Genomic DNA, 47,760 nt, shown 5'->3' with positions numbered 1-47,760 from the left:
ATTCGGTTAGCTCGTCAAACAACATGAAATGTTCACGACGAGCAAAGCGAGGAGTGGGTAAAAGTTTTTGATCAAACTTTTTTCAAAAAGTTTGTGGGGTTTGGGGCGAAGCCCCAAGGTCTTAAAAAGGAGGTCCCGCCATGTGGAAATTTCTGAAAAAGCATATCCTCTGGTTTGTGGACCGGGTCAACCGGGACCGGCTGGACTCCGCCTCGGCCCACGGGGCCTTCTTCCTCATCACCTCCTTTCTGCCCTTTGTGGCGTTTCTGCTCACTTTGATGCAGCGCATCCACTTTTCCTCCGGAGTTACCATGATAGAGGCCGCTCTGGAGCTGCTTCCCGCCGCTTTTTCTACCGCGCTCAGAGAGATCATCCCCAGCCCCATTGAGGCCTCCGGTGTGCTGCCTGTGGCCGTCATTATGTCTATCTGGTCTTCCTCCATGGGCATGGTGGCCATCATCAAGGGCCTGGACCATATCTACGAGGTGGAAACCCCCCGCAACTACATTATGCTGCGGGCCATGGCCGTAGTCTATGTGATCATGCTGGCCGTGGTGCTCATCGCCGCGGCACTGCTGCTGGTGTTCGGCTCCACCATCTACTATTTTCTGCTGGACCGCTGGCCCCTGGCCGCCGCGCTTCTGATAAAGTTTAAATCTCTGGTAGGCTTTGTGTTGTTGTTTTTCTTCTTTACGCTGCTGTACACCTTTGTACCTAGGCGAAAGGTGCGCTTCCGGCACAATCTGGCCGGGGCGGCCTTTGGAGCCGGGGGCTGGGTGCTGTTTTCCTTTTTCTTCTCCATTTTTGTGGAAAATTTCTCGAATTTTTCCATCTATGGCAGTCTGGCCACCTTGGTGATCCTGATGTTCTGGCTGTTCTTCTGCATGTACATCCTCTTTCTGGGCGGCGAGGTGAGCATGTGGTTGGAACGCGGCGGTGTTGGCGCGGATTGGAAAGCTCTGCTGAATCGGCGGGGCCGGAAAGGAAGAAAGCCGCCCTCCGGCAAAACGGCTTCTACGGTTGAGAAAAGCCGGAAGCCATAAAAGCGCGAGGCAGGAATAACGGCTTCCCGGTCTGCGGCTTTGAAAGGTCCGGAAATTTTAATCATAGGAAGGACTGCATATGGAGCTTTGGGATGTTTATGACAGGGAAGGAAATCCGGTGGGCCGCGTCCACAACCGGGCGGATCCTATGGCCCCAGGAGACTACCATCTGGCGGTGACCATCGTGATTGTAAATTCAGCTGGCGAGGTGCTGTGCACTCTGCGGAGCATGGAGAAAAGCGTCTATCCGGGCGTGTGGGAAAACCCCGGCGGAGGCGTGCTGTCCGGGGAGACAAGCCTGCAAGGGGCTCTGCGGGAACTGCGGGAGGAGACGGGCGTTGCCGCCGCGCCGGAGGATCTTTGCTTCCTCTGCCGGCGAACCGTGACGGAGCCCGGGGGCGGCGGCTTTCTCATGGACGTCTATGGGCTGAAGCGGAATCTCGCCATAGAGGAGCTAGCCCTGCAACCCGGCGAGGTAGATGCCGCAAAATGGTTTCCCTTAGACGAATGGGAGCGAAAGGCCAGGACCAGAGAGATCCTGGCTGGAGCCTATAGCGATGATTTTTTTGCGGCCGTGCGGGCTTTGGCGAAAGCCCCCTGACCCGGAACCGCTGGATGTCTATGGCGCATAGGGTAACCGTACTGGGAGGCTCCACCGGCGGGGCACGGATCTGCGGCCAAGCGAAACGGCAGATGCCCGCTGGGTTCCCCAGACGAGTGGAAAAAGTGTCCGGGCCAAGGAAATATGGGCCGGAGACGGTACGGAGAGTTCTTTGGCAAGGTGCGCGCTGACCGCGCCAAACTAGAGGGAGGTTTTTCATATGCCGGTAAGGGTTGGAATGATTAGTCTGGGCTGCGCCAAAAACCAGGTGGACGGCGAACTGCTGATGGCGAAGCTGAAAGCGGCTGGGTTTGAGTTGGTGGACGATGTTGCAATGGCGGATGTCGCCATTGTAAACACCTGCGGATTTATTGCCAGCGCGAAGAAAGAGTCCATCGATGAAATTTTAGAGTTGGGCCTGCTAAAAAAAGAGGGCCGCATTAAAAAGCTGGTGGCCACGGGATGCCTTTCAGAGCGGTATCAGGAAGAAATCCGCAAGGAGCTGCCAGAGCTGGACGGTGTACTGGGCATTGGAGCCAATGAGGATCCTGCCAAATATATCCGGGAGATCCTGGAGCGCGGATCGGTAGAAGCGTTCCCGGAGAAGGACAGGCTGCCCCTCTCCGGCGGACGGGAGCTGACCACCCCCAGCTGGTTTGCCTATCTGAAAATTGCCGAGGGCTGTGACAACCGCTGTTCCTACTGCGCTATCCCTTTTATCCGGGGAGGCTACCGCAGCCGCACTATGGAGAGCATTGAGGGGGAAGCCCTGGCTCTGGCGGAGAATGGGGCCAAGGAGCTGGTGCTTATTGCCCAGGATACCACCCGGTATGGGATAGACCTCTATGGAGAATATTCTTTGGGAAAGCTGCTCCGGCGGTTGTGCAGGATTGACGGAATTCAGTGGATCCGGGTGCTCTATTGTTATCCGGACGCCATTACCGATGAGCTTTTGGATGTGATGGCCCAGGAGGAAAAGGTGGTGCCCTATATCGACCTGCCCCTGCAGCACTGTTCGGAAAAGGTGCTGCAAGACATGAACCGTCGGGGAAGCCGGGCCTCTTTAACCGCTCTGCTGGAGAAAATCCGGGCGAGGGTGCCTGGGGTGATCCTGCGCACTACCCTGATCGCTGGTTTCCCTGGGGAGAGGACAGAGGACTTTGAGGAACTGGCAGAATTCGTGAAGGAGGTCCGCTTTGACCGGCTGGGCTGCTTTACCTATTCTCAGGAGGAGGGCACTCCGGCGGCGGATCTGCCTGGACAGATAGACGAGGAAGAAAAAGAGCGCCGGGCGGAAATCATCGGAGAGATGCAGATGGACATTGCCGAGGAAAAGGCTCAACATTACATAGGTCAAAGACTCCAGGTGCTGGTGGAGGGCTTTGACCGCTATGCAGAGTGCTGGTTCGGTCGGTCCTATATGGACGCGCCGGATGTAGACGGCCGGATTTTCTTCACCCTGGGGGAGACAGGAAAACGCCCTGTGCTGGGGCAGTTTGCGCAGGTAGAGATCAAGGACTGCCTGGACGGCGACCTGACAGGGGTGCTGGTGGACCGCTGATGGACGGTTCTTTGGGAACGGGGCTTCCCTGCCGCCGGCACATACTTCTCAAAAGTATGCTTTTATGAAGTACATATTGGCCTCTCAAAGAGTATAGAACTTACAAAGCCGCGTTACTCATACGCAAAAGGAAGGCAAAGAAATGAAAATGAATCTGCCCAATAAGCTGACTCTGTTGCGGGTGGCCATGGTGCCAATCTTTATGGTATTCGCTGCCTGGGTGAAATTCGGCACGCCAGACTTCAGCCGCCTATGGAGCTTTATCGCGGGGGCGGTGTTTGCCTTGGCCAGCCTCACTGATTTGCTGGACGGCAAAATTGCCCGGAAATACCACTTGGAGACGGATTTCGGCAAGTTTGCGGACCCCCTGGCAGACAAGATGCTCACCACCGCCGCATTTCTGTATATGATGGCAGACGGCGTATGCAGTCCTGTGGTACTAGCTCTCACCTTGTTCCGGGAATTCGCGGTGGCGGGGATTCGCATGGTGGCCGCAGCAAATCAGAAGGTGATTGCCGCCAATATGTGGGGCAAGGTCAAAACTGTGCTGCAGATGGCCAGCATTCTGCTCTACTACTTTTTGGCGGCCGCCGCCAGCGGCTCCGACGCTCTTTTCGTGTCTCTGGTCACGCAGGCCCTGTGCTGGGCCGTGGCTGCGGTGACGGTGGTCTCCGGCGTCATCTATATCAAGGACAACTGGGCGGTGGTCAAGGGATGACCACAAAAATTAAAAGGAGGGCCTTTTCGGCCCTCCCTCGTAAATGCAACTTAATTTACTTGTACTTCCCGTTTCACATACATTTTAGCAATACCTGCGGTAGTATGTGTACTTGCTCTTACAAATACCTGGGATACCCCGCTCCTAGGTCCAACCCTCAAGCCATATAGCATCCCAATAGGGAGATTTTTATAGTAGTCTATGCTCGAGCCGTTCGACCTTGAATACCCGATGTTTACGCTTGTAAGTCCCGCTTGTTTAGACTCAATCGCCCCGGACTCAACGAAATTCGTCACCTTGGTATTTGGAAAAGTAACTCCGCAAAACGGTGCCGTATTTCCACTGCCACTTGCGAACTTAGTGATATATAAATCGCTATTATATATCACCACAGGGTCAGAAACTAAATATGTCGTTTATTTGCGCAACAAACTCCTCCGACATTGCTACCATGCTGGCAGCCATTTGCTCTTCCAGGGCTTTTCTATCTTTTTCTGATATCGGTTGGCAGGGAACGTCCCAGTCCTCGGGGAAAAGCTCTGAGAAGGAGGGCACAAACCCGAACTCCTGCTTTTCCGGATCCAGAACATAACTGGTAACCTCGTCTATCGACCAGCTATAGCTATAGATGATCTCATTGCGGGCGGCTAGGATGGCTTCTTTTTCCTCCTCGGCGGCCGCCTCCAGATCCCGATGGGCGAGCTCCCAGGTATCCGGGTCGATTTCCGCCGCATGGGCCTCTGCCTGAAGCCTGCTGGAAATATCCTTCCACCCGGCATTCAGGTAATCCCGGCGCATTTCCTCCTGGCCTTCCCTGGCCTCCGCGATTGCCTCCGCATTTTCGGCAGTCGCCGCCGAAGCGGACACCGCGAGAAGGGAGACCAGCAGGGCCGCTGCCAGAACTGTCAAAATTCTTTTCACGATAAAGCACCTCTTTATTTCATGTCGGCGCCGGACCAGAAACACAAAGCCCCCTCCTTTCCGCCGGAGAGCTCCGCCGCGATTTTATTATAACGTAAACCTGGAGTTGGATTTTGCTTTATTGGAAATAATAGCAAACTTAACTCCTCGTTAACAATTAAATACCGGGATTTTGACAGGAAACAGCTCTGTGAGGAAGCCTCCTTCCCCGATAAGGTCTATTTCCCCGGCGGGGGGCATATCATGAAGAGAAATACCCGGAGCCCCCGGAAGGGAAACCGCGGGCCGGAAAAGCCCGGCGGCGGGCTCCAAGGAGGAAGGCGGCGTGGCGTTTTCAGACAGAGAGATCCTTGCGAGGATCATTGAGTGTGAGGCTGGGGGCGAGGGCGACACGGGAATGCAGGCGGTGGCCTGCGTGGTGATGAACCGGGTCCAGGTGACCTATGGGGAATATGGCCGGCTGTACACCATACGGGAGGTAGTCTATCAGCCCAGGCAGTTCACCTGCGTGATGGAGATGGTGGGCGGGCGCTACAACATGCAGAACATCTATAATATGCGGCCTACCGACGTCCACTACAATATTGCCGACTGGGCCATCGCGGGCAACCGGCTTACCAACCTGGGCTTCGCCCTGTGGTATTTCAACCCATTCAGCCCCAATTGCCGGCAGTATTTTCCCTCGCAGGTAGGACAGTTTGTGATCCGCCTGGGAGACCACTGCTTCTATAATCCCACAGAGAGCTATGCGGAAACTTGACGATTTTAAAGGAGGCGGCATATGAACGGAAACATGAGAGAATGCGGCAGAAATTCTCCGGCCATGCGCAGGCTGCAAAGCCGGGCGGACTATATGGCCGAGGCTGACGGCGCGGCGGTCCTGGACAATTTTGAGCATCCTCCCCAAGAGGATTTCGACTCTGAGGAAATGCGGGGCTCCATGCAGTCCATTTTGTCCCAGAATATCGGTAGCTTTGTGGTCATTGAATTCCTGATTGGCACAGGGGAGATCGTGCGTAAGCAAGGAATCCTGTACTTTGTAGGCAGGAGTTTTGTCACGCTCTACGATGAACCAGTAAATAATTTCATTGTCTGCGACATATTTTCTATTAAATTCGTCTACTTTTTTATGCCCAACGAGCGTCCCCGGCACAACTACAACCTCTTGCCCAATCCCTATAACGGCGGCCCTCGCAGATAAAAGTACAAAGACCCCCCACCTGTGTGGAGGGCCTTTGTACTTTTATCTTCCATCCAGATATTCCTGGGCCATAGCGGCCGCCACGGCTCCGTCTGAGGCGGCGGTGACGATCTGCCGCAAAGGTTTTTTCCGCAGGTCCCCGGCGGCAAAAACACCCGGAAGATTCGTGCGGGTATCCTCTCCTGCCAGCACATAGCCGTCCTCGCTGCAGGCAACTTGTCCCACAGCCAGCTGAGCGTCCGGCACCTGGCCCACCGCGATAAACACCCCGTCGCAGGCCAGTTCTTGGACTTCGCCGGTCTTTTTGTTTCGTACCCTCAGCCCGGAGAGCCTGTCCCCGGAGAGCAGCGCCGTGACCTCGCTGTTCCAGAGGAATTCCACGTTGCCCGCCTGCTCCAAAGCCTTCTGCTGGGGGAGGGGCGCACGCAGCTTGTCTCTCCGGTGAATCAGATAGATTTTGTCACAGAGCCGGGACAGGTACAGTCCATCAGACACAGCGGTGTTCCCGCCTCCGACAATCGCCACGGTTTTGCCCCGGTAAAACATTCCATCGCAGGTGGCGCAGTAGGAGACACCCCTGCCCCGCAGGTCCCCCTCCCTTTCCAGACCCAGTTCCCGGGGATGGGAGCCCATAGCCAGCACCACCGTCCGAGCCTGATATATGTGCTTTGGAGTATGGGCCAGCTTGACCTCTCCGGTGAGCTCCAGGGCGGAAACCTCTTCCAAAGCCGTCTTTGCCCCGAAGCGCTCTGCGCACTCCTTCATCTGCATGGCAAGATCAAAACCGTTGACTCCTTTAGGAAAGCCAGGGTAATTGTCCACCATATCGGTGGTGCCCATCTGACCGCCGGGGGCCAGCTTTTCCAGCAGCAGGACAGAGAGCCCCGCTCGGGCGCCATACAGGGCGGCGGTGTACCCAGCGGGCCCGCCCCCCACAATTAGCATGTCGAGGATATTCTTTTCAGGTTCCACTATTGAATCAAATCCTCCAGCGCGGATTTTTGCTGCAAGCCCACCAGAGTGGCGGCGATTTCGCCGTTTTTGAACAGGATGGCCGTGGGGATGCTCATCACCCCGTAGCGGCCGGCCAGATCGGGCTGCTCGTCCACGTTCACCTTGCCGACCTTGACTTTGTCCTGATTTTCCTCAGCGAACTCGTCCACAATGGGCGAGAACATCCGGCAGGGGCCGCACCAGGCGGCCCAGAAATCCACCAGCACGGGGATCTCTGATTTCAACGCTTCGGCCTCGAAATTTTCCTGGGTCAATGTGAGTACAGACATAGATTTTCCTCCTTTGATTATTTATAATATATTTTTTGAGTGTTTGTATGGGCGCGTGAGTGCGTGCGCGGGCTGATTGCGGAGCACCATGCCAGGCGGGCGAATTGGCTTTGTGCCTGCGCCCAGAGCTGGCCTTTCCCGCATCCGCCCCGCTCGCATTTTGCGCAAGCCGCAAAATGGCCGTGGGGAAACGGGCTTTGCCCGTTTCCCCGGCGGTTCGTCCTTCGGACGAACCCGAGCGGGGCACACGGCGCCAAGCATGGCGAGAGGATATAGCTGAGTTTCGCGGTGTGTCATGAGTTTTGCGAAGCAAAACTCTGCTGGGCTGGGTGCGAACACTCGTCACTGGCTGGTTCCGGTTTCCAGGGGACTTTTTTCTCTTGCAAAAAGTCCCCTCTTGCCGCTGCGCGGCAATTCACCACCAAAAATGCGCTTCTCAGGAGTTTAAGGACAAAGACCTTGAGGGCTGCGCGCCCTCAAACTCCCCGCCAGCTTAAGACCAGCTGGACCGGTCAATGTTGTTCCGCAAAATGTTCACGACGAACGTAGTGAGGAGTGGGTAAAAGTTTGTGGGGTGTGGGGGCGACAATCGCCAGTGGCGATTTCCCGTCGCCGACCGAACCGGCAGGTGAGACAACCCCACGGCCTTAACCGCTAGTCTACCCCGGCGAACCGCAAAAACTCCCGGAAGCTGCCTTTTTCCATCTTCGAGAGGTCCGCGTCCCCGGCGTTTTCCAGGCAATCGGTGACAAGATAAGCGGAGATGCCCGCCTGCCCCGCCGCCAGCACGTCCTCCCGGGGGTCGTTGCCCACCATCAGGCACTCCTCCGGGCGCTTCCCGACGGCCTCCAGAACCTGGGCGAAATAAGCCGGGTTGGGCTTACAGTAGGAGCTGTTCTCGTAGGTGGTCACGTGGAGGAAGTCCTCCGGCTCCAGGCCGATCCAGCTCAGCCGGGTGGCCACGCCCACCGCCGGAAACAGCGGGTTCGTAGCCAGAACCACCTGCCGGCCCTGGATCTTCAGGCCCTCCACGGCCTTTTTCGCCAGGGGATTCTCCCCCGTGGCGACTTTCGCCCCGTGGAACTCGTTGGCGTAGAAGCTGTCGAATATGGGCCGCATGTCCAGCACCCGCTCCCCCAGCTCCCCGGCAAACACCTCCCAGAAGCGCTGGTCGTTCTTCATGGAGCCGTCGTTCATCACCATGGCCTTGGTGCCCTTCCACACCGCCGCCACCAGGGATTCCGGGGCGTAGCCGTAGGGCGCGGCCTTCTGGGCCAGGAGCTTGAAATAGGCTTTTGTAAAGCGCTCCGTCTCCATGGGCAGCAGGGTGCCGTCCAGGTCGAAGAGCACGGTGGTAATTCTCTCGTCCAGCAAAGGGACACCTCCTATGGCTCTGTGGATTTTGTAGCGATCAGGTCCACGCCGGTGTCCGCCACGTTTTTGATGATTACGTCCCCGATCTGAACGGGTGCCTTGGCCACTGCCCGGCGGACAGCCTCCATCACGGCGAAAATCTTTTCCTTGGGGATATCGGTCCGGGTGCGCACGGAGATCACGGGGGGTACGCCCCCCTCCACCCGCACGGTGGAGGTGACGGTGCGCTCCGGCGCGGAGACCTCCTTGCGGCCGTAGGCCTCCCCCCGCTTGCAGGTGTTTCCGGTTACCCCCAGGACCTTCCCCTCCCCGTCGGTCTCCACCTTCAGGGGGCAGCCCAAGGGGCAGCTGATACAGGTGAGCTCTACAATAGGCATCAGGCGTCCTCCTCTCTGGCTTCCACGGTGATTTTCGTTTCATCGCCGGTGAGCCATTCCTTTTTCAGGGCGATCTGCTCCATCTCGCCGGGGGCCATGACGGGCCGTTTCCGGCGCAGGAGGGTTCTGGGCTCCTGCCCCGGCTCCTCCGCTAAGACGGTGACCACCGCCTTACGCATGTTCCGCCCCACCCGGAAGCGGACCACGGCCTCCCCGTCCATGCGGACAGGGTCCACCCCGGCGGGCACAGTGTACCGCACGGCCCCGGCTGGGGCCAGGGGGATCTCCCGCCCTCCGCCGGAGAGGGTCCCGGCGGCGAACCGAGCGGCGCAGCGTCCGGCGTTGGCGGCCTCCTCGGACACATAGTCCACCAGATCGTGGACGTGGAGCACGTTCCCGCAGGCGAACACCCCGGGGATATTGGTCTCCAGGCTCTCGTTGACCCTTGGCCCGCCAGTGGCCGGAGCCAACTCCACCCCCACGGCCTTGGACAGCTCGTTCTCCGGCAGCAGGCCCACGGACAGCAGCAGGGTGTCGCAGTCGAAGTCCTCCTCTGTGCCGGGGATGGGTTTCAGGTTTTGGTCCACCTGGGCGATGGTCACCCCGGAGACCCGCTCCTTCCCCCGGATGTCCACCACGGTGTGGCTGAGCTTCAGGGGGATGCCGTAGTCCTGGAGGCACTGGACGATGTTCCGCTTGAGCCCGCCGGAATAGGGCTGGATCTCCGCCACGCACAGGACCTTGGCCCCCTCCAGGGTCATCCGCCGGGCCATAATGAGCCCGATGTCCCCGCTGCCCAGAATCACCACCCGCCTCCCGGGCAGGTAGCCCTCCAGGTTCACCAGCCGCTGGGCCGTGCCCGCGGAGAAGATTCCGGCGGGGCGGGTTCCGGGGATGTTCAGGGCTCCCCGGGGCCGCTCCCGGCAGCCCATAGCCAGCACCACGGCCCTGGCACGGGTCTGGAGCAGGCCGTCCCGGCGGCTGACGGAGGTGACGGCCACATGATCCTCCTCCCGGCGCAGGTCCACCACGGTGGTGCTGAGAAGATAGGGAATCCCCAGGTCCTTCACCTGCCGGATGTACCGGGCGGCATACTCGGGCCCGGTGAGTTCTTCTTGGAAGGTGTGCAGGCCGAAGCCGTTGTGGATGCACTGGTTGAGGATGCCCCCCAGCTCCTTTTCCCGCTCCAGGATGACGATGTCCCGCGCGCCGGCCTCTCTGGCCGCGATGGCCGCCGCCAGCCCCGCAGGCCCGCCGCCGATGATGGCAATCTCGTGAATGCCGCTCTGGCTCATGCTTCCCTCTCCCCTCTGGTTTTTTTCAACACGATCTGGGAATCCCCGCCATTTTTCCGGATTTCCGTAAGATCCAAGCGAAGCTCCCGGGCCAGAATCTCCATCACCCGGGGAGAGCAGAAGCCGCTTTGGCACCGGCCCATGCCCGCCCGGGTTCGGCGCTTCACGCCGTCCAGAGTCCTGGCCCCCAGAATGCCGTGAATGGCGTCCAGGATCTCCCCCTCGGAGACCTCCTCGCACCGGCAGATGATATTTCCATAGAGTGGATTCTCCGCGATCTTCGCCGCCCGCTCCTCAAGGGGCAGCTCCGCGATTCTGGGCGCGCCCCTGCGGATGGGGTCGAAATCGGGGTTCTCCTCTAGGCCCAGCTTGTCCGTCACCAGTCCGGCCAGATATTCGCCGATGGCCGGGGCGCTGGACAGGCCCGGAGACTCGATCCCCGCCCCGTCGAAAAAGCCCGGCGCGCTCTCCGCCAGAACGAAGTCGTCCCCGGCCTCGTGGGCCCGCAGGCCCATAAAGGAGGTGATCACCTGCCGGTAGGGGATATCTTTCACCCCCCAGGCGGACTTCTCCATCACCTCGGTGAGGCCGGCGGCGGTGGTAGCGGTGGAGTCGGGATCCTCCACATCGGCGGCGGTAGGGCCCAGGAGCAGGTTGCCGTGGACAGTAGGGCTCACCAGCACGCCCTTGCCCAGTCTGCCGGGCAACTGGAAGATAGTGCGGCCCACATGGCCCCCGGCGGTCTTGTCCAGCAGGCAGTACTCCCCTTTCCGGGGGATGACTGCCAGTTTCTGTTCACATACCATATTGTGGAGGAGGCCCGCGTGGACCCCGGCAGCGTTCACCACCGTCCGCGTATGGACCTCCTCCCCTCCGGCCTGGAGGACCCAGCCCCCCTCTTCGGGGGAGAGGCCCGTCACCTCCGTATCAAAGCGGAACTCCACCCCGTTTTTGGCAGCGCTTTCCGCCAGACCCAGGGTGAGGGCAAAGGGGCAGATGATCCCGGAGGTTTTCGCCAGCAGGGCCCCGCACACCTCCTTCGACAGGTTGGGCTCCAGGGCCCGGGCCTGCTCCCCGGAGAGGAGCTCCAGCCCCTCCACGCCGTTTTCCCGGCCCCGCTCCTGGAGCTCTCGGAGCCTAGGCAGCTCCTCTTCCCGTAGGCAGACCACCAAGGCCCCCACACGCCGGAAGGGAATGTCCAGTTCTTCCGAGAGCTTGTCCATCATCAGATTGCCCCGCACGTTCATTCTGGCTTTCAAAGAACCGGGCTGGGCGTCGAACCCGGCGTGAATGATGGCGGAATTGGCCTTGCTGGTGCCCTCGCACACATCGGAGGCCTTTTCCAGCACCAGAAAGCGTCCCTTTCTCCGGGAGAGCTCCCGGGCCACGGCGCTTCCGGTGACTCCCGCGCCAATGACGACCGTGTCGTATCGTTTCATGAGTTGATACCGTTCCCTTTCCAAATATTATCTGGACGTATTGAGGGTTTCCAACGGCTCCGAGGTCTTAAAGCCGATAGAGTAACGTACGAAAAGCGCAACACACTTTTCGTACATTTTAGCACAAAGATATTTTTCGCGCAAGCCCAAACTGTCACTTGACATCTCTCTGCAAAAGGTAGAAAATAGTAGCAATAGAAAACTCCCAAAGGAGATGGCAAAATGGAATATATTATTGGCATAGATCTGGGAACCAGCGGCACGAAAACCGTACTCTTTGACCGGGCGGGGCAGGTCGTGGCCAGCGCCTCGGAGGAATATCCCCTGTATCAGCCCCAAAACGGCTGGGCGGAACAGGATCCGGAGGACTGGTGGCACGCCGCAGCCCACACCATCCGCAGGGCTGTGGAAAAAAGCGGCGTGGATCCGGCGGACATCAAGGGCGTGGGCCTCTCCGGGCAGATGCACGGACTGGTGATGCTGGACAAAAACGGCAAAGTGCTCCGGCGCTCCATCATCTGGTGCGACCAGCGCAGCGGCAAACAGTGCGAGGAGATTACTGAGCGGGTGGGACGGGATCGCCTCATCGCCATTACAGCCAACCCGGCCCTCACCGGCTTCACTGCCGCCAAGCTCCTCTGGGTGCGGGAGCATGAACCGGAAACCTACAAGGCCTGTGCCCATATCCTGCTGCCCAAGGACTATGTGCGATACATGCTCACCGGGGAGTTCGCCACGGAGGTTTCCGATGCCTCGGGGATGCAGCTGTTGGACGTGCCCAACCGGTGCTGGAGCCAGGAGGTGCTGGAAAAGTTGGATGTCGACCCTGCCCTGCTGGCCAAGGTGTACGAGTCCCCGGAGATTACCGGGGAGATCGGTCCGGAGGCGGCCAAACTCACCGGGCTGCGTCCGGGCACTCCCGTGGTGGGCGGCGCAGGGGACAATGCCGCCGCTGCGGTGGGCACCGGCGTGGTTCGGGACGGCAAGGCCTTCACCACGCTGGGCACCTCCGGGGTAGTGTTTGCCCACACTGATCAAATCTCCATTGACCCCAAGGGCCGGGTGCATACTTTCTGCTGCGCCGTGCCGGGGGCCTGGCATGTGATGGGCGTCACCCAGGGAGCGGGACTCTCCCTCAAGTGGTTCCGGGACAATTTCTGCTATTCGGAGATCGTCTCCGCCCAGGGGCTGTGCGTCGACCCCTATGTGCTCCTGGACAAACAGGCGGAGCACTCCCCCATAGGCAGCAACAAGCTGCTCTATCTGCCCTACCTCATGGGTGAGCGCACCCCCCACCTGGACCCGGACTGCCGGGGCGTGTTCTTCGGCCTTTCGGCCATGCACATAAGGAGCGATCTGCTCCGGGCCGTGATGGAAGGCGTAGTGTTCTCTCAGCGAGACAGCATAGAAGTGCTGCGGGAGATGGGCATTTCCACCGGAGAGATGCTGGCTTGCGGTGGGGGCGGGACTTCCCCTCTATGGCGGCAGATGCTGGCCGACGTGTACAACTGCCCGGTGCGCACGGTGCAATCCAAGGAGGGACCGGCCCTGGGCGCGGCCATTCTGGCCGGTGTGGGCTCGGGGCTGTACCCCTCAGTACAGGAGGCCTGCGACGCCATGGTAAAGGTGAACCCGCCCCAGGAGCCCATTGAGGCTAACGTGAAGGAATATGAGAAGTTCTACCGGGTGTACACCGGGCTCTATCCGGCGCTGAAGGAGAACTTCAAACAACTGGCGGAGCTGTAAAGAATGGGGGAAGAGAAAACAGTCTGCGTCCTGTCCTTCAGCGGGCGGAAGGGCGGAAACTGCGCCGCCATCGGGGAGGAGATCCGGAAATATTGGAGCGAAAGGGCAGAGGTCCGGGTCTTTGATTTCTCCGGCCTCTCCATCGCCCCCTGCGGGTGCTGCGAATATCAGTGCTTTCACGCGCGGGAGGCCTGCCCTCATTCCAACGACCCGGAGCGGGAACTGTGCGAAGCCGTGGCGGAAAGCGGCCTTACTTATTTTATTGTGCCCAACTACTGCGACTACCCCTGCGCCAACTTCTTCATGTTCAACGAGCGGAGCCAGTGCTGCTTCCAGGGGCGCCCGGACCTGCTGGAGAAATACCTGGCCGCGCCGAAAAAATTCATCGTGGTCAGCAATACCAACCGGGACAATTTTACCGCCGCCTTCCGCTATCATATGCCGGAAAGCGAGGAGCCAGAGATCCTGTTTCTCAGTGCCAAAGCGTTCCAGAAGAGAAGCATAGACGGCGGTTTGATGGAGTCGGCCCAGGCCCGGGAAGCCCTGCTGAGCTTTCTGGAGACGGACTAGGGCATGTTCACACAAGTTGAGTATGCGAATTTTTGAGCAGATTTTTGGCAGATTCAAGGCAGAAATTCGCAGACGTACTTGCCGCACTTCCAGAATTTTTAATGTAGAAGATACCGAAAATCTGCCAAAAAGACGTGTGCGAATACTTATGCGAACACGCCCTAGGAGGAAGCTATGAATAGAATCATTCTCAGCGCGGACAGCACCTGCGACCTGGGGGAGGAGCTGAAGGCCCGCTATGACGTGCATTACTACCCCTTCCACATCATTCTGGAGGAGAAGGACTACCAGGACAACGTGGACATTACGGTCAAGGAGATCTTCGCCGCCTACTACGACCGCAAGGCCCTGCCCCGCACCGCAGCCATCAACATGAGCGAATACGTGGATTATTTCCAAGACTGGGTCAGCCAGGGTTATGACGTAATCCATCTGAACCTGGGCGGGGCGATTTCCAGCGCCCACAAAAACTGCGTGCTGGCCGCCCGGGAGCTTCAGGAGTCCGGCGCGCCGGGACGAGTTTACCCCATCGACAGCTTCAGTCTTTCCACAGGCATCGCCTTGCAAGTAATCGACGCCGGGGAGATGATCAGCGCCGGGCTCTCCGCCGGGGAAATTGCCCAGCGCTTGGAGGCCAACCGGCCGCATGTCCATGCCAGCTTCATCCTGGACACCCTGGACTTTATGCGGGCCGGGGGCCGCTGCTCCACGATCGCGGCAGTGGGGGCAAACCTCCTGAGCCTGAAACCCTGCATTGAGGTGGACAACTCCGATGGTAGTATGCACGTGGGGAAGAAGTACCGGGGCAGCCTGCAAAAAGTGCTGCCCGCCTATGTGAAAGACAAACTGGCCCAGTATCCCCACATCAAGCGGGACCATATCTTCATCACCTACTCCAGCATCTCCCCAGAGCTGGAATCACTGGTGCGGGAAACCATTCGGTCTACCCTGGATTTTGGGGAGATCCACGCCACCCGCGCCAGTTGTACAATTGCCAGTCATTGCGGTCCTAACACTCTGGGAATCCTGTTTGAAACCGAGGACTGATTATGGAGAAATGGATGAATCGGTTTGCGGGGCAGCACCTTGTAAAGCGCACGGGGATTATGCTGGCCTCTGTGATTGTGATGGGAATGGGCGTGGGATTTTTCATGCTGGCGGAGATGGGCTCGGACCCCTTCTCCACCCTGAACCTGGGGGTCTCCTCGAAAATCGAGGTGAGCTTCGGGACCTGGCAGGCGGTTTTCAATGTCCTGCTGCTGATCGTTGTGGTGCTGACGGACCGCTCCAAGCTGGGGCTGGGCACGGTGGGCAATATGTTTCTGGTGGGCTTCTCCGCCGACGTGATGAAGGGATTTCTGGTGAACGTGCTTCCCCCCGCGGAAGAGCTGGGCTTTGTGGTGCGGGTGCTCCTCACCCTGCTGGGGGTGTCCATGCAGCTGGTGGGCTGCTCCTTCTACGTGACCTGCGACCTGGGCATGGCGCCTTACGACTGCGTCAGCTATATTGTACCCGAGCGCACTAAAATTCCCTTTCGCTGGTGGAGAATCTCCATTGACGTGGCCTGCGTGGCGGTGGGCTTTGCCTGTGGGGCCTCCATCGGCATCGGCACGCTGCTGATGGCCTTCTGCACCGGGCCCATCCTTCCCTTGCTAAACCGCTATGTGGCCGGTCCAGTGGTAGGCGGGAATGTGGAAAAGAATTCTATGTAAATTATAGTTACCGTGGTCCAAAAGCGGTATGCTCCTCTTGAACCAGGCGGGGAGGTTACCACCTCCTGGGCTGTCCTGCTTGAAATCAGTGTTTGCGGTTTTATAGTAAACGCACTTAAAAATCGGTATATGCCGATTTTTAAGCCAGGAGAAGCATTCAGCTTGTTTCCCTCTAAATAAATTGTGTTGTGAAGTTATGAAAGCGCCTGCTGGGAGACCCCGGCGGGCGCTTTTTCCTGGCCCGGCGTATCCCGGCCTTCGCTGCCATAGGCAACGAGCGCAGCCAGAACCGCCGCCATAAAGAGGATTGGGAGGAATTTTTTTAAGGCTTTCACTGATTCACCTGCTTCAAGTTTGACTATAATTATATAGTTTAAATAGACTATATAATTATAGCATAGGAAATTGGCAGATGTCAAGGTAGAATATTTGCAGGGAAGTTTTTTTGAAGTGATGAGAGGCCTTCGGGCGCACAAGACCTTGGGACTTTGCCCCAAACCCCACAAGGGGCCTAACGCCCCTTGACCGCGTAACGCAATATAGTGGGCTTTACCGCACATAACTAACCAGGGTAAAAGTTTTTGAGACTTACCGAAGGTAACGTCTTAAACTTCTTTTCAAAAAGTTTGGCGGGGTGAAGGGGGCGACAATCGCCAGTGGCGATTTCCCGTCGCCGACCGAGCCGGGGAAGCTCCCCGGTGGGGAGCGTTCTGATCCGACCGAGTCGGCAGACGAGACCAGGCGAGACAGGCCCCTGGCCAGCTGAGAGCACTTGCACCCAGCCTGACAGAGTTTTCGCCGCACTTTTGCACAGCAAAAGACAGCCGTCTCACGGCTGGGGCGGAAACTCATGACACACCGCGAAAACCAGCCTGCGTATTTCGCCCCGCTTGGTGCGGTGTGCCGGGGAGGCCTCCCACTACTCAAAAAACACGCGTTTGGGCCACTCCCTGTTTCCAGAGGCACGGTACGAAAATTATGAGGAAAGGAACGGTATAGGATCGTTGACGCGCTTTCAGAGGGGAAAAAGCCTGAGGGCGCTCCGTGGTTGACAACGATACCAACCCTATGCCCCATGGCAACTGCAATGACCCAGGAAATCCGGATTACAAAAAAGCCGGCCCGCAGAGGGGACGACGGCTACAAGGTGGTATCGGTGCGGATGAAGGAGGAGATGCTGGAGCGGCTGGACGTCCTCTCGGGAAAGACCAACCGCTCCCGGAACGAGCTGATCAACCTCCTGCTGGAGTCCGCCCTGGATATCGTCAAGGTGGACGACTAGGCGGAAAAAGGGCCCTCCCCAAAACGGGGAAGGCCCTTGTCTTTGCGGTGCATCCAGATGCGTCAGATCCCCAGCAGCCCGGGAACCGCGTCCTTCATCTTCTGGATGATCTCCCCGGCTTCGGCCTTGGTGGCGCCCTTGCCGGAGAGGTAGATCTTGATCTTGGGCTCAGTGCCGGAGGGGCGCACGATCAGCTTGCAGCCGTTCTCCATGCGGTACTCCAGCACGTTGGACTTGGGCAGGTCAATCTTGCCCTCCTTGTCCCCATAGGACTGAGACTCCTGGTAGTCGCTGCGGCCCACAACCTTGGCCCCGGCGATCTGGGTGGGGGGATTCTTCCGCAGGGTGTCCATGATGCCGTTCATGGTCTTCATGCCGTCCTCGCCCTCGAAGCCGAAGTTGCACAGGTCGTTCTTGTAGTAGCCGTACTTCTCGTAGAGGGCGTTCATGGCGTCCACCAGAGTCATGCCCTTCTCCTTATAATAAGCGGCCATCTGGCAGATGAGCATACTGCCGTCCACCGCGTCTTTGTCTCGGACATACCCGCCGGAAAGATAGCCGTAGCTCTCCTCAAAGCCCAAGAGATAGCTGTCCGCGCTGCCCTCCTTCTCCTCCAGCTCCGCGATAATGTCGCCGATATACTTGAAGCCCGTGAGGCAGCGGCGCAGCTCCACGCCGTAATCCTTGGCGATGGGGTCCACCATGTCCGTGCTGACGATGGTGGTGACGGCCACGGGATGGGCGGGCAGGCGGTCCTGCTCCTTCTTTACCCGGGCAATGAAATCCAGGAGCAGGATGCCCACCTCGTTGCCGGTCATGAGCACATAGTCCCCGTGCTGGTTCACCGCGATGCCCACCCGGTCGGAGTCCGGGTCCGTAGCCAGCAGCAGGTCGGGCTGGACCTTCTCGCACAGGGCCAGCCCCTTCTCCAGCGCCTCCCGGAACTCGGGGTTGGGATAGGGGCAGGTGGGGAAGTTGCCGTCGGGCTCACTCTGCTCGGGAACCACAGTCACGTCCTTCACGCCGATCTTGTCCAGAATGCGCAGCACACACATCTTGCCCGCGCCGTTGAGGGGGGTATACACCAGCTTCAGGGAACTGGCGTCCACATTCAGGCTCTCGCCGTAGACGGCCTCAATAAAGGCGTCCACGGTCTCCTCGCCGATGTACTCGATGAGGCCCTTGTCAATGCCCTCCTGGAAGTCCATCTTCTTCACGTCAGAGAAGATGTCCAGGGAGTTGATCTCATTCATGATGCCGTCGGCCATATCGGCGGTGACCTGGCAGCCATCGGAGCCGTAGGCCTTATAGCCATTGTACTTGGCAGGGTTGTGGCTGGCGGTGACGCAGATGCCCGCGTCGCATTTCAGGTGCCGCACCGCGAAGGAGAGCGCCGGAGTGGGCATCAGCTGGGGATAGAGATACGCCTTGATTCCATTGGCCGCCAGCACCGCCGCCGACTGCTGGGCAAAGGCCACGCCCTTGTTCCGGCTGTCGTGGGCGATCGCCACACTCTGAGGCTTGCCGTTCGCGTGGGCCAGCAGGTAATTGGCCATACCCTGGGTGGCCTTGCGCACGGTGTAGACGTTCATGCGGTTGGTGCCCGCGCCGATCACGCCCCGCAGGCCGCCGGTGCCAAACTCCAGGTCCCGATAGAACCGGTCGTTGATCTCCTCCAGCTGGCCTTTGACGGATTCCAGCTCCTGGGTAAGATCCTTATCGTCCAAATCCTGCTGGAGCCATCTTTCAAATTCTGTCATACTGCATCGTCCCTTTCTCCCCGGCGGTTTCGAGCCCATAGCATATGGCCGGATTATTTCTTATTAAGATTACCATTTTTTGGAGAAAAAGTCAACTCGAATCCTGGCAAATTTTCAGACAAACCTTCCATAGAAGCCAAAGAAATCTTGCCATGGTACGCGCGCAGATCTCATCTGGAATCTCAGCCTTTGCGCCCGCGCAGAAAGCGCCGGACGAACAGGAAAACCGTCAGCCCCAGCAGGACGCCCAGGATGTTGGCAATCAAATCATCAACGTCAAAGCTGCGGCCCACAAAAGGTTGGACCAACTCTGTTGCCAGAGACATCGTCCCGCCTGCGGCCAGAACCTTGCCAAAGCCAGCTTTTTTCCACACCCAGGGCAAGAGGATCCCCATCGGGAAATACATCAGCACATTGCCCACAGCCATAACCCGGGTCCAGCTGCCCCCGGTCAGTTCACCCCGCAGATACAGAAGAAGGGAAGGTGTAAAATTAAAGTCCAGGGTAATCGCCCAACCCATTTCCCCGCTGGGAAATCCATTGGCCAGGCGGAACCAAAACTCACTCCAGAAGTTGGGCGGGACCAAAACCAGGGAAAGAAGGCCGGTAAAATAGCATACGAGCAGGAGCAAGAGAATCTCTTGGGGCCAGGCGCCTCGCCGAAGGCCCTTGCCCCGGAGAAGCCAGCCCCGCACGTTCCAATAGATTAGGGCCACAAAGCCGGTGAAGGGAACCACCTGTAACAGGTATATCAGAATTTCTCCCATAGAAGCCTCCTTACCGGTACAAGTTTTTATATCAGGAATCCCCCGTTCACTCCGATGGTCTGTCCGGTGACAAACTCGTTCTCCGCCAAGAAAATCGCCGCGTGGGCTACATCCTCCGGCGCGCCAATGCGCAGGAGGGGGGTCTCCTCCCGGAGCGTGTCCAGGACTTCCGGAGAGAGACGAGCGTTCATAGAAGTGTTAATCACGCCGGGAGCAATGCAGTTCACTCGGATGCCGGAGGGGCCCTCCTCCTGAGCCAGGGCCTGGGTCAGACCGATGATCCCCGCCTTGGAGGCGGAGTAGGCTGCCTCGCAGGAGGCCCCCTGCTGGCCCCACATGGAGCTGATGTTGATGATGCACCCGGACTTTGCCCGGATCATGGGGAGCAGGGCCCGGCGGCAGCAGAGGAACACGCTGGTCAGGTTCACGTCCAGCACCCGCCTCCACTCCTCCAGCGTCATGTCCGTGAGCAGCCCCTGCCAGGAGATTCCCGCGTTGTTCACCAGAATCCCCACGGGGCCCAGCCGGCCCTCCACTTCGCCGAACAGCCGGGAGACCTCCTCCTCCTGGGACAGGTCCCCCTGAAAGAGCTCCGCCCGGCCTCCCGCCCGGCGGATTTCCTCCCGGACGGCCAGGGCCTCCTCCCGGCGGGTATTGTAGTGCAGGGCCACGGGATACCCCTTCCCGGCAAAGGCCAGGGCGATGGCCCGGCCGATGCCCCCGGAGGCCCCAGTGACAAGGACTGTGTCTCTATCAGGCATTGGTTTCACCCACCCTATCTCAGAATATTCAATAGCCCTGTGAGGCTTGGGACCTCAAAGTCCGGGACTTCGCCGCTGGGAGGAACTTTTTGTCTCCTCCGGTTTACCCAGCAGGTTTTCATGCCCACCCGCCGGGGCCCGGCCACGTCGTCCAGAAGGGAATCCCCTACAAAAAGCACCTGGGCTGCGGAGAGCCCGATCCCCTGGAGAATCTTTTCATAAAAAGCCGGATAGGGCTTATAGACCCCAAGGCTTTCCGACGTATAGACATGGGGGATCTCTAGGCCGCTCCGACTCAGGTCCCGGAAAAGAGGCTCGCTGTCCGTTGTGGAGCCGATGGCCAGAAGGAAGGATCCGGCCAGAACGTCCAACACCTCCCTGACCTCTGGAAAGGGCTGGCGTGTCCCCTGGCGTCGGAGCATGATTTCCACATCCCGGCCCGCGTCCCCGGCGAAACCCATCTCCTCATACAGGCGCGCCAAGTCCCGGTGGAAAATCTCCGCCTCCGGCACAAATTTTTTCAGCCCATTCATATGGACCCGGTGCAATGCTTTCCACCGGGCATAGAACGCCTCCGGGGAGAGATCCGACCTGCCGTTCAGAGCCAGGATCTCCCTGGCCGCGTCCACGGAACCGGTCCCGGTGGAAAAGAGGGTGCCGTAGGCATCGAAAACCACCGCTTTGACCAGGGGAAGGCTCACAGCTCCATCTCCCCCTTTTCATACAGGATGGCGGCAAGGGCTACTAGGGGGGCCGTCTCTGTGCGCAGGATGCGGGGCCCCAGGCTCACGGATTTCGCCCCCAGGCTCTCCGCCAGGGCCGCCTCTTCCGGGGCGAAGCCCCCCTCCGGCCCCACAAATAGGAACAGGCGGCTTCCCGTCCCCTTCAAGGCGGATTTCAGGCCCAGAACGGCCTTTTCATAGAGAAAGAGGACCTCCCCCTCCCGGACGGCGGCCTCCAGGGCGGACCGCAAATCCGTGGGAGGCAGTACCTGGGGGACGGTCCCCCGGCCGCTCTGCATGGCGGCCTCCAGGGCGATCTTCCGCAGCCGGGCCAGCTTTTTCGCCTGGGATTTCTCCTCCCATTTCGCCACGCAGAACCGGCTCTCAATGGGCCAGACGCGCCGGGCCCCCAGCTCCACGGATTTCTGGGCCACGGTCTCCAGCTTGTCTCCCTTGGGCAGGCACTGGCAGACGGTGACCTCCGTTTCCGGCTCGCCCCGGCTGGGAACCGCCTCCCCCACCCGCAGGAGCAGGCTGTCTCCGGTGTTCTCCTTTACCGTGGAGGGGTAGTCCGTGCCCTTGCCGTCGCAGAGGGTGACAGCCTCTCCAGGCCGCAGGCGTAGCACCTTGGCTCCGTGGCGGCCGGCCTCGCCGTCCAGGAGGAATTCCCCCGCCAGGGGCTGCTCCACAAAAAATCTGGGCATGGGCAGCTCCTAGTCCAAAATGCAGTACCGGGCCATATAACCCTCCATGGCTGCCGCCAGGGCGGACTCACCCTTCTCCTTGAGGTAGCCGTGGATGTCCGCCACCGTCACGATGGGGTGCACCCTGAGCCCGAACTCCTCCTCCACCTCCATGATGGCGGTCTTGCCGGGGGTCTGGCCCACCTCGCATCGGTTGACGCTGATGAACACGTCCGTGACCTTCACGTCGCCGCAGGCCCTCAGAATGGACATGGACTCCCGCACGGCGGTGCCCGCGGTGATCACGTCCTCGATGATGACCACCCGGTCCCCGTCCTGGGGCTGATAGCCCACGGTGACGCCGCCCTCTCCGTGGTCCTTCGCCTCCTTGCGGTTGAAGAAGTAGGGCTTGTCGATCCCGAAATCCCGCCACAGGGCAGAGGCGCAGGCCGCCGCCAGAGGGATGCCCTTGTAGGCCGGGCCGAACATGGCGTCGAAGCCATCGCCCACGGCGTCCTTCACCAGGGCGGCGTAATAGCTCCCCAGCCGGGAGAGCTGGGCCCCGGTGCGGTAGAGGCCCGTGTTGACGAAGTACTGGGTGTTCCGGCCGGACTTGGTGACGAAGTCCCCGAACCGGAGCACCCCGGCGGACAGCATGAAATCGATGAATTCCTTTTTGTTTTCCGTAAGCATAGCGTTGTCTCCTTTATGTAGTGATTTTATGGGGGAGTGCCCCGGGGTCAAGAGAAAGGGCCGCCAGGCTTTCTGGTCAGCTGCAGGTCTACCGTGTAATATACGGTCATCACCCCGCCGTGGCGGCGGATGGCGTCACAGATTCCATCAAAAAGCCGGACCCGGTTTTCTTTTTCCAGGGCCATATGGTCCCGGTAAGTCTGCAAAAGCAGCCGGTATTCCTCCGGGGTGAAATCCTTTTCCATATGATAAAGGTGGAACTCTGTGTCCCCGAACCCATATTTTCTCGGGACGGCCAGAAGCCGGGGACCATCCGCCAGAGTCAAAGGGCGATACTCTCCTTTTCCCCCATGCATATATTGCCGGTAGATCTGGCAGATCTCCGCCGTCAACTCCTTCCTCTTTTGGTCCGGCCCGGCGTGATAGGCGAATCGGGCAAAAGTTCCTCCGGGCCTCAGCAGCTCATAGACCCGCCGGTAGCCGTATTCCTCTGGAATCCAGTGGAAAGCGGTGGCCGCATAGATCAAATCGAAGCTGTCTCCAGAGCCGGTAAATTCCTGAAAGGTCCGGTCCAGAAGAGTAAGGTTTTGATACTCTTTCAGCCGTTCCCTGGCGATTTCCGCCAAACGATTCCCCGGCTCTAGGCCGGTAAGCTGGCAGCCGGTAGCCAATATAGGACCGGCCGCTTTACCTGTGCCCAAACCAATTTCCAATACGCGGCTTTCCGGCGAAAGCGGCTGACAGCAGAGCAGATCCCGGTACAGGGCTTCTGGGTATGCTGGACGGACAGCCTCATACTGAGCCGCAGCGTTGTCAAAAGTGCGCTCAAAGTCCATTATATTGCGGCTCCTTTCCCGGTCAGTCGTCCTTCCCCTCCACAGAGGCCAGCCCTGTGGTGAAGGTGATGCTTGCGCCCTTGCTCTCCGCCAGAATGGTGCCGTCCTTGTCGGTGCGGTAGAGGGCCACGTCCGCCGACTTCAGCTTTTTTATGGTCTCCCGGTGGGGGTGGCCGTAACGGTTGCCGGTTTCGCAGCTGATGACGGCATACAGGGGGTCCACCGCCTTCAGGAATTCGTCAGAGGTAGAGGAGCTGGAGCCGTGGTGGCCGCATTTCAGTACGTCCGAGCGGAGCAGGTAGCCGTCCTCTAGGATAATCTCCTCGCTCTCCTCCTCCGCGTCCCCGGTAAAGAGGAAGGAGGCCTCCCCATAGACCAGCCGCATCACTGCGGAGTAGTTGTTGGCCCCCTCCCAGTCCGCGTCCATCCGGGGGGACATTACCTGAAACTGAGAGCCAGCGGGGGACTCTATCGCCGCGTCCTCATGAAGCTGGTTGATCACAATCCCCTTTTCCTCCGCAGCATCCAAGAGCTTTTCATAGGCGGCGGTGGTGGGGGTTTTGTCCTCGGGGAGCAGGGGCATATAGATGGCGCCGATATCAAAGCGCTGAACAATCCGGGCCATGCAGCCCATGTGGTCGGTATGGGGATGGGAACATACCAGGGCGTCCAGCCGCTCAACACCCAGTCCCTTCAGGTAATCGGTGAGGCCGTCGGCATATTGATATTCCCCGGTATCAATGAGCATGTTAAAATATCCTCCTTCGCCGGGGATGCGGACCAGCTCGCTGTCCCCTTGGCCCACATCCAGATAGTAGACCTGCAGGGGTAGTTCCTGGGCGGTATCCGGCAGGGGGATGGACTCCACTCCCTCCGGGGCGGTGCCATTCGAAAGGTTAAACCGGCTGGACAAAAGGAACAGCACAACCAGGACGATCAATCCGGCCACAGGGCCTAATCCCGGCGACCGGCGGAAACTGCTTTTTTTCTGGCTCAAGGTGATTCCCTCTCTTTCTCCCACGCGGAAGCCCGCGCTCCCGCGTGCTCTGGTCTGTGTGCATTATAACATGGAGGGCGCGGCCTTTTCAAGACAGGATTTGGGAAAAGAGGGCCAAAGGAAGGGTTCTGATCGCGTTTTTTGAAGGATTGGAAGGCCTTCGTCGGCACAGAAACGCCGACTACGGCAAGACCTTGGGCCTACGCGGGTCTCACCTGCCGGTTCGGTCGGTTCGCGGCGTGTCTGCCACTGGCAGACGCTCACCCCACACCCGCGCCAGCTGTAAACTTGGCGTTGCCAAGTTTCGACCAGCTGGACCGGTCAATGTTGTTAACTGTAGCATTCCAAGCTAACCAGGGTAAAAGTTTTTGATCCAAACTTTTTTCAAAAAGTTTGGTGGGTTCTTAGGGCGAAGCCCTAAGCCGCCGGAGGCCTTTCAATACTAAAAAAACACAGGCTTTGGTCACCATTCAGCCCCAAATCCCCTCTTGACGTTTCCCCGTTTGTGGGCTAAAATCGTAATAGACTGTATCAGGAGGGAGAGCCATGGCCTATCACATCGCCGTGTGCGACGATTCCCCCGAGGACCGGGACTATGTGGCCGGCCTTGCGGGCCGGTGGGCCCGGGCTCGGGGTTATGAATGGAAGCTGGCCCAGTTCCCCTCTGCGGAGAGCTTTCTCTTCCAGCTGGGGGAGGAGCGGTGGGATATTCTGCTGCTGGACGTGGAGATGGGCCGCATGGACGGTGTCTCCATGGCACGGGAGCTGCGCAAGGCCAACGACACCACCCAGATCGTCTTTGTCACCGGGTACGCCGAGTATATTGCGGAGGGCTACGACGTGGCGGCGCTCCACTACCTGCTGAAGCCGGTAGGAGAAGAAAAGCTCTTCGCCGTGCTGGACCGGGCCGCAGCCGCTGTGAAAAAAAGCGAACGAACCCTGGCCCTGGAGCTGCCTGGGGAAACGCTGCGGGTCCCCCTGCGCCAGATTCGCTATGCGGAAGTGCGGGGCAATTACGTGACGGTCCATGCCCGAGGGGAGTATACGGTAAAAAAGCCCTTGAGCGTCCTGGAAGAAGAGCTGGGAGAAGGCTTTTACCGGCTGGGCCGCTCCTCTGTTGTTAACCTGAGATGGATCAGTCGAGTAACAAAGGTAGACGTTTACCTAAACGACGGCACAGTGCTACCCTTGCCCAGGGGCAGCTACCAGGGAATCAACAGGGCGATCATCGAGATGGATTAGGGGGATAGCCGTGGGCCTAATTGGGGCGCTGCTGGATAAAAGGATTTATGCCTACCAGAAAGAGCTGATTCAAATCCACTACGACGAGGTGGAAAACATGTACCGGGAAATGCGGGGCTGGCGGCATGATTTCCGCAGCCACCTCCAGGCCATGAAGGCCTGCGCCGCCAAAGGGGACCTGGCCGCTCTGGAGGAATATCTGGAACAGCTGGACAGAAGCATCTCCCTGGTGGAGCCAGTGGTAAAAACTGGCAATTCCATGGCGGACGCCATCCTGAACAGCAAGATTTCCCTTGCCAGAGCCAGGGGCATTACCGTCCGGGCAGACGCGGACATTCCCATAGCGATCACCACGCCGCCAGTGGATTTATGCACGATCATCGGCAATCTTTTTGACAATGCCATTGAGGCCAGTATGGAGCTGCCTCCAGAGGACCGGCTGATCCGGGTCTACATGGAGATGAAGGGTTCTCAGCTATATCTCTCCTTTATGAACTTTACCGCTAAGGGAAGACAGAAGAAAAAGGGCGGAAGATACCCAAGCACGAAGGGAAAAGGCCATGGCTTCGGGCTGATGCGCATTGACAGCATTATTGAGCGGCACGGAGGCTATCTCAGCCGCAACAGCGAGGACGGGGCCTTCTCCACAGAAATTCTTCTGCCTCAGAGATAGGCGAATAGACGAAGAAAACCGGCGAAGGGATAAGGCCTCGCCGGTTTTTCTGTCCGGGTAAAAAGAAGGAGAGAAATTTCCTTAGCTCTCTTCTAAATTGACGGTGGTTTGGAAAAGGTGTCCTGGCCTTAAAAATAGAATAATTCCTCGAATTTCTTATCCAAAGCAATGCATAGCACCAGGGCCAGCTTTGCCGTGGGATTGAACTGCCCGGTTTCAATGGAGCTGATCGTATTTCTGGATACGCCCACCAACTCCGCCAACTGGGCCTGGGAGAGCCCCTGTTCGGCCCGGGCCTCTTTCAACCGGTTTTTTAGAATAAGTCTCCCGTCCATGAGACCTCCTAAATCAGCTCATACAGATATGCCGCCGAAAGCGCCAGCGTTAACAGGGTATATGCCGCGGCTAAAAGGCCCTCATGCCACTTTTTCAGCCGGACATATTTTGTCCAGAAAGTGGCCGCGTTGCCGCAGGTAATCATGGCATAAAGTCCCCAGTGGATGCCCTTCCCCACCACGATGTTGGCGATGAAAAAGAGAGTGACCAGGACAAGGACCGCGATATTGCCATTGACGGCGGCCCGTTTGAGCGCCTCTTGTTCTACCATATCCTGGTTGCGGTTTTCGGCCCGGCTCTTCTCAAGAATTTCTTCCCGATTCATTGGATAGCACCTCCTAAGTTTTCTTGTCAACATATTATAGTTAACACAGTTCAAAAGAGGTAGAATATCTCTTTCGAATCTGACGGCGTAGCCGTCTAGCTTGAAAATCGTTATTTACCGATTTTCAAAAGCGTTTACTATAGTATAACTGCGCCAAGTGTTCTTGTCAAGATGGAACGCAAAGTTTTCTTGTCAATCCCTATCTTTCACGCCAAAAGAGATTCAGGACAGTGGCGCGCCCCATCAGAATGATGCACTCAGGATCCTTTTCGGCACCTTCTGAAACTCTAGAGTCTGTCTTAAAACTCTGAAATACCGGTTTTAAAACAGACTCTAGGCGGCGGGCCTCCCCTTTTTCAGAAATTTGTGCTATAATATCCGTAGGATATTTTAGTAGAGCCGAGTCCGTGTAACGGAGTTACAAATTGCCTCGGCGATTTGACAAGGCGCAAAGCGGCTTGTAGCGGTACTATAATGTACGCAGAGCATACATGAAGAAGGAAATGCCGGTTTTTCAAGCGCGTTTACGATATTCTGGGGCTTGACAAAGAAACAAACGTTTGATATGATAGAGAGCGAATGAAAGGGGAGCGCCATGGCGGCAAGACGGAAAAAGCCTTCCTCCAGAGAGGCTATGGAGGAACGGGCAAGGATCAAACTTTTAGAGGAAGCCCTGGGGCTGGTCATGTCCCAGGAAGAGGCGAAAAAGGCGGTAGAAAGCCTTCAGGGAGCCATGGGTAATTTCGTCAATATGGCCACCGCTCCGGAGGACCAGCTGGCGAAGCTGCCGGGTATGTCTGCGAAAGCCGCCCGATTTCTGCACCTGACGGTGGAGCTGGCAAAAGCCTGTATGGAGGGAGAGGCCGGGCGGATGAAGCGCATCATGGACTCCAACTCCTCCCTGGACGTGCTCAGGCCTAAATTTCTGGGGCTGAAAACAGAGGCGGTGGGAGTTCTCCTGATGGACGGCAACCGCCGGCTCTTATACAGCGGCATTCTGAGCACCGGTTCTGTCAGCGCGGTTCCCCTGTATATCCGGCAGCTCATCAAAATGTGCATTGACTTTAACGCCCAGGAGGCAGTGCTGGCCCATAATCATCCCAGCGGCAGCGTGATGCCCTCTCGAGAGGACATCATTGTTACGGAGCAGATTGAAATGGCGCTAATGGATATCGACGCCTCTTTGGACGACCATATCATTATTGCTGGAGACGACGAGTTTTCCTTTTTAAAGAGCGGCATTATGGAGCGCATGACAACGGAGATTCTGGACAAGCGGCGGCAGCACCTGGACCATGTCCGGTGGGTCGCCGGAGAGTATGAAGGAAAGCTGCCGCAATAGCCGGTGCTTTAAGCCCTTGGGGCGTTGGATCTCACCTGTCAGCTCGGTCGGCGAGACTCACAGTCTCCTAGGTCTGACCTTAAACACCGGAGAAGTGTAATTTTGCCAGGGTGTGAATAATAGTTAACACTCGCTTCGCTCGGTTAACTATCCGAGTTTTGCCTTGCAAAAGGGGACGCGGAGAGTTAATCTTGTGAAACAAGATTAAACTCTTTTACAACTGAAAAAAATCCCCCCTGGAAACCGGAGCAGGCCAGCTGTGTGCGCATGGAACCAGCTGAAACGCCCACCCGGACCTAGTGCCCGTTCGCCCAGCCGCCCGTGCACGCCGTTCCCCCATCAACTCTCAAAAGTAAGTCTGGAGGATCCATATGGATTTTAAGCTATCTTCCAAATTCCAGCCCACCGGCGACCAGCCGGAGGCCATCGAGCAGCTGGCCCAGGGCGTGAGCCGGGGCATGAAGGAGCAGACCCTGCTGGGCGTCACGGGCTCCGGCAAGACCTTCACCATGGCAAACGTCATTGCCAGGCTGAACCGCCCCACCCTGATCCTGGCCCACAACAAGACCCTGGCGGCCCAGCTCTGCTCTGAGTTCCGGGAGTTCTTCCCGGAAAACGCGGTGGAGTATTTCGTCTCCTACTACGACTACTACCAGCCGGAGGCCTATATCGTCCAGACGGACACCTATATAGAAAAGGATTCTGCCATCAACGACGAGATCGACAAGCTGCGCCACAGCGCCACCTGCGCCCTCTCCGAGCGCCGGGACGTGATCATCGTGGCCTCGGTATCCTGCATCTACAGTCTGGGCGACCCCATCGACTACCGGACCATGGTGATCTCCCTGCGCCCCGGCATGGAGAAAAACCGGGACGACCTGCTGCGCAAGCTGGTGGAGCTGCAGTATGAGCGCAACGACATCAACTTCGTGCGCAACAAGTTCCGGGTGCGGGGGGACGTGGTGGAGATCTTCCCCGCCGAGTCCAGCGAGAAGGCCGTGCGGGTGGAGTTCTTCGGGGACGAGATTGAGCGCATCCGGGAGTTCATCCCCCTCACCGGAGAGGTGACCGGGGAGCTGAAGCACATCGGCATCTACCCCGCCTCCCACTATATCGTGCCCGGGGACAAGATGAAAACCGCCATCGCCAGCCTGTATGACGAGATGGAGAAGCAGGCCGCCATGTTCAAGGAGCAGGGCAAGCTCATCGAGGCCCAGCGCATCACGGAGCGGACCCGCCACGACATGGAGATGCTGGCGGAGATCGGGGTGTGCAAGGGCATTGAGAACTACTCCCGGGTGCTCTCCGGCCGGGAGCCGGGCAGCGCGCCCTTCACCCTGCTGGACTACTTCCCGGACGACTACCTGCTCTTCGTGGACGAGAGCCACGTGACCCTGCCCCAGGTGCGGGGCATGTTCGGCGGGGACCACGCCCGCAAGCAGATGCTGGTGGACTACGGCTTCCGCCTGCCCTCGGCCTATGACAACCGGCCCTTGGATTTCGACGAGTTCTACTCCCACATCAATCAGGCCATTTTCGTCAGCGCCACGCCGGGGGACCTGGAGCTCCAGAAGTCCGGGCAGGTGGTGGAGCAGGTGATCCGGCCCACGGGGCTTTTGGATCCCAAGGTGACGGTGAAGCCCACGGACGGGCAGATCGACGACCTGATCTCTGAAATCAACCTGCGGGTGGAGAAGGAGGAGCGGGTGCTAGTGACCACCCTCACCAAGAAAATGGCCGAGGACCTCACCGCCTATCTGGAGAACTACGGCATTCGGGTGCGGTACATGCACCACGATATCGACACGGTGGAGCGCATGGAGATCATCCGGGACCTGCGGCTGGGGGAGTTCGACGTGCTGGTGGGCATCAACCTGCTCCGGGAGGGCCTGGACCTGCCGGAGGTGACTCTGGTGGCCATTCTGGACGCGGACAAGGAGGGCTTTCTGCGTAGCGGGCGCAGCCTGATCCAGACCATTGGCCGGGCAGCCCGGAACGCGGATGGGCAAGTTATTATGTACGCGGACCAGGTCACCGAGTCCATGGAATATGCCATCACGGAGACAGAGCGCCGCCGGGCCATTCAGGAAAAATACAACCTGGACCACGGGATTACCCCCAAGACCATCAAGAAGGATGTGGCGGAGATCCTGGAAATTTCCTCCCACAAGGAGGATGGCAAGAAGAAAAAGAAGCGCTATACTCCCGCCGAGCGGGCAGAGCTGATTGAGAAGTATAAAAAGGAGATGAAAGCCGCGGCGAAGCTGCTGGAGTTCGAGCACGCAGCGTATCTCAGAGACAAGATCAAGGAGCTGGAGGGCCAGGGAGGCGGCCACGCGCCGGTGCCCAGAAAGCGCCCCGGCCGGAATAGTTAACGCAGTTCAAAAGAGGTATGCCGCCTCTTTTGAACCAGGCAGCGTAGCTGCCTAACTTGAAAATCGGTATATACGATTTTCAAGTGTGTTTACTATAACCTCGGCTTTTGCGGAATTTCGCTATGCGAAATTCACACGAAGTTCCCCTATGGGGAACTTCGATTTCCGGGCTTGGGGCCGCAGGCGCCCAAGCCCGTGCAAAAGCCGGGCGGCGGGGCCGGAACCCTGTTCCTCAAAATGGCGGCGGAAAGGAGATCCGGTATGGAGAAAAGGCAGGCATGGAGGGCCGGCATCAGGCAGCTGGCGGTCGACTTTAACACCACCCCCGAGGCCCTCCTGGCCGGGGGGATTCTCTTCACACCACCGGCGCTGAATCCGGGACGGCGGGCTTACTCAGACAAGCTCCCTTTTTTTGAGCTGGTCACCACCGGCACGGCCACGGTCATCATGGCAGAGGAAGAGCTCTGGTCCGCCTTACAGGAGTGGGCCAAAGACGCGGAAGAGCCCCACTGGCTGCTGGAATTTCCCCGGATGTGGAGGCTGGCGGAGATCCTATCTCCCTACGGCTATGCCCTGACCCAGACCTTTCATCACTACCTGCCTGGCCGAGATTTCCGCCCTGCCAAGGCCCCGGAAGGGCTCACCCTGCAATGGCTGGAGCGGGAGGACATCGCTAATTTCTACCCCAACGCGTCCTGGCCCAACGCTCTGCAAGAAGAGGAGAACCCCGCCCGCCCCGATGTGCTGGCCCTGCTGGCATTGGACGGGGACAAGCCCGCCGCTTTAGCCGGAGCCAGCGCGGATGCGCCGGGGATGTGGCAGGTGGGCATTGACGTGCTTCCCCCCTACCGGGGCCGAGGGCTGGGTGCTCTCCTGGTGGAGGGCCTCTGCCATGAGGTGGAGCGCCGGGGGGCTCTGCCCTTCTATGGAACCAGCCTCAGCAATCTCCACTCCCAGAACATCGCCTGGAAATGCGGCTTCCGCCCTGCCTGGGTGACGGTATCCGCCAAAAGGAGGAAGAAAAATGCCGAAAAAGCTGAGTGAGATGACCCTGGAGGAGCTGTGGCAGCTGTTCCCCATTGTACTGACGGAGCATCAGGCCTGCTGGACAGATTGGTATGCTGAAGAGGAGGCCGTGCTTCGGCGCCTGCTGGGTCCGGCCCCGGTTTTAAACCACATTGACAGCACAGCCATAGAGGGCATTTGGGCCAAGCCCATCATCGATATTTTGATCGAGCTATCGGATACAACGGCGCTGGCTGCGGCGGGCAGCCGGTTGAAAGCGGCGGGCTATCTCTGCATGTCAGACAGCGGCGGCCGGATGGATTTCAACAAGGGTTACACGCCGGAAGGCTTCGGGGAGAGAGTGTTCCATCTGCATCTGCGGCTGTTGGGCGATAACGACGAGCTATATTTCCGGGACTGGCTCAACGCTCGCCCGGACGCGGCAAAGGAATACGAGGCCTTAAAGCTGGGCCTCTGGAAGCGATATGAGCACGACCGAGACGAATACACCCGGCAAAAGGCCGCGTTCGTCCAGGAGCACACCGCCCGGGCCAAGGGGGCTTATGGGGACCGCTATGTCTGGCCGGAGGGCCTGACTTGGGAGGGCTTTCCAGATTGAGCGAACGTGCCTCATGCCCTGAAGGGCGGCCGGCCCTGCCGGAAAAGCCGGCGCCCTCTGAAAGGGAGATATAGAGCCATAATGTACAGAAAGGAAGCCTATTCCTATGGATATGCTGGATTTGATTCAGAGCCGCCGGAGCTACCGGGGCGAATACCTGCCCGAGCCTGTACCCAGGGAGGACCTGCGGAAGATTATGGAGGCGGGGCTCGGCGCGCCCTCTGGATGCAATAAGCAGACCACAAGTCTCATTGCCGTGGACGACCCGGCGCTGCTGGGCCGGGTGAAGGCCGTCATTGACCCGCCTGTGGCCCAGACGGCCCCCGCCGCCATCTGCGTGCTGACCCAGAAAATCTTCGCCTACCGGGACCGATGCTTCCAGGTACAGGACTACTCCGCTGCCATTGAGAACATGCTGCTGGCAGTCAAGGCCTTGGGCTACGCGAGCTGCTGGTATGAGGGACACATTACCGATGAGGACCGGATCGGCCGGAAGATCGCGGATCTTCTGGGTGTGCCGGCGTGCTACGAGCTGGTGTGCTTTCTACCGGTAGGCAAGGCCGCGTCTGCGGCCGGACCCCCTCCCAAAAAGAAGCCCTTCGTAGAGCGGGCCTGGTGGAACGGCTTCGGCAAGGGGGAGTCGGAATGACATTCTATATTGGATCTTGCCTTGGAAACCGGGAGACAGTCTCCTGGTTTGCCCGGAGGCTGCGGGAGCAGGGCTGGGAGCAGACTTATGACTGGACGAGGATTCCCCCGGAGGCGGTGACTCCGGAGCACCTGAAGGAGATCGCCCGGCTGGAGGAAAGGGCCATCCGGGAGGCGGACGTGGTGGTGATCCTGCTGCCGGGAGGCCGGGGGACCCATGTGGAGCTGGGGATGGCCCTGGCCCTGGGAAAGCGGGTGTACCTGTGCGCCGCCGGGGCGGAGGCGTTCGCCCCGGAGAGCGCGGTGGGCTTCTACCACCTGCCCGGCGTGGTCCGGCTGACCGGGACCGATGAGGAAAATCTCTCCCACATTCTTCCGGAGGAAAGGGGATAAGCCATGGAGCTGCTGATTATAGTGGGAATCCGCCTTGCGTTCAGCGTCTTTTGGGGGTTCGTCACCTATCGGCTCATTGTGAAGAAGGGGTACTATGAGAACTGGTTCTGGTGGGGCTTCTTCTTTGGGATCATCGCCTTCATCGTGGCGCTGACAAGGCGGAACGTGGGCGTCCTCTATACAGACCCCTAGTATGCCCAGGCCCAGACGGGCCGGTATCATGAGGCGATGCTTCAAAGCGGCGGGTGGAGCTGCGTCCGCTGCGGAAGAGTGAACCCCAGCTATACGGGGACCTGCGGCTGCGGGGCCTCCAAACCGGGCCCGCAGGCGGGACCCTGAAAACATTTGTCAATGAAACAGAAGGGGAAGCTATGGAGATTATTCTGACGGAAACCACGGACCCCGGCATACTGGCGCTTTTTTCAGAGCACGATGAATATATGCTGGATTTTTTGGGCGAGGACAGAATCTACTACACCCGGTACAGGGAAAGCGAGAAGCTAGAGAAGGTGTGGGCCGCCCGGGAAAACGGCCGCCCCGTGGGGTGTATCGCCTACCGGGAAAAGGACGCCGGGGTGGGCGAGGTCAAGCGGCTGTTTATAAAGAAAGAATACCGAGGACAGGGAATCTCGAAAGAATTGCTCCGCGCCTTGGAGACCTATGCCAGGGAGCAAGGCTGCCACACCCTGTATCTGGACACGCGGATTACCCTGGAGCCCGCCGTCTCCCTCTACCGGGCGTCCGGCTTTCAGATCATCTTTCAACAGGGGCTGTATGTTCAGATGGAGAAACCACTCTGATCTCCCAGCTACAAAAGAAAAATTTAGAATCAAAGGATGAAGTGAACCCTATGAGCCTTGATAAAATCGAAGTGCATGGCGCCCGGGAGCACAATCTGAAGAACATTGATATAACCATCCCCCGGGACAAGCTGGTGGTGCTCACGGGCCTTTCCGGGTCGGGGAAGTCCTCCCTGGCCTTTGACACCATCTACGCCGAGGGCCAGCGCCGATATGTGGAGAGCCTTTCCTCCTACGCCCGGATGTTCCTGGGTCAGATGGAGAAGCCCGACGTGGACAAGATCGACGGCCTGTCCCCGGCCATCTCCATCGACCAGAAAACCACCTCCAAGAACCCCCGGTCCACGGTGGGCACGGTCACGGAGATCTACGACTACCTGCGCCTGCTCTACGCCCGCATCGGCGTGCCCCACTGCCCTATCTGCGGCCGGGAGATCAAGCAGCAGACCATCGACCAGATTGTGGACCAGGTGCTAGCCCTGCCGGAGAAAACTCGGATCCAGGTGCTGGCCCCAGTGGTCCGGGGCCGCAAGGGCGAGCATGTGAAAGAATTCGACGCGGCCCGGCGGGGAGGCTTCGTCCGGGCCCGGGTGGATGGCCTGCTCTACGACCTGAACGAGCCCATCCAGCTGAACAAGAACCAGAAGCACAACATTGAGATTGTGGTAGACCGTCTGGCGGTGAAAGAGGACATCCGCTCCCGCCTGGCAGACTCCATTGAGGTGGCCTCCGGGCTCACCGGCGGCATCGTGATTGTGAACGTGGTGGACGGAGAGGACATCACCTTCTCCCAGAACTACGCCTGCCCGGAGCACGGGGTCAGCGTGGACGAGCTGACCCCCCGGATGTTCTCTTTCAACAACCCCTTTGGAGCCTGTAAAAAGTGTACCGGCCTGGGGGTGTTCATGCGCATCGACCCGGCGCTGATTATCCCGGACAAGAAACTGTCCATCCGCAAGGGAGGGCTGAAAGCCAGTGGCTGGGCCATGGAGGGCAGCACCATCGCCACCATGTATATGCAAGGGCTCAGCGAACACTACAAGTTCTCGCTGGACACCCCCATCAGTGAACTGTCCCAAGAGATTGTGGACGTGCTCCTCTACGGCACCAAAGGGGAGAAGATCAAGCTCACCCGCATGGGAGAATACGGCAAAGGCAGTTCCTATTACGCAGCCTTCGAGGGCGTCATCAACAATCTGGAGCGGCGGTATAAGGACACCTCCTCCAACTGGATCAAGGCGGAGATTGAGACGTATATGAGCGCCGTGCCCTGCGACGCCTGCCACGGCAAACGCCTCTCCCCTGAGAGCCTGGCCGTCACGGTGGGCGGGGTAAATATTGCGGACTTCTGCGACAAATCTGTTACCGAGGCCTTGGAATTTGTGGAGGCCTTGGAACTCACAGAGCGGGAAAAGCTCATTGCGGCCCCCATCGTGAAGGAGATCAAGTCCCGGCTGGGATTTCTTCAAAGCGTTGGGCTGGAATACCTCACCCTGTCCCGGTCCTCGGGGACCCTCTCCGGGGGCGAGAGCCAGCGCATCCGTCTGGCCACCCAGATCGGCTCCTCCCTGATGGGTGTGCTCTATATTTTGGACGAACCCTCCATCGGCCTGCACCAGCGGGACAACAGCAAGCTCCTGGGCACTCTCAAGCACCTGCGGGACCTGGGCAACACTGTGATCGTGGTGGAGCACGACGAGGAGACCATGCGGGAGGCGGACTATCTTGTGGATATCGGCCCGGGAGCGGGGGTCCACGGGGGCAATGTCATTTATTCCGGCCCGGTGAAGGGGATCGAAAAATGCGAAGCCTCCATGACCGGCCAGTATCTCAGTGGGAAACGCAAGGTGGAGGTGCCAGAGAAGCGCCGGAAAGGCAACGGCAATTTCCTGGAAATCCGGGGAGCCGCCCAGAACAACCTGAAAAAGGTGAACGTGAAGATTCCTCTGGGAGAACTGGTCTGCGTTACCGGCGTGTCCGGCTCAGGAAAGTCCTCCCTGATTAACGAGATCCTCTATAAGAAGCTGGCCGCGGAGCTGAATCGGGCCCACACCTTCCCAGGGGCCCATAAGGAAATCCTGGGCCTGGAGCACTTGGACAAGGTGATTCAGATCGACCAGTCCCCCATCGGCCGCACCCCCCGGTCCAACCCGGCCACCTACACCGGCCTGTTCAACGACATCCGGGAGCTGTTCGCCAGCACCCAGGAGGCCAAGCTCCGGGGCTTCAATGCCGGGCGGTTCAGCTTCAACGTGAAGGGGGGCCGCTGCGAGGCCTGCCAGGGCGACGGCATCATCCGCATTGAGATGCACTTTCTGCCGGATGTGTACGTGCCCTGCGAGGTGTGCAAAGGCCACCGGTACAACCGGGAGACGCTGGAGGTCAAATACAAGGGGAAGAATATCTATGATATCCTGGAAATGACCGCCGAGGAGGGCCTGGATTTCTTCCGGGACCTGCCCAAGCTGGCCCGGAAGCTGCAAACCCTCAACGACGTGGGCCTGGGCTATGTAAAGATCGGCCAGCCGGCCACCACCCTGTCCGGCGGCGAGGCCCAGCGGGTGAAGCTGGCCACAGAGCTCTCCCGCCGGCCCACAGGCAAGACCATCTACATTCTGGACGAGCCCACTACCGGCCTGCACATTGCGGACGTACACAAGCTCATCGAGGTCTTGCAGCAGCTGGTGGACAAGGGGAACTCCGTCATCGTCATCGAGCACAACCTGGACCTGATCAAGACTGCGGACCACATCATCGACCTGGGCCCCGAGGGCGGCAACCGGGGCGGAGAGATCGTGGCCCAGGGCACGCCGGAGGAGGTGGCCCGGGTAGAGGGCTCCTATACCGGGCAGTATCTGCGGCCGCTGCTTTTCCCTGACAAGAGCCGGGAAGGGTGAGCAACAAGAGCGGCGGCTTTTTCAATCGCCACATAGACAGTCTCTTCGCAGCAAAACAACTTTCTACGAAAAAGCAAATTTGTATTGACAAATTTATAATAATATGCCACACTTTGAACAAATAAGTGAACTCTCATTGTTTTGCTCTTTCAATGAATAAGCAATTAGATTCATCAGAATGGGGACTGATGCCGATGGGCAGTTTATCAGGAATCTAAGTTGTCTCAAAAGCAAGAGAAACGAAAAGACAACCAATTTGGATTTTGAGAAAGGAAAGGTTATCATAAAAAGGCAATAACCTTTATTATCTATTTCGGTGGTACTCCGCTGAAGGGGCATTCCTTGACTTTCAATGCAGTAGTAAATGGAAAAGAATATTATGATATGATAGCATTGGATGAGTGAGAACCGAGGTGCTTTTATGAATCAGAGGAGATTTTGGAAAGGCTCCTGTACCGCTCTCTGCCTGCTGCTGGCCGCTTTGCTCTTCCTCCCCGCCTGCGCGGGGGAGGAAGCCAGCGTTCCCAGCCTGAAAGAGGTGGAGAAATATGAGAGCCTTTTTTGGAAAGACCGGGACATCGCGCTGGAGGGCCTGGGTTTCTCGGAAAATGACATTAAAGCAAAGATGGGGGATGAGCTTGTCCTAAAAGAAAAGCGCGAGATGGCCGGTCAGGAATTTCGAATGCTCCTGCACATGGGCGGAGTGGAGGGAGACTTCTGCCGCGTTCTGTTTAACTTTTCCACCAAGGCGGAGGACGCAGTCTGGGAAATTCTGGAAACCTTGCTGAAAGAGTGCAAAAAGGTCTATGGCACCACCAGTAGCGAGGAGGGCTCTGATAACCGCATCTCTGAGAGACTCCTCACGGGGGATACCTCCCTGAAAAGCTCTGTTTCCGAGCGGTGGCAGATCGGGAAAATGACCGAGTGCATCCTGACCGCATTCCGGATGGACAGTGGAGCTCTTGTCGTCCAGCTTCAGTACTATCCCCGGGAGCCCTTTGACAAAGAAGAGTGACTCCCCTCCCGAAAGAATATGGAAAAGAAAAGCCATGCTGCCCATTTTGGAGCGGGCCGCCCGGGACTGCTCCCCTTGAGCTCCGCGCAGTGGAAAGCGCAAAAATCCCCCATGCGGGCTTCGCATAGGGGATTTTTTACGAGAGCATGTGTTGGCCTCCGGCGGGGAAGGGTTCCACCCCTCCCCGCCACCTTTGAGAAAGGTAAGACTTCGTTTCACGAAGTCTACGAAACTTTTACGGTTGTTCGGTTAGCTCGACAAAAATACGTGAATTCTCTGCGACGAACGTAGTGAGAAAACAGGGTAAAAATTTGTGGGGTTTGGGGGTGAGCGTTCTGCCGGATACTTGGCAAAGCCAAGTATTGCAGACAACGCTGCGAACCGACCGAGCCGGGGAAGCTCCCCGGTGGCGAAGAGTTCATGCAAGCATAAACTCCCGAGTCGGCAGATGAGACCAGGCGAGACAGCCCCAAGGTCTTAAAGCAGGCGGCCCCGGCTCAGCGTCTGTCGTGGTCCCGGCGGGGCGGGCGGCGGTCCCGGCCGCCTTCCCGGCGGGGGCCCCGGTCGTTGGAGATGTCGTTCTCCGGCACCGCGCCGTCCAGGTCGATGAGGGCGTCCCGGCGGGAGAGGTTCAGCCGGCCCTTGTCGTCGATCTCCAGCACCTTCACCTTCACCACGTCGCCCACGTTCACCACGTCCTCCACCTTCTCGGTGCGCTTGATGTCTAAGCGGGAGATGTGCACTAGCCCCTCTTTGCCCGGGGCAATCTCCACAAAGGCGCCGAAATCCACGAGCCTAGTCACCCGGCCGTTATAGTAGCTGCCCGGCTCCGGATCGTTGACGATGGTGTCCACAATATCCATGGCCCGACGGCACTTCTCCACATCCAGGCCAGAGATAAACACATGGCCGTCCTCTTCCACATCCATTGTGATCTCGCACTCGGCGCAGATCTTCTGGATGACCTTGCCTCCGGTGCCGATCACTTCCCGGATCTTGTCCACGGGAATCTGCATGGAAAGCATTTTGGGCGCATAGGCGGAGAGCTCAGGCCGTACCTCCGGAATCGCCTTCAGAATAATCTCATCGATAATATAGTTCCGGGCCTTATGGGTCTTTTCCAGGGCCTCTTTCACCATGGCAGGGGTCAAACCGGAGATCTTCAGGTCCATCTGGATAGCGGTAATGCCCTTCTTGGTGCCGCCAACCTTAAAGTCCATGTCGCCGAAGAAGTCCTCTACGCCCTGAATGTCCACCATAGTCATCCAGCGGTCGCCCTCTGTGATCAGGCCGCAGGAGATGCCCGCCACAGGAGCCTTGATAGGCACGCCGGCGTCCATCAGCGCCAGTGTGGAGCCACAGATAGAGGCCTGGGAAGTGGAGCCATTGGAGGAGAGGACTTCGCTCACCAGCCGGATGGTATAGGGGAATTCATCAATTCCCGGCACCACAGGCACCAGAGCCCGCTCCGCCAGAGCGCCGTGGCCGATCTCCCGGCGGCCAGGGCCCCGGCTGGGCCGGGTTTCTCCTACCGAATAGGAGGGGAAATTGTAGTGGTGGATATACCGCTTGCTCTCTTCCTCGTCAATGCCGTCCAGCAGCTGGTTGTCCCGGATGGAGCCAAGGGTGGCTACAGTAAGCACCTGGGTCTGGCCCCGGGTGAACATTCCAGAGCCATGGGTCCGGGGCAGCAGGGCCACTTCCGCAGCCAGAGGACGCATTTCGTCCATACCCCGCCCGTCCACACGCTTCTGCTCGTCCAGAAGCCAGCGGCGCACCACATATTTCTGGGTCTTGTACATGCACTCGTCAATCTTAGCCTCTTGCTCCGGATACTCCGGGTCAAAGCGCTCGTGCACTTTGTCATAGACCGGGCGCAGCCGGGCGTCTCGGACCGTCTTGTCATCGGTGTCCATGGCGGCGCGGACGTCGTCCTCGGCAAAGGCCTTAATGGCCTCGAACATCTCCGGCTCCGGCTCGTTGCTGGGATACTCAAATTTCTCCTTGCCGATCTCCGCCTGGATGCCCTGGATAAACTTCAGAATATGCTGGTTGGCCTCATGGCCGGCCATAATGCCGTTATACATATCTTCATCGGAGACTTCGTTGGCCCCGGCCTCAATCATGGCAATGCGCTCTGTGGTGGAGGCCACGGTAACGGCCATTTCGCTCAGCTTACGCTGTTCGGCATTGGGGTTGATCACGAATTCCCCGTCAATCAGTCCTACAGACACACCGGAAATGGGTCCCTTCCAAGGGATGTCAGAGATGGAGAGGGCAATAGAAGTGCCCACCATGGCGGCAATTTCCGGAGAGCAGTCCTGGTCCACGGACATCACCGTGCAGACTATGGACACATCATTGCGCATATCTTTGGGGAACAGGGGGCGGATGGGGCGGTCGATCATGCGGCAGACCAGAGTGGCCTTTTCACTGGGACGCCCTTCCCGCTTTAAAAACGAGCCGGGTATTTTGCCCACAGAGTACAGCTTTTCTTCAAAGTCCACGGAAAGAGGGAAGAAGTCGATACCGTCCCGGGGCTTGGCTGAAGCGGTGGCAGCCACATGCACCACGGTATCTCCGTAGCGCACCAGGCATTCACCATTGGCCAGTTGGGCCATTTTTCCCGTCTCAACAGTCAGCGGCCGTCCCGCAAAATCTGTTTCATAACGCTTAAAATTCTCAAACATTAGGATTCCCTTTCTCCCCCGGCTTTGGGGGTAATTTTTCCGCGCTTTCCGGTGCCCTGTTTGACAAATAAGCAAGCCGAGAATTTTCTTGCCATATCCACGGCTGGTTTATTTGTAAAACAGGGGGTCCGTCCGGCGCATCGGAGAAGATAAACAAAAGGCGGCGGCTCACCCCGAGGGCAAAACCACCGCCCCGCCTATGCTCCTCTTGTTTCGGTCTTACTTGCGGATGCCCAGTTCAGCGATGATGGCGCGGTAACGCTCAATGTCTATCTTGATGAGATAGTTCAGCAGGCTGCGGCGCTGGCCGACCATTTTCAGCAGGCCCCGGCGGGAATGGTGGTCCTTCTTGTTTACCCGCAGATGGTCCGTCAGGTCGTTGATCCGCTTGGTCAAAACGGCAATCTGCACCTCGGGAGAACCGGTGTCTCCCTCGTGGCGGGCATACTTCTTGATAATCTCGGTCTTTTCGATTTTTGTCATTTTCTTCACCTTTTCTAATATTAGGATTCGCCCATCCCGCAGGCTATGGCCGGTGGAGCCAATATCCGAGGGAAAGGTACTCGCATTATTTTACCACACTCTATCCGGTTTGTAAAGCCTGATTTTTGGGCAAAGAGCTGGTCAGCCCGAACTGCGGATTGGGTGCCGGATTACGGTTTTCATCTTTTCTGGCGGGGTTTTGCGTGGGTCGCTCAGATAGATCTCATGGTGCCGCCGGGTGTCGCTCCAGTCGTTCTCATAGCCGTTTTCCAAAAGGTATCGGTCCATCCGAGCCACGGTTTCCGGCTCGCTGTCATAGGGGCCCACATGGAGGGCCTGCACGCACAGTCCCTCGTCCACGGTGATCATCCGCGCCGGGGAGCAGTCCAGCTTTTTCTTTCTGGAAGCCTCCGCTGCCGCCCAGGCGAAATCCTCCGGGCCCACGAAATCCGGCAGACGGATCACAGAAACCCAGTGAAAGGAGGCCTTGTTCCCATAGTCGATGCCCACTGCCCCAGGCTGCCACCAGAATCCCTCCAGGGGCGGCACCACATACTGGAAGAAGCCGGAAATCTCTCTGCCCCCCTTATAGCTCATCTTCAGGGTGTAGGCCACGGCGTACAAAACGCCGATGGCCTGCTGGTAGGCTCCACCCTCCTGGTTGGGGTCCCCCTCTCCCTCCACCGCGATGTAGTTCATGGGCGGCACGGTGATGATCTCCGGCTTCGCCTTGGGAGCGTATAGCTCCTTGTACCCCTTTTTGAAATCAAACGGCATTCTCTACCTCCTCTCTCGTTATGCCAGGTCCAGCCGCAGCCGCCCGTCTTTGGGGCTGACGGCGATCTGGCGCTCTCCCACCCAGCGATACTCCGGCAGACGGGCCATGAGATTCCGCAGCATACACAGAACCACCGGATGGACCGTTTTATCATGTTCGCTGTGCATCACATAGCTTCTCCGCAGCTTTTCCAAGAGCTCCTTCTTGTGCCGCTCGATCTCCGACGCGGCGATCTCCATGGGCATTTCCGACAGGCACAGCCAGAAATACCATTTGGGAAACCAAGGCCGCTTTTTCTCCTCCGCATGGCGATTATAGTTGTCCACCCGGCTCTGAATCCAGTCCAGATCCCCCGGCGCGGCGGCACAGAGGAAACGCAGGGCCACCAAGGAGGCGTCGAAGCACTCTCCTACCCCGTCATCCTCATAGCCGAAGCAGGTGTTTTTCAGCCGGCGGAGAGTCTCATCCCGCATAAGGACCACCTGGGAGCTCTCCGGGGCCAGCAGGCAAAGCAGACGGAGGATCTCCAGCTCCACCATGTTCCCGGCCAGGATCTTGGTCTTTGGGGTCTGCCCCAGCAGGCTTTTTATCTTTATCCCCTCCTCCGGGGCGTAAAACACCGGAGCAAGCTCCCGTTTTTGAGAACTGCCCCCGCTGGAGGAAAAGGGTCGGGCGGATTCCAGCAACACAAGAACAATATTCTCCCGCTCCTGACGGGAAATCACTTCCCCCTTTATTAGTCGGGCATCTGTCTCCACCGCCAGTTGGTAGGGTGTTTTCCCGTTCATGCTCATACCTCCACAATCAAAATATCCTCTTTTCCAAAATCCAGCCGGCTTTCCGTTTTTCCGCCGGTAAAGCAGAACGCCCCGCCGCAGGACTCCGGGCTGTGAGAGATAGAGTTAACCATCAGCGCCGTATGGGCCGCCAGAGCCGCCTGCTTGGCATACTCCGCCTCATATCCGGCCCATTCCTCCTGGGTAAAGTTCACATAGACAGGCCAGATGAGAAGGCCGTCTGTGAAAAAGCGCTCTGGAAAGTCCCACAGGTCGCCGCACAGAGCCAGCTGGATCCTCCGCCCCTGGTAGAGGAAGCCTTTGGTTTCCGCCCCCTCCCGGTAATGCTCATCGGTGATGGAGTACTCCTTCCAGCCTTTGGAGATCCGCCTGTAGTTGTAGGCCAATCTCCCGTCTATAAACACCGCGCAGGAGGAATAGAGCGAGTCGCCTGACCGTTCGAAGTAGCCCAGCAGCAGATCCGTCTTGTATTCCCCCGCCAGCCGCGCCAGTTCCCCCATAACCGGAGAATCTGCGGAAACCGCCACAGTCCGGTCGGCCTCATACCGCCAGCTAAGGGCGTCAAATCCCTGGAGGAAGCTCTCTCCAAAGCAAAGCAGGTCCACCCTTCCCCCAGCGGCTCTCAGGCCCTTCTCCACTTGAGACAGATTGTGCTGAATGTCTCCGTTGACAAACGAATAGGCGGCTAACCCAATTTTCATATTCCTCAGCTCCTACAACTCCTGAATATCATTTATTCCTCATAAGTTTCTTGGGTTAAAACACGAAGCATTGGCGGGCTTGGATGCGCGGCGGCGCAAGTCCCTTTATCAGATTGCGCCGCGCACCCCTTTGGGGTTCATTCGTCCTCAGGGAAGGGCGGCCAGCCCATTTTCTTTCCGCCCAGCAGATGGAAGTGCAGATGGGGAACACTCTGCATTCCGTCCGCGCCGCAGTTGTTTACTATGCGGAAGCCGTTTCCCAGGCCCAGCTCCTCCGCCACCTTTGCCGCGATCTCAAAGATATGGGCCACTACGGCGCTGTTTTCCGGGGTGATCTCCGCCGCGGAGGCAATATGCTCCTTGGGGATGAGTAGCACATGGGTGGGGGCCTGAGGGTCCAGGTCCCGGAAGGCCAGGACGGTCTCGTCCTCATAGACTTTTGTGGAGGGGATCTCCCCTGCCGCGATTTTGCAGAATACGCAGTTTGCCATTTTGTCACGCTCCTTAATTTTTGAGAAAATGTTTTCTGAACGGTAGGGCCTCAGCAGGTCCAGGTTCTTTTTGGCATAGTTGATGCCCCATTCAGGCTTGGAACGCCGCCCCTTGCCATAGTCCCGGCTTACCAAAACGGCGTTAGGGGCTTTCCAGGCATAGGCCGGGATCACATAGAGCTCCGGCGGGAAGCGGTCGGCAAATCGCAGGTAGCAGACCAGACGCTGGGCGTCCAACCGGGGCATTTTGCTCTTTGGAATATAGACATAGCTGCCCCGGGTGGACTTGACCTGCACTTCGTAAAGGACTCCCTCCGGACTTTTCACCAGGAAGTCCACGCCGTGGTCATCCACCTCCGACGGATAGATCTCATACCGGTATGAGAGGAACTCCGCCATGGCAAGATATTCCGCGCACCTTCCCAGCTGCAGGTGGCTCATCTCAGACCAGTTCAGGCTCGGCATAGGCGCTCAGGACATCTGCTCCCGCACCAGTCCCGGCACCGCCGCCAAGGCCTCGTCCAGTTTGGTCTGGTCCTTGGCCCCGGCCATGGCGAAGTCCGGCTTACCGCCGCCGTTGCCCCCGGTGAGCTGGGCCACGGCCTTCACCAAGGCTCCGGCCTTCAGGCCCTTCTTCTGGGCGGCTTTATTGCAGGCCGCCGCCAGCGTGGCCTTGCCGTCACTGACTCCGGCAAACACCGCCGCAATGGGTTCCTCTCTCTCCTTGGCCTTGTCGCAGAGGGCCCGCAGAGCGTCGCTGCCTGTGCCGGAGAGCAGGGCATACACCACTTTTATGCCGTCCACGTCCTGGGCGTCCCGGAACACGCCCTCCAGGTTCAAAGAGGCCAGTTTGGCATTCAGGCTTTCGATCTGCCGGTCCTTCTCTTTCAGCTCTGCTGTCAGCTGTTTTACCCGGGCGGGAAGCTCCAAGGGGTTCATCACCTTCAAGGCGCGGGCAGTCTCCTGTAAGGCGTCGATCTGCTTGCCCAGCTCCAGCAACACGCTGCGGCCGGTAACGCCCTCAATGCGCCGCACTCCCGCCGCCACCGAGGACTCGGAGACAATTTTGAACAGGCCCAGCCGGGCGGTGTTGTCCATATGGGTGCCGCCGCACAACTCCATGGAGAAGCCGTCTGCCAACGAGACCACCCGTACCACGTCGCCGTATTTTTCCCCGAACAGGGCCATAGCCCCCAGCTTCCTGGCCTCGTCCAGAGGCATCTCCCGTACCTCAACCGGCACGGCCTTCATAATCTCCAGGTTAACCAGCCCCTCCACCCTGGCCAGCTCCTCGGGAGTAAGGGCGGTGAAATGGGTAAAGTCAAACCGCACATGCTGCTCGTTTACCAGCTGGCCAGCCTGCTCTACATGGTCGCCCAGCACCTGGCGCAAAGCCGCCTGGAGCAGATGCGCGGCGGTGTGGTTGCGCATGGTGTCAAACCGCTGGGCCTCCTCCACCTGAGCGCTGATGGTGTCCCCCACATTCAAAGAGCCTTCGCTGACCTGTGCCCGGTGGAGAAATATTCCCTCATGCCGGGTAACGTCAATCACGTCTACCGTGACACCCTCGGCCTTCAGCTGGCCACTGTCTCCGGTCTGGCCACCGCTCTCCCCATAGAAGGGGGTGCGGTCCAGCACAACGGACACCTCGGCCCCTTCGCCGGCAGACTCCACCCGCTGGCCGTTCTCAATGATGGCCAACACCTTGGCCTCGCCGGCAAGCTCCGTGTAGCCGGTGAACGCAGTGGCAGGCAGACCGCTGACGGCGCCGCCCTCGCCCTTCCAGGCATCGGCCCCAGCGTTCTTCCGGGCAGAACGGGCCCGCTCCTTCTGCTGGCGCATCAACTCCCGGAAGCGCTCCTCGTCCACCAGCATCCCCCGCTCGGCCAGAATCTCCTTGGTCAGGTCCAGGGGGAAGCCGAAGGTGTCGTTCAGGGTGAAGGCGTTCTCGCCGGAGAAGGTCTTGCTGTCGGCCCTGTCGATGAAGCTGTTGAGCATGGCCATGCCCTGGTCGATGGTGCGCTCGAAGCTCTCCTCCTCAAAGGCCACCACCTTGCGGATGGTCTCCTGCTTCTCCCGCAGCTCAGGATAGGCCCCGCCGTTCTCCTCAATCACCGTGTCCACCACGTCCTTCAGGAAGGCCCCGTGGACCCCCAGTAGCCGGCCGTGGCGGGCGGCCCGGCGGAGTAGGCGGCGGAGCACATAGCCCCGGCCCTCGTTGCTGGGGAGGACGCCGTCGCCGATCATGAACACGGTGGAGCGCATATGGTCGGTGATGACCCGTAGGGAGATGTCGGTTTTCTTGTCCGCGCCGTACTCCACCCCGGTGATCTGGCTGATCTTCTTCATGATGTTCTGCACGGTATCCACCAGGAACAGGTTGTCCACGCCCTGCATCACGCAGGCCAGCCGCTCCAGGCCCATGCCGGTGTCGATATTTTTCCGGCCCAGGGGGCTGTAGTTGCCTTGGCCGTCGTTGTTGAACTGGGTAAACACCAGGTTCCAGATCTCCACGTAGCGGTCGCAGTCGCAGCCCACGCCGCAGGTAGGCTTGCCGCAGCCGTGCTCGGGGCCCCGGTCGAAGTAGATTTCGGAGCAAGGTCCGCAGGGGCCGCTGCCGTGCTCCCAGAAATTGTCCTCCTTGCCCATGCGCTTCATGTGGCTCTCCGGCACGCCGATCTCCTTGGTCCAGATGTTCCAGGCCTCGTCGTCCGACTCGAACACGGTGACATAGAGCTTGTCCTCGGGGATCTCCAGCACCCTGGTAAAGAACTCCCAGGCCCAGGAGATGGCCTCCCGCTTGAAGTAATCGTTAAAGCTGAAATTGCCCAGCATCTCGAAGAAGGTGCCGTGGCGGTCGGTGATGCCCACGCTGTCGATATCCGGGGTGCGGATGCACTTCTGGCAGGTGGTGACCCGGTGGCGGGGGGGCTCCACCTCGCCGGTGAAGTACTTCTTCATGGGGGCCATGCCCGCGCCGATGAGCAGGAGGCTGTTGTCCCCCTGGGGGATCAGGGAGAAACTGGGCAGGCGCAGGTGCTCCTTACTCTCAAAGAAACTCAGGTATTTCTCTCTCAGTTCGTTCAGTCCGGTCCATTGCATGTGTATCGTCTCCTTCTTGAATTTTTTGAAATAATACTGTGTGTCCTCCAGACGCAGAGAATTTTGCTTCGCAACTCTCTGCGCCTTACGGCAAGACCTTGGGCCGCGCCAGCTGAGCGCGCGAGCTCAGGCCCCATATCACCACGTTATAACTCAAGCTCCACCTGATAGCTCCCGTCGATCAAAAGATACTCCAGCCCTTTCTCCCGGCACCGGCGCAGGTTCTCCTCATTCTCCCGGATCAGCGCCTCCCAGTCCAAACTGTCCTCCAGGCGCTCCTCAACCACCCCCGCATAGCCGAGAATGTCCGCCCTGTGTCCCTCAATATACCGCCGGGTCATCACCAAGCACACATAGCGGATCTCCCGGAGATACTCCTGGCCGAAGTCCTCCTTCCAGCAAAAAGGGATGTAGCAGCCCTCCACGATCAGGTTCTGCCGGTTCTCCACGGCGGTTTTCACCATCTCCCGCACAATGGGCCACAGGTATTCCGTCAGCTCCGGGTCGTCCTCCGGGGTGAGCTCCGTCTGCCCGCTGCGGATCAGGCCCATCTTCAGGTGGTCGATGGAGAGATAGGGGTAATGGTACTTTTCCAGCAGCCGCTGGGCCAGGGCGGTTTTGCCCGTGTGGGTGGTTCCGGCGATCAAAAGAACCATGGCTACTTCTCCTTTCTGAAATACTCCACGGCCATGCTGGCCAGCCCCAG

Annotated in this window: 50 protein-coding genes (1 of these 50 cut by a window edge); 23 read left to right on the top strand and 27 right to left on the bottom strand. The window is 58.8% G+C overall.

The features are described 5' to 3' along the window. Nucleotides 1-140 precede the first annotated feature (140 nt). From D7X94_RS07850 to pgsA, 4 genes are all read left to right on the top strand, one after another. On the top strand, nt 141-1,043 hold the full coding sequence (locus D7X94_RS07850) for a YihY/virulence factor BrkB family protein (protein WP_120427171.1): 903 nt from the start codon (nt 141-143) through the stop codon (nt 1,041-1,043). 79 nt (nt 1,044-1,122) lie between these two features. After that, the gene (locus tag D7X94_RS07845; protein ID WP_120427170.1) at nt 1,123-1,644 is read left to right on the top strand and encodes an NUDIX hydrolase; all 522 of its coding nucleotides are present in this window, start codon (nt 1,123-1,125) and stop codon (nt 1,642-1,644) included. Between the two features lie 220 nt (nt 1,645-1,864). Then, nucleotides 1,865-3,205 (top strand): 30S ribosomal protein S12 methylthiotransferase RimO, encoded by a 1,341-nt coding sequence (gene rimO, locus D7X94_RS07840; RefSeq protein ID WP_120427169.1) that lies wholly within the window; start codon nt 1,865-1,867, stop codon nt 3,203-3,205. Nucleotides 3,206-3,347: 142 nt separating this feature from the next. Continuing rightward, nucleotides 3,348-3,923, top strand: a complete 576-nt coding sequence (pgsA, locus tag D7X94_RS07835; RefSeq protein ID WP_442857891.1) for a CDP-diacylglycerol--glycerol-3-phosphate 3-phosphatidyltransferase — start codon at nt 3,348-3,350, stop codon at nt 3,921-3,923. Nucleotides 3,924-4,319: 396 nt separating this feature from the next. On the opposite strand, the gene D7X94_RS07830 is transcribed toward pgsA, so the two are convergent. Beyond that, on the bottom strand, nt 4,320-4,844 hold the full coding sequence (locus D7X94_RS07830; RefSeq protein ID WP_147401679.1) for a hypothetical protein: 525 nt from the start codon (nt 4,842-4,844) through the stop codon (nt 4,320-4,322). Between the two features lie 325 nt (nt 4,845-5,169). Here D7X94_RS07830 and D7X94_RS07825 point away from each other — a divergent pair, with 325 nt between their 5' ends. Then, nucleotides 5,170-5,604 carry a cell wall hydrolase gene (locus D7X94_RS07825; RefSeq protein WP_120427167.1) on the top strand — a complete coding sequence of 145 codons (435 nt, stop codon included), beginning with the start codon at nt 5,170-5,172 and terminating at the stop codon, nt 5,602-5,604. Nucleotides 5,605-5,625: 21 nt separating this feature from the next. After that, nucleotides 5,626-6,045 carry a hypothetical protein gene (locus D7X94_RS07820; protein ID WP_120427166.1) on the top strand — a complete coding sequence of 140 codons (420 nt, stop codon included), beginning with the start codon at nt 5,626-5,628 and terminating at the stop codon, nt 6,043-6,045. Between the two features lie 42 nt (nt 6,046-6,087). Here the strand turns inward: D7X94_RS07820 and trxB are convergent, their stop codons facing one another. From trxB to D7X94_RS07790, 6 genes are all read right to left on the bottom strand, one after another. Further along, a complete protein-coding gene (trxB, locus tag D7X94_RS07815; protein WP_120427178.1) occupies nt 6,088-6,990 on the bottom strand; it encodes a thioredoxin-disulfide reductase in 903 nt (300 codons plus the stop codon). Between the two features lie 26 nt (nt 6,991-7,016). Then, complete coding sequence (trxA, locus tag D7X94_RS07810) at nt 7,017-7,328, bottom strand: thioredoxin (RefSeq protein WP_120427165.1); 312 nt, start codon at nt 7,326-7,328, stop codon at nt 7,017-7,019. Nucleotides 7,329-7,982: 654 nt separating this feature from the next. Next, complete coding sequence (locus D7X94_RS07805) at nt 7,983-8,702, bottom strand: HAD family hydrolase (protein WP_120427164.1); 720 nt, start codon at nt 8,700-8,702, stop codon at nt 7,983-7,985. An 11-nt stretch (nt 8,703-8,713) separates the two neighbouring features. Beyond that, nucleotides 8,714-9,079 (bottom strand): DUF1667 domain-containing protein, encoded by a 366-nt coding sequence (locus D7X94_RS07800; RefSeq protein WP_120427163.1) that lies wholly within the window; start codon nt 9,077-9,079, stop codon nt 8,714-8,716. Further along, nucleotides 9,079-10,374: an NAD(P)/FAD-dependent oxidoreductase gene (locus tag D7X94_RS07795; RefSeq protein WP_120427162.1), complete on the bottom strand. Its 1,296-nt coding sequence runs from the start codon at nt 10,372-10,374 to the stop codon at nt 9,079-9,081. Before D7X94_RS07795 ends, D7X94_RS07800 begins: the two co-directional genes overlap by 1 nt. Next, a complete protein-coding gene (locus D7X94_RS07790) occupies nt 10,371-11,813 on the bottom strand; it encodes an NAD(P)/FAD-dependent oxidoreductase (protein ID WP_120427161.1) in 1,443 nt (480 codons plus the stop codon). The genes D7X94_RS07795 and D7X94_RS07790 overlap by 4 nt, the downstream gene beginning before the upstream one ends. A 222-nt stretch (nt 11,814-12,035) precedes the next feature. Between D7X94_RS07790 and xylB the strand changes: the two genes are divergently transcribed. From xylB to D7X94_RS07770, 4 genes are all read left to right on the top strand, one after another. After that, entirely contained in the window at nt 12,036-13,559 is a 1,524-nt protein-coding gene (gene xylB / locus D7X94_RS07785; protein WP_120427160.1) for a xylulokinase, read from the top strand. Between the two features lie 3 nt (nt 13,560-13,562). After that, entirely contained in the window at nt 13,563-14,129 is a 567-nt protein-coding gene (locus D7X94_RS07780) for a hypothetical protein (RefSeq protein WP_120427159.1), read from the top strand. Between the two features lie 174 nt (nt 14,130-14,303). Next, entirely contained in the window at nt 14,304-15,176 is an 873-nt protein-coding gene (locus D7X94_RS07775) for a DegV family protein (protein ID WP_120427158.1), read from the top strand. Between the two features lie 14 nt (nt 15,177-15,190). Further along, entirely contained in the window at nt 15,191-15,841 is a 651-nt protein-coding gene (locus D7X94_RS07770; RefSeq protein WP_147401678.1) for a YczE/YyaS/YitT family protein, read from the top strand. 194 nt (nt 15,842-16,035) lie between these two features. Here the strand turns inward: D7X94_RS07770 and D7X94_RS18395 are convergent, their stop codons facing one another. Continuing rightward, complete coding sequence (locus D7X94_RS18395) at nt 16,036-16,176, bottom strand: hypothetical protein (RefSeq protein ID WP_158590947.1); 141 nt, start codon at nt 16,174-16,176, stop codon at nt 16,036-16,038. Between the two features lie 713 nt (nt 16,177-16,889). Here D7X94_RS18395 and D7X94_RS07765 point away from each other — a divergent pair. Next, nucleotides 16,890-17,123 (top strand): ribbon-helix-helix protein, CopG family, encoded by a 234-nt coding sequence (locus tag D7X94_RS07765; RefSeq protein ID WP_243111225.1) that lies wholly within the window; start codon nt 16,890-16,892, stop codon nt 17,121-17,123. Nucleotides 17,124-17,185: 62 nt separating this feature from the next. On the opposite strand, the gene D7X94_RS07760 is transcribed toward D7X94_RS07765, so the two are convergent. The 8 genes from D7X94_RS07760 to D7X94_RS07725 all read right to left on the bottom strand — a co-directional run bounded on the left by D7X94_RS07760 (nt 17,186) and on the right by D7X94_RS07725 (nt 24,342). Continuing rightward, nucleotides 17,186-18,883 (bottom strand): phospho-sugar mutase, encoded by a 1,698-nt coding sequence (locus D7X94_RS07760; protein WP_120427155.1) that lies wholly within the window; start codon nt 18,881-18,883, stop codon nt 17,186-17,188. A gap of 182 nt (nt 18,884-19,065) precedes the next feature. Beyond that, the gene (locus tag D7X94_RS07755; protein WP_120427154.1) at nt 19,066-19,650 is read right to left on the bottom strand and encodes a VanZ family protein; all 585 of its coding nucleotides are present in this window, start codon (nt 19,648-19,650) and stop codon (nt 19,066-19,068) included. A 26-nt stretch (nt 19,651-19,676) separates the two neighbouring features. Then, complete coding sequence (gene ymfI, locus D7X94_RS07750; protein WP_120427153.1) at nt 19,677-20,411, bottom strand: elongation factor P 5-aminopentanone reductase; 735 nt, start codon at nt 20,409-20,411, stop codon at nt 19,677-19,679. A gap of 14 nt (nt 20,412-20,425) precedes the next feature. Further along, nucleotides 20,426-21,112, bottom strand: coding sequence for an HAD family hydrolase (locus tag D7X94_RS07745; RefSeq protein ID WP_120427152.1), 687 nt, complete (start codon nt 21,110-21,112; stop codon nt 20,426-20,428). Further along, the gene (locus D7X94_RS07740; RefSeq protein WP_120427151.1) at nt 21,109-21,837 is read right to left on the bottom strand and encodes an RsmE family RNA methyltransferase; all 729 of its coding nucleotides are present in this window, start codon (nt 21,835-21,837) and stop codon (nt 21,109-21,111) included. The genes D7X94_RS07745 and D7X94_RS07740 overlap by 4 nt, the downstream gene beginning before the upstream one ends. Nucleotides 21,838-21,846: 9 nt before the next feature. Further along, nucleotides 21,847-22,509, bottom strand: coding sequence for an orotate phosphoribosyltransferase (gene pyrE, locus D7X94_RS07735; RefSeq protein ID WP_120427150.1), 663 nt, complete (start codon nt 22,507-22,509; stop codon nt 21,847-21,849). A 47-nt stretch (nt 22,510-22,556) separates the two neighbouring features. Then, nucleotides 22,557-23,345 carry a class I SAM-dependent methyltransferase gene (locus tag D7X94_RS07730; RefSeq protein WP_120427149.1) on the bottom strand — a complete coding sequence of 263 codons (789 nt, stop codon included), beginning with the start codon at nt 23,343-23,345 and terminating at the stop codon, nt 22,557-22,559. A 22-nt stretch (nt 23,346-23,367) separates the two neighbouring features. Then, a complete protein-coding gene (locus D7X94_RS07725) occupies nt 23,368-24,342 on the bottom strand; it encodes a ComEC/Rec2 family competence protein (protein ID WP_158590946.1) in 975 nt (324 codons plus the stop codon). Nucleotides 24,343-24,888: 546 nt separating this feature from the next. On the opposite strand from D7X94_RS07725, the gene D7X94_RS07720 reads away from it, so the two are divergent. Next, nucleotides 24,889-25,584 carry a LytR/AlgR family response regulator transcription factor gene (locus D7X94_RS07720; RefSeq protein WP_120427147.1) on the top strand — a complete coding sequence of 232 codons (696 nt, stop codon included), beginning with the start codon at nt 24,889-24,891 and terminating at the stop codon, nt 25,582-25,584. A 10-nt stretch (nt 25,585-25,594) separates the two neighbouring features. Further along, nucleotides 25,595-26,257: a sensor histidine kinase gene (locus D7X94_RS07715; RefSeq protein WP_243111224.1), complete on the top strand. Its 663-nt coding sequence runs from the start codon at nt 25,595-25,597 to the stop codon at nt 26,255-26,257. A gap of 128 nt (nt 26,258-26,385) precedes the next feature. On the opposite strand, the gene D7X94_RS07710 is transcribed toward D7X94_RS07715, so the two are convergent. Both D7X94_RS07710 and D7X94_RS07705 read right to left on the bottom strand, forming a co-directional pair. Then, a complete protein-coding gene (locus D7X94_RS07710; RefSeq protein ID WP_120427146.1) occupies nt 26,386-26,592 on the bottom strand; it encodes a helix-turn-helix transcriptional regulator in 207 nt (68 codons plus the stop codon). A gap of 8 nt (nt 26,593-26,600) precedes the next feature. Then, nucleotides 26,601-26,918, bottom strand: a complete 318-nt coding sequence (locus tag D7X94_RS07705) for a DUF6442 family protein (RefSeq protein WP_120427145.1) — start codon at nt 26,916-26,918, stop codon at nt 26,601-26,603. 595 nt (nt 26,919-27,513) lie between these two features. On the opposite strand from D7X94_RS07705, the gene D7X94_RS07700 reads away from it, so the two are divergent. The 10 genes from D7X94_RS07700 (at nt 27,514) to D7X94_RS07655 (ending at nt 38,012) form a co-directional block, all read left to right on the top strand. After that, complete coding sequence (locus tag D7X94_RS07700) at nt 27,514-28,260, top strand: JAB domain-containing protein (RefSeq protein ID WP_120427144.1); 747 nt, start codon at nt 27,514-27,516, stop codon at nt 28,258-28,260. A 371-nt stretch (nt 28,261-28,631) separates the two neighbouring features. Continuing rightward, nucleotides 28,632-30,635, top strand: coding sequence for an excinuclease ABC subunit UvrB (uvrB, locus tag D7X94_RS07695; protein WP_120427143.1), 2,004 nt, complete (start codon nt 28,632-28,634; stop codon nt 30,633-30,635). Nucleotides 30,636-30,896: 261 nt separating this feature from the next. Continuing rightward, entirely contained in the window at nt 30,897-31,679 is a 783-nt protein-coding gene (locus D7X94_RS07690) for a GNAT family N-acetyltransferase (RefSeq protein ID WP_158590945.1), read from the top strand. After that, nucleotides 31,660-32,259, top strand: coding sequence for a GrpB family protein (locus D7X94_RS07685; RefSeq protein WP_120427141.1), 600 nt, complete (start codon nt 31,660-31,662; stop codon nt 32,257-32,259). The genes D7X94_RS07690 and D7X94_RS07685 overlap by 20 nt, the downstream gene beginning before the upstream one ends. 106 nt (nt 32,260-32,365) lie before the next feature. Beyond that, nucleotides 32,366-32,908 (top strand): nitroreductase family protein, encoded by a 543-nt coding sequence (locus tag D7X94_RS07680; protein ID WP_120427140.1) that lies wholly within the window; start codon nt 32,366-32,368, stop codon nt 32,906-32,908. Next, the gene (locus D7X94_RS07675; RefSeq protein ID WP_120427139.1) at nt 32,905-33,300 is read left to right on the top strand and encodes a nucleoside 2-deoxyribosyltransferase; all 396 of its coding nucleotides are present in this window, start codon (nt 32,905-32,907) and stop codon (nt 33,298-33,300) included. The genes D7X94_RS07680 and D7X94_RS07675 overlap by 4 nt, the downstream gene beginning before the upstream one ends. Nucleotides 33,301-33,303: 3 nt before the next feature. After that, a complete protein-coding gene (locus D7X94_RS07670; RefSeq protein ID WP_120427138.1) occupies nt 33,304-33,492 on the top strand; it encodes a hypothetical protein in 189 nt (62 codons plus the stop codon). 179 nt (nt 33,493-33,671) lie between these two features. Beyond that, a complete protein-coding gene (locus tag D7X94_RS07665; protein WP_147401677.1) occupies nt 33,672-34,100 on the top strand; it encodes a GNAT family N-acetyltransferase in 429 nt (142 codons plus the stop codon). A gap of 50 nt (nt 34,101-34,150) precedes the next feature. Then, nucleotides 34,151-36,997, top strand: coding sequence for an excinuclease ABC subunit UvrA (gene uvrA, locus D7X94_RS07660; RefSeq protein ID WP_120427136.1), 2,847 nt, complete (start codon nt 34,151-34,153; stop codon nt 36,995-36,997). A gap of 421 nt (nt 36,998-37,418) precedes the next feature. After that, the gene (locus tag D7X94_RS07655; protein WP_120427135.1) at nt 37,419-38,012 is read left to right on the top strand and encodes a hypothetical protein; all 594 of its coding nucleotides are present in this window, start codon (nt 37,419-37,421) and stop codon (nt 38,010-38,012) included. A 497-nt stretch (nt 38,013-38,509) separates the two neighbouring features. On the opposite strand, the gene D7X94_RS07650 is transcribed toward D7X94_RS07655, so the two are convergent. From D7X94_RS07650 to D7X94_RS07605, 9 genes are all read right to left on the bottom strand, one after another. Further along, the gene (locus D7X94_RS07650; protein ID WP_120427134.1) at nt 38,510-40,702 is read right to left on the bottom strand and encodes a polyribonucleotide nucleotidyltransferase; all 2,193 of its coding nucleotides are present in this window, start codon (nt 40,700-40,702) and stop codon (nt 38,510-38,512) included. 219 nt (nt 40,703-40,921) lie between these two features. Beyond that, complete coding sequence (rpsO, locus tag D7X94_RS07645; protein ID WP_120427133.1) at nt 40,922-41,185, bottom strand: 30S ribosomal protein S15; 264 nt, start codon at nt 41,183-41,185, stop codon at nt 40,922-40,924. 141 nt (nt 41,186-41,326) lie between these two features. Beyond that, nucleotides 41,327-41,962, bottom strand: a complete 636-nt coding sequence (locus D7X94_RS07640) for a GyrI-like domain-containing protein (protein WP_120427132.1) — start codon at nt 41,960-41,962, stop codon at nt 41,327-41,329. A gap of 18 nt (nt 41,963-41,980) precedes the next feature. After that, nucleotides 41,981-42,751, bottom strand: a complete 771-nt coding sequence (locus tag D7X94_RS07635) for a hypothetical protein (protein WP_120427131.1) — start codon at nt 42,749-42,751, stop codon at nt 41,981-41,983. A gap of 2 nt (nt 42,752-42,753) precedes the next feature. Then, on the bottom strand, nt 42,754-43,461 hold the full coding sequence (locus D7X94_RS07630; RefSeq protein WP_120427130.1) for a carbon-nitrogen hydrolase family protein: 708 nt from the start codon (nt 43,459-43,461) through the stop codon (nt 42,754-42,756). Between the two features lie 137 nt (nt 43,462-43,598). Next, nucleotides 43,599-43,952 carry a histidine triad nucleotide-binding protein gene (locus D7X94_RS07625; protein ID WP_120427176.1) on the bottom strand — a complete coding sequence of 118 codons (354 nt, stop codon included), beginning with the start codon at nt 43,950-43,952 and terminating at the stop codon, nt 43,599-43,601. Nucleotides 43,953-44,423: 471 nt separating this feature from the next. Further along, nucleotides 44,424-47,054 (bottom strand): alanine--tRNA ligase, encoded by a 2,631-nt coding sequence (gene alaS, locus D7X94_RS07615; RefSeq protein WP_120427129.1) that lies wholly within the window; start codon nt 47,052-47,054, stop codon nt 44,424-44,426. 146 nt (nt 47,055-47,200) lie between these two features. Next, a complete protein-coding gene (locus tag D7X94_RS07610) occupies nt 47,201-47,710 on the bottom strand; it encodes an adenylate kinase (RefSeq protein ID WP_120427128.1) in 510 nt (169 codons plus the stop codon). Nucleotides 47,711-47,712: 2 nt separating this feature from the next. Beyond that, on the bottom strand, nt 47,713-47,760 hold the end of the coding sequence (locus D7X94_RS07605) for a hypothetical protein (RefSeq protein WP_120427127.1). 189 nt of this gene lie beyond the right edge of the window; 48 of the gene's 237 nt are visible here — the last part of the coding sequence; its start codon lies beyond the right edge, outside the window; it ends in the stop codon at nt 47,713-47,715.

The sequence above is a fragment of the Acutalibacter sp. 1XD8-33 genome (genome assembly GCF_003612555.1).
Taxonomy (GTDB): domain Bacteria; phylum Bacillota; class Clostridia; order Oscillospirales; family Acutalibacteraceae; genus Acutalibacter.
Note: the sequence above shows the minus strand (reverse complement) of the source record. Positions and strands in the feature narration are given on the sequence as shown.

What these genes read in the sequence shown, in the direction of transcription:
- rimO (WP_120427169.1), top strand. Translation starts at nt 1,865, where the DNA reads ATGCCGGTAAGGGTTGGAATGATTAGTCTGGGCTGCGCCAAAAACCAG.
- D7X94_RS07820 (WP_120427166.1), top strand. Translation starts at nt 5,626, where the DNA reads ATGAACGGAAACATGAGAGAATGCGGCAGAAATTCTCCGGCCATGCGC.
- D7X94_RS07655 (WP_120427135.1), top strand. Translation starts at nt 37,419, where the DNA reads ATGAATCAGAGGAGATTTTGGAAAGGCTCCTGTACCGCTCTCTGCCTG.
- rpsO (WP_120427133.1), bottom strand. Translation starts at nt 41,185, where the DNA reads ATGACAAAAATCGAAAAGACCGAGATTATCAAGAAGTATGCCCGCCAC.
- D7X94_RS07705 (WP_120427145.1), bottom strand. Translation starts at nt 26,918, where the DNA reads ATGAATCGGGAAGAAATTCTTGAGAAGAGCCGGGCCGAAAACCGCAAC.
- D7X94_RS07670 (WP_120427138.1), top strand. Translation starts at nt 33,304, where the DNA reads ATGGAGCTGCTGATTATAGTGGGAATCCGCCTTGCGTTCAGCGTCTTT.
- uvrA (WP_120427136.1), top strand. Translation starts at nt 34,151, where the DNA reads ATGAGCCTTGATAAAATCGAAGTGCATGGCGCCCGGGAGCACAATCTG.
- D7X94_RS07790 (WP_120427161.1), bottom strand. Translation starts at nt 11,813, where the DNA reads ATGAAACGATACGACACGGTCGTCATTGGCGCGGGAGTCACCGGAAGC.
- xylB (WP_120427160.1), top strand. Translation starts at nt 12,036, where the DNA reads ATGGAATATATTATTGGCATAGATCTGGGAACCAGCGGCACGAAAACC.
- D7X94_RS07730 (WP_120427149.1), bottom strand. Translation starts at nt 23,345, where the DNA reads ATGGACTTTGAGCGCACTTTTGACAACGCTGCGGCTCAGTATGAGGCT.
- pyrE (WP_120427150.1), bottom strand. Translation starts at nt 22,509, where the DNA reads ATGCTTACGGAAAACAAAAAGGAATTCATCGATTTCATGCTGTCCGCC.
- uvrB (WP_120427143.1), top strand. Translation starts at nt 28,632, where the DNA reads ATGGATTTTAAGCTATCTTCCAAATTCCAGCCCACCGGCGACCAGCCG.
- D7X94_RS07685 (WP_120427141.1), top strand. Translation starts at nt 31,660, where the DNA reads ATGCCGAAAAAGCTGAGTGAGATGACCCTGGAGGAGCTGTGGCAGCTG.
- D7X94_RS07650 (WP_120427134.1), bottom strand. Translation starts at nt 40,702, where the DNA reads ATGTTTGAGAATTTTAAGCGTTATGAAACAGATTTTGCGGGACGGCCG.
- D7X94_RS07665 (WP_147401677.1), top strand. Translation starts at nt 33,672, where the DNA reads ATGGAGATTATTCTGACGGAAACCACGGACCCCGGCATACTGGCGCTT.
- D7X94_RS07850 (WP_120427171.1), top strand. Translation starts at nt 141, where the DNA reads ATGTGGAAATTTCTGAAAAAGCATATCCTCTGGTTTGTGGACCGGGTC.
- D7X94_RS07630 (WP_120427130.1), bottom strand. Translation starts at nt 43,461, where the DNA reads ATGAAAATTGGGTTAGCCGCCTATTCGTTTGTCAACGGAGACATTCAG.
- D7X94_RS07740 (WP_120427151.1), bottom strand. Translation starts at nt 21,837, where the DNA reads ATGCCCAGATTTTTTGTGGAGCAGCCCCTGGCGGGGGAATTCCTCCTG.
- D7X94_RS07635 (WP_120427131.1), bottom strand. Translation starts at nt 42,751, where the DNA reads ATGAACGGGAAAACACCCTACCAACTGGCGGTGGAGACAGATGCCCGA.
- D7X94_RS07795 (WP_120427162.1), bottom strand. Translation starts at nt 10,374, where the DNA reads ATGAGCCAGAGCGGCATTCACGAGATTGCCATCATCGGCGGCGGGCCT.
- D7X94_RS07780 (WP_120427159.1), top strand. Translation starts at nt 13,563, where the DNA reads ATGGGGGAAGAGAAAACAGTCTGCGTCCTGTCCTTCAGCGGGCGGAAG.
- D7X94_RS07770 (WP_147401678.1), top strand. Translation starts at nt 15,191, where the DNA reads ATGAATCGGTTTGCGGGGCAGCACCTTGTAAAGCGCACGGGGATTATG.
- D7X94_RS07675 (WP_120427139.1), top strand. Translation starts at nt 32,905, where the DNA reads ATGACATTCTATATTGGATCTTGCCTTGGAAACCGGGAGACAGTCTCC.
- trxB (WP_120427178.1), bottom strand. Translation starts at nt 6,990, where the DNA reads ATGCTAATTGTGGGGGGCGGGCCCGCTGGGTACACCGCCGCCCTGTAT.
- D7X94_RS07690 (WP_158590945.1), top strand. Translation starts at nt 30,897, where the DNA reads ATGGAGAAAAGGCAGGCATGGAGGGCCGGCATCAGGCAGCTGGCGGTC.
- trxA (WP_120427165.1), bottom strand. Translation starts at nt 7,328, where the DNA reads ATGTCTGTACTCACATTGACCCAGGAAAATTTCGAGGCCGAAGCGTTG.
- D7X94_RS07610 (WP_120427128.1), bottom strand. Translation starts at nt 47,710, where the DNA reads ATGGTTCTTTTGATCGCCGGAACCACCCACACGGGCAAAACCGCCCTG.
- D7X94_RS07845 (WP_120427170.1), top strand. Translation starts at nt 1,123, where the DNA reads ATGGAGCTTTGGGATGTTTATGACAGGGAAGGAAATCCGGTGGGCCGC.
- D7X94_RS07720 (WP_120427147.1), top strand. Translation starts at nt 24,889, where the DNA reads ATGGCCTATCACATCGCCGTGTGCGACGATTCCCCCGAGGACCGGGAC.
- D7X94_RS07775 (WP_120427158.1), top strand. Translation starts at nt 14,304, where the DNA reads ATGAATAGAATCATTCTCAGCGCGGACAGCACCTGCGACCTGGGGGAG.
- D7X94_RS07760 (WP_120427155.1), bottom strand. Translation starts at nt 18,883, where the DNA reads ATGACAGAATTTGAAAGATGGCTCCAGCAGGATTTGGACGATAAGGAT.
- ymfI (WP_120427153.1), bottom strand. Translation starts at nt 20,411, where the DNA reads ATGCCTGATAGAGACACAGTCCTTGTCACTGGGGCCTCCGGGGGCATC.
- D7X94_RS07680 (WP_120427140.1), top strand. Translation starts at nt 32,366, where the DNA reads ATGGATATGCTGGATTTGATTCAGAGCCGCCGGAGCTACCGGGGCGAA.
- D7X94_RS07755 (WP_120427154.1), bottom strand. Translation starts at nt 19,650, where the DNA reads ATGGGAGAAATTCTGATATACCTGTTACAGGTGGTTCCCTTCACCGGC.
- D7X94_RS07640 (WP_120427132.1), bottom strand. Translation starts at nt 41,962, where the DNA reads ATGCCGTTTGATTTCAAAAAGGGGTACAAGGAGCTATACGCTCCCAAG.
- D7X94_RS07625 (WP_120427176.1), bottom strand. Translation starts at nt 43,952, where the DNA reads ATGGCAAACTGCGTATTCTGCAAAATCGCGGCAGGGGAGATCCCCTCC.
- pgsA (WP_442857891.1), top strand. Translation starts at nt 3,348, where the DNA reads ATGAAAATGAATCTGCCCAATAAGCTGACTCTGTTGCGGGTGGCCATG.
- D7X94_RS07800 (WP_120427163.1), bottom strand. Translation starts at nt 9,079, where the DNA reads ATGCCTATTGTAGAGCTCACCTGTATCAGCTGCCCCTTGGGCTGCCCC.
- D7X94_RS07710 (WP_120427146.1), bottom strand. Translation starts at nt 26,592, where the DNA reads ATGGACGGGAGACTTATTCTAAAAAACCGGTTGAAAGAGGCCCGGGCC.
- D7X94_RS07700 (WP_120427144.1), top strand. Translation starts at nt 27,514, where the DNA reads ATGGCGGCAAGACGGAAAAAGCCTTCCTCCAGAGAGGCTATGGAGGAA.
- alaS (WP_120427129.1), bottom strand. Translation starts at nt 47,054, where the DNA reads ATGCAATGGACCGGACTGAACGAACTGAGAGAGAAATACCTGAGTTTC.